This window comes from Microbispora sp. KK1-11, assembly GCF_006874435.1.
Taxonomy (GTDB): Bacteria; Actinomycetota; Actinomycetes; order Streptosporangiales; family Streptosporangiaceae; genus Microbispora; species Microbispora catharanthi.
Genome location: NZ_VIRJ01000029.1, coordinates 1 through 55,967, shown reverse-complemented (window position 1 = coordinate 55,967; position 55,967 = coordinate 1). Strand labels below are relative to the sequence as shown.

The 55,967-nt window shown below is 72.1% G+C and carries 52 protein-coding genes and 1 riboswitch (1 of these 53 running past the window's edge); of the genes, 19 read left to right on the top strand and 33 right to left on the bottom strand.

The genetic code is table 11. The features are described from left to right. The 8 genes from FLW16_RS32480 to FLW16_RS32450 form a co-directional block, all read right to left on the bottom strand. On the bottom strand, positions 1-301 hold the 5' end (the start) of the coding sequence (locus FLW16_RS32480; RefSeq protein ID WP_142563952.1) for a bifunctional MaoC family dehydratase N-terminal/OB-fold nucleic acid binding domain-containing protein. Its footprint begins 632 nt before the window's first position; only the first 301 of its 933 coding nucleotides appear in the window; its start codon is at positions 299-301; its stop codon lies off the left edge, out of view. Beyond that, on the bottom strand, positions 301-1,461 hold the full coding sequence (locus tag FLW16_RS32475; protein ID WP_142563951.1) for an acyl-CoA dehydrogenase family protein: 1,161 nt from the start codon (positions 1,459-1,461) through the stop codon (positions 301-303). Before FLW16_RS32475 ends, FLW16_RS32480 begins: the two co-directional genes overlap by 1 nt. A 12-nt stretch (positions 1,462-1,473) precedes the next feature. Further along, positions 1,474-3,135 (bottom strand): AMP-binding protein, encoded by a 1,662-nt coding sequence (locus FLW16_RS32470; RefSeq protein WP_142563950.1) that lies wholly within the window; start codon positions 3,133-3,135, stop codon positions 1,474-1,476. 2 nt (positions 3,136-3,137) lie between these two features. Beyond that, entirely contained in the window at positions 3,138-4,349 is a 1,212-nt protein-coding gene (locus tag FLW16_RS32465; protein WP_142563949.1) for an NADH:flavin oxidoreductase, read from the bottom strand. 39 nt (positions 4,350-4,388) lie between these two features. Continuing rightward, on the bottom strand, positions 4,389-4,535 hold the full coding sequence (locus FLW16_RS44035; protein WP_185949692.1) for a hypothetical protein: 147 nt from the start codon (positions 4,533-4,535) through the stop codon (positions 4,389-4,391). A gap of 61 nt (positions 4,536-4,596) precedes the next feature. After that, positions 4,597-5,358, bottom strand: coding sequence for an SDR family NAD(P)-dependent oxidoreductase (locus FLW16_RS32460; protein ID WP_142563948.1), 762 nt, complete (start codon positions 5,356-5,358; stop codon positions 4,597-4,599). Positions 5,359-5,505: 147 nt separating this feature from the next. Then, complete coding sequence (locus FLW16_RS32455; RefSeq protein ID WP_142563947.1) at positions 5,506-6,336, bottom strand: phosphoenolpyruvate hydrolase family protein; 831 nt, start codon at positions 6,334-6,336, stop codon at positions 5,506-5,508. A 1-nt stretch (position 6,337) separates the two neighbouring features. Next, on the bottom strand, positions 6,338-7,573 hold the full coding sequence (locus FLW16_RS32450) for a Tm-1-like ATP-binding domain-containing protein (RefSeq protein WP_142563946.1): 1,236 nt from the start codon (positions 7,571-7,573) through the stop codon (positions 6,338-6,340). A 91-nt stretch (positions 7,574-7,664) separates the two neighbouring features. On the opposite strand from FLW16_RS32450, the gene FLW16_RS32445 reads away from it, so the two are divergent. After that, positions 7,665-9,071, top strand: coding sequence for a PLP-dependent aminotransferase family protein (locus FLW16_RS32445; RefSeq protein WP_142563945.1), 1,407 nt, complete (start codon positions 7,665-7,667; stop codon positions 9,069-9,071). A gap of 10 nt (positions 9,072-9,081) precedes the next feature. Here FLW16_RS32445 and FLW16_RS32440 read toward each other — a convergent pair whose 3' ends face one another. After that, positions 9,082-10,089 (bottom strand): YafY family protein, encoded by a 1,008-nt coding sequence (locus tag FLW16_RS32440; protein ID WP_142563944.1) that lies wholly within the window; start codon positions 10,087-10,089, stop codon positions 9,082-9,084. Between the two features lie 90 nt (positions 10,090-10,179). Between FLW16_RS32440 and FLW16_RS32435 the strand changes: the two genes are divergently transcribed. From FLW16_RS32435 to FLW16_RS32425, 3 genes are all read left to right on the top strand, one after another. After that, positions 10,180-10,602: a VOC family protein gene (locus tag FLW16_RS32435; RefSeq protein WP_142563943.1), complete on the top strand. Its 423-nt coding sequence runs from the start codon at positions 10,180-10,182 to the stop codon at positions 10,600-10,602. 285 nt (positions 10,603-10,887) lie between these two features. Further along, a complete protein-coding gene (locus tag FLW16_RS32430; protein ID WP_221891396.1) occupies positions 10,888-12,543 on the top strand; it encodes a class I adenylate-forming enzyme family protein in 1,656 nt (551 codons plus the stop codon). Positions 12,544-12,646: 103 nt separating this feature from the next. Continuing rightward, on the top strand, positions 12,647-13,564 hold the full coding sequence (locus FLW16_RS32425) for a DMT family transporter (protein ID WP_221891395.1): 918 nt from the start codon (positions 12,647-12,649) through the stop codon (positions 13,562-13,564). A gap of 52 nt (positions 13,565-13,616) precedes the next feature. On the opposite strand, the gene FLW16_RS44705 is transcribed toward FLW16_RS32425, so the two are convergent. The 5 genes from FLW16_RS44705 to FLW16_RS32400 all read right to left on the bottom strand — a co-directional run bounded on the left by FLW16_RS44705 (position 13,617) and on the right by FLW16_RS32400 (position 20,751). Beyond that, on the bottom strand, positions 13,617-15,644 hold the full coding sequence (locus FLW16_RS44705) for a beta-1,3-glucanase family protein (protein ID WP_142563942.1): 2,028 nt from the start codon (positions 15,642-15,644) through the stop codon (positions 13,617-13,619). A gap of 145 nt (positions 15,645-15,789) precedes the next feature. Continuing rightward, positions 15,790-16,434 (bottom strand): PaaI family thioesterase, encoded by a 645-nt coding sequence (locus tag FLW16_RS32415; RefSeq protein WP_142563941.1) that lies wholly within the window; start codon positions 16,432-16,434, stop codon positions 15,790-15,792. Beyond that, complete coding sequence (locus FLW16_RS32410) at positions 16,431-17,300, bottom strand: MaoC/PaaZ C-terminal domain-containing protein (RefSeq protein ID WP_142563940.1); 870 nt, start codon at positions 17,298-17,300, stop codon at positions 16,431-16,433. The genes FLW16_RS32415 and FLW16_RS32410 overlap by 4 nt, the downstream gene beginning before the upstream one ends. A 55-nt stretch (positions 17,301-17,355) precedes the next feature. After that, on the bottom strand, positions 17,356-19,572 hold the full coding sequence (locus tag FLW16_RS32405; protein ID WP_142563939.1) for an acyl-CoA dehydrogenase: 2,217 nt from the start codon (positions 19,570-19,572) through the stop codon (positions 17,356-17,358). A 6-nt stretch (positions 19,573-19,578) separates the two neighbouring features. Next, positions 19,579-20,751 (bottom strand): steroid 3-ketoacyl-CoA thiolase, encoded by a 1,173-nt coding sequence (locus FLW16_RS32400; protein ID WP_142563938.1) that lies wholly within the window; start codon positions 20,749-20,751, stop codon positions 19,579-19,581. A gap of 359 nt (positions 20,752-21,110) precedes the next feature. Here FLW16_RS32400 and FLW16_RS32395 point away from each other — a divergent pair, with 359 nt between their 5' ends. Further along, complete coding sequence (locus FLW16_RS32395; RefSeq protein WP_142563937.1) at positions 21,111-22,043, top strand: 3-oxoacyl-ACP reductase; 933 nt, start codon at positions 21,111-21,113, stop codon at positions 22,041-22,043. Positions 22,044-22,092: 49 nt separating this feature from the next. Here the strand turns inward: FLW16_RS32395 and FLW16_RS32390 are convergent, their stop codons facing one another. Further along, complete coding sequence (locus tag FLW16_RS32390) at positions 22,093-22,869, bottom strand: SDR family oxidoreductase (RefSeq protein WP_142563936.1); 777 nt, start codon at positions 22,867-22,869, stop codon at positions 22,093-22,095. A 266-nt stretch (positions 22,870-23,135) separates the two neighbouring features. Next, positions 23,136-23,753, bottom strand: coding sequence for a TetR family transcriptional regulator (locus FLW16_RS32385; protein ID WP_139572198.1), 618 nt, complete (start codon positions 23,751-23,753; stop codon positions 23,136-23,138). Between the two features lie 158 nt (positions 23,754-23,911). On the opposite strand from FLW16_RS32385, the gene FLW16_RS32380 reads away from it, so the two are divergent. Further along, complete coding sequence (locus tag FLW16_RS32380) at positions 23,912-25,444, top strand: FAD-binding protein (protein ID WP_142563935.1); 1,533 nt, start codon at positions 23,912-23,914, stop codon at positions 25,442-25,444. A gap of 406 nt (positions 25,445-25,850) precedes the next feature. Here the strand turns inward: FLW16_RS32380 and hsaA are convergent, their stop codons facing one another. Beyond that, positions 25,851-27,017, bottom strand: coding sequence for a 3-hydroxy-9,10-secoandrosta-1,3,5(10)-triene-9,17-dione monooxygenase oxygenase subunit (gene hsaA, locus FLW16_RS32375; RefSeq protein WP_142563934.1), 1,167 nt, complete (start codon positions 27,015-27,017; stop codon positions 25,851-25,853). A gap of 172 nt (positions 27,018-27,189) precedes the next feature. On the opposite strand from hsaA, the gene FLW16_RS32370 reads away from it, so the two are divergent. Genes FLW16_RS32370 through FLW16_RS32360 form a run of 3 tightly spaced genes read left to right on the top strand, consistent with a single transcriptional unit; the run spans position 27,190 to position 29,404 of the window. Continuing rightward, a complete protein-coding gene (locus FLW16_RS32370) occupies positions 27,190-28,359 on the top strand; it encodes a Rieske 2Fe-2S domain-containing protein (RefSeq protein WP_142563933.1) in 1,170 nt (389 codons plus the stop codon). Further along, entirely contained in the window at positions 28,356-28,610 is a 255-nt protein-coding gene (locus FLW16_RS32365; RefSeq protein WP_142563932.1) for a ferredoxin, read from the top strand. The genes FLW16_RS32370 and FLW16_RS32365 overlap by 4 nt, the downstream gene beginning before the upstream one ends. After that, positions 28,607-29,404, top strand: coding sequence for an SDR family oxidoreductase (locus FLW16_RS32360; protein ID WP_142563931.1), 798 nt, complete (start codon positions 28,607-28,609; stop codon positions 29,402-29,404). Before FLW16_RS32365 ends, FLW16_RS32360 begins: the two co-directional genes overlap by 4 nt. A 14-nt stretch (positions 29,405-29,418) precedes the next feature. On the opposite strand, the gene FLW16_RS32355 is transcribed toward FLW16_RS32360, so the two are convergent. Beyond that, positions 29,419-30,183: a TetR/AcrR family transcriptional regulator gene (locus FLW16_RS32355; RefSeq protein ID WP_142563930.1), complete on the bottom strand. Its 765-nt coding sequence runs from the start codon at positions 30,181-30,183 to the stop codon at positions 29,419-29,421. A gap of 112 nt (positions 30,184-30,295) precedes the next feature. On the opposite strand from FLW16_RS32355, the gene FLW16_RS32350 reads away from it, so the two are divergent. Genes FLW16_RS32350 through FLW16_RS32340 form a run of 3 tightly spaced genes read left to right on the top strand, consistent with a single transcriptional unit; the run spans position 30,296 to position 34,471 of the window. Beyond that, on the top strand, positions 30,296-30,886 hold the full coding sequence (locus FLW16_RS32350) for an NADPH-dependent FMN reductase (RefSeq protein WP_142563929.1): 591 nt from the start codon (positions 30,296-30,298) through the stop codon (positions 30,884-30,886). A gap of 1 nt (position 30,887) precedes the next feature. Beyond that, entirely contained in the window at positions 30,888-32,630 is a 1,743-nt protein-coding gene (locus FLW16_RS32345) for an ABC transporter ATP-binding protein (protein WP_142563928.1), read from the top strand. Continuing rightward, positions 32,627-34,471 carry an ABC transporter ATP-binding protein gene (locus FLW16_RS32340; protein ID WP_142563927.1) on the top strand — a complete coding sequence of 615 codons (1,845 nt, stop codon included), beginning with the start codon at positions 32,627-32,629 and terminating at the stop codon, positions 34,469-34,471. Before FLW16_RS32345 ends, FLW16_RS32340 begins: the two co-directional genes overlap by 4 nt. On the opposite strand, the gene FLW16_RS32335 is transcribed toward FLW16_RS32340, so the two are convergent. From FLW16_RS32335 to FLW16_RS32305, 7 genes are all read right to left on the bottom strand, one after another. Beyond that, positions 34,428-35,174 (bottom strand): SDR family NAD(P)-dependent oxidoreductase, encoded by a 747-nt coding sequence (locus tag FLW16_RS32335; protein WP_142563926.1) that lies wholly within the window; start codon positions 35,172-35,174, stop codon positions 34,428-34,430. The two genes, FLW16_RS32340 and FLW16_RS32335, sit on opposite strands and share 44 nt — an antisense overlap. After that, positions 35,174-36,655, bottom strand: coding sequence for an FAD-dependent oxidoreductase (locus tag FLW16_RS32330; protein WP_142563925.1), 1,482 nt, complete (start codon positions 36,653-36,655; stop codon positions 35,174-35,176). The genes FLW16_RS32335 and FLW16_RS32330 overlap by 1 nt, the downstream gene beginning before the upstream one ends. An 11-nt stretch (positions 36,656-36,666) precedes the next feature. Beyond that, on the bottom strand, positions 36,667-37,581 hold the full coding sequence (locus tag FLW16_RS32325) for a VOC family protein (protein WP_142563924.1): 915 nt from the start codon (positions 37,579-37,581) through the stop codon (positions 36,667-36,669). 134 nt (positions 37,582-37,715) lie between these two features. After that, complete coding sequence (locus FLW16_RS32320; protein WP_142563923.1) at positions 37,716-38,054, bottom strand: TraR/DksA family transcriptional regulator; 339 nt, start codon at positions 38,052-38,054, stop codon at positions 37,716-37,718. Further along, positions 38,041-38,823 carry a rod shape-determining protein gene (locus FLW16_RS32315; protein WP_142563922.1) on the bottom strand — a complete coding sequence of 261 codons (783 nt, stop codon included), beginning with the start codon at positions 38,821-38,823 and terminating at the stop codon, positions 38,041-38,043. The genes FLW16_RS32320 and FLW16_RS32315 overlap by 14 nt, the downstream gene beginning before the upstream one ends. Continuing rightward, complete coding sequence (locus FLW16_RS32310) at positions 38,820-39,188, bottom strand: TraR/DksA C4-type zinc finger protein (RefSeq protein WP_142563921.1); 369 nt, start codon at positions 39,186-39,188, stop codon at positions 38,820-38,822. The genes FLW16_RS32315 and FLW16_RS32310 overlap by 4 nt, the downstream gene beginning before the upstream one ends. Positions 39,189-39,524: 336 nt before the next feature. Continuing rightward, the gene (locus FLW16_RS32305; protein ID WP_142563920.1) at positions 39,525-39,896 is read right to left on the bottom strand and encodes a hypothetical protein; all 372 of its coding nucleotides are present in this window, start codon (positions 39,894-39,896) and stop codon (positions 39,525-39,527) included. Between the two features lie 239 nt (positions 39,897-40,135). Here FLW16_RS32305 and FLW16_RS32300 point away from each other — a divergent pair, with 239 nt between their 5' ends. Together FLW16_RS32300 and secD are read left to right on the top strand one after the other, a co-directional pair. After that, positions 40,136-40,558 (top strand): hypothetical protein, encoded by a 423-nt coding sequence (locus tag FLW16_RS32300; RefSeq protein ID WP_142563919.1) that lies wholly within the window; start codon positions 40,136-40,138, stop codon positions 40,556-40,558. A 33-nt stretch (positions 40,559-40,591) separates the two neighbouring features. Further along, a complete protein-coding gene (gene secD, locus FLW16_RS32295; protein ID WP_142563918.1) occupies positions 40,592-42,838 on the top strand; it encodes a protein translocase subunit SecD in 2,247 nt (748 codons plus the stop codon). A gap of 84 nt (positions 42,839-42,922) precedes the next feature. Here secD and FLW16_RS32290 read toward each other — a convergent pair whose 3' ends face one another. Beyond that, on the bottom strand, positions 42,923-43,645 hold the full coding sequence (locus tag FLW16_RS32290) for a glycoside hydrolase family 25 protein (protein WP_142563917.1): 723 nt from the start codon (positions 43,643-43,645) through the stop codon (positions 42,923-42,925). A gap of 11 nt (positions 43,646-43,656) precedes the next feature. Further along, positions 43,657-43,802, bottom strand: a riboswitch (cyclic di-AMP (ydaO/yuaA leader). Between the two features lie 286 nt (positions 43,803-44,088). On the opposite strand from FLW16_RS32290, the gene uppS reads away from it, so the two are divergent. Together uppS and FLW16_RS32280 are read left to right on the top strand one after the other, a co-directional pair. Further along, positions 44,089-44,814, top strand: coding sequence for a polyprenyl diphosphate synthase (uppS, locus tag FLW16_RS32285; protein WP_142563916.1), 726 nt, complete (start codon positions 44,089-44,091; stop codon positions 44,812-44,814). Next, positions 44,811-46,274, top strand: coding sequence for an oxygenase MpaB family protein (locus FLW16_RS32280; RefSeq protein WP_142563915.1), 1,464 nt, complete (start codon positions 44,811-44,813; stop codon positions 46,272-46,274). Before uppS ends, FLW16_RS32280 begins: the two co-directional genes overlap by 4 nt. A 45-nt stretch (positions 46,275-46,319) precedes the next feature. On the opposite strand, the gene FLW16_RS32275 is transcribed toward FLW16_RS32280, so the two are convergent. From FLW16_RS32275 to FLW16_RS32245, 7 genes are all read right to left on the bottom strand, one after another. Then, positions 46,320-47,504, bottom strand: a complete 1,185-nt coding sequence (locus tag FLW16_RS32275) for an acyl-CoA dehydrogenase family protein (RefSeq protein ID WP_142563914.1) — start codon at positions 47,502-47,504, stop codon at positions 46,320-46,322. Positions 47,505-47,512: 8 nt separating this feature from the next. Then, positions 47,513-48,535 (bottom strand): 4-hydroxy-2-oxovalerate aldolase, encoded by a 1,023-nt coding sequence (gene dmpG / locus FLW16_RS32270; protein ID WP_142563913.1) that lies wholly within the window; start codon positions 48,533-48,535, stop codon positions 47,513-47,515. An 11-nt stretch (positions 48,536-48,546) separates the two neighbouring features. After that, positions 48,547-49,440 carry an acetaldehyde dehydrogenase (acetylating) gene (locus tag FLW16_RS32265; protein ID WP_142563912.1) on the bottom strand — a complete coding sequence of 298 codons (894 nt, stop codon included), beginning with the start codon at positions 49,438-49,440 and terminating at the stop codon, positions 48,547-48,549. A 19-nt stretch (positions 49,441-49,459) separates the two neighbouring features. Further along, a complete protein-coding gene (locus FLW16_RS32260; RefSeq protein WP_142563911.1) occupies positions 49,460-50,245 on the bottom strand; it encodes a 2-keto-4-pentenoate hydratase in 786 nt (261 codons plus the stop codon). Positions 50,246-50,377: 132 nt separating this feature from the next. Next, on the bottom strand, positions 50,378-51,490 hold the full coding sequence (locus FLW16_RS46035; RefSeq protein WP_312847170.1) for a ferredoxin--NADP reductase: 1,113 nt from the start codon (positions 51,488-51,490) through the stop codon (positions 50,378-50,380). Then, positions 51,442-53,115 carry an FAD-binding protein gene (locus tag FLW16_RS32250; protein WP_260615811.1) on the bottom strand — a complete coding sequence of 558 codons (1,674 nt, stop codon included), beginning with the start codon at positions 53,113-53,115 and terminating at the stop codon, positions 51,442-51,444. Before FLW16_RS32250 ends, FLW16_RS46035 begins: the two co-directional genes overlap by 49 nt. Beyond that, entirely contained in the window at positions 53,112-53,978 is an 867-nt protein-coding gene (locus tag FLW16_RS32245; protein WP_142563909.1) for an alpha/beta fold hydrolase, read from the bottom strand. Before FLW16_RS32245 ends, FLW16_RS32250 begins: the two co-directional genes overlap by 4 nt. 236 nt (positions 53,979-54,214) lie before the next feature. Between FLW16_RS32245 and FLW16_RS32240 the strand changes: the two genes are divergently transcribed. The 3 genes from FLW16_RS32240 to FLW16_RS32230 form a co-directional block, all read left to right on the top strand. Continuing rightward, a complete protein-coding gene (locus FLW16_RS32240) occupies positions 54,215-54,787 on the top strand; it encodes a flavin reductase family protein (protein ID WP_142563908.1) in 573 nt (190 codons plus the stop codon). 70 nt (positions 54,788-54,857) lie between these two features. Further along, positions 54,858-55,238, top strand: coding sequence for a VOC family protein (locus FLW16_RS32235; RefSeq protein WP_142563907.1), 381 nt, complete (start codon positions 54,858-54,860; stop codon positions 55,236-55,238). A gap of 112 nt (positions 55,239-55,350) precedes the next feature. Then, positions 55,351-55,967 (top strand): hypothetical protein (locus FLW16_RS32230; RefSeq protein WP_221891393.1); only part of this gene is annotated, 617 nt, incomplete at its 3' end.

The following is a 55,967-nucleotide window of genomic DNA, read 5'->3' as shown; positions in this document are numbered from 1 at the left end:
TCGCCACCACCGAGGTGTAGCCGTCCTTCTCGAACAGCGCGTTCAGCTCCTCGGCCCCCTGCCCCGCACCCGAGCCTGCCATGCTCGCCGCGTACCCCCGCATCGTCCACGCCTGGGTCATCGACGCGGGGGCGACGATCCCGGGACGGCCGGTCGCTCGGGCGGCGTCGTCGTCCAGGTAAACGGGGTTGCGGTCGCCCATCGCCTCGGCCCAGTGCCGGATCATGGGCACGTTCACCGGGTCGGGCCCCTCCCGCGGCGGGACGATCTCCCGCCCGGCGAAGTCCTCGTAGGCGGTCATCAGCGCCCCGCCCGGGGAAGGCCGAGGCCCTGGGTGGCGACCATGTCCCGCAGGACCTCGTTCACGCCGCCGCCGAAGGTGTTGACGATGCCCTGTCGCGACAGCTGCTCGATCTGCCCGGCGAGTACGGCGCCCGGCGACTCGGGGCGCACGCGCCCGCCCGCGCCGATGATCCCCGACAGCGTGCGCTGCACGTCGATGTGGGTCTCGGTGCCGTACACCTTGGCCGCCCCGGCGTCCGCGCCCGACAGCGTGTCACGCGCGACCGCGTCGGTCATCTTCCAGTTCATCAGCCGCATCGCCTCCAGCCGGGCGTACGCGCGGGCGAGGTCCCGCCGCACCCACGGCAGCTCCATCGCGCCGTTGTCGCGCGCCCAGCCGGCGACCTGCTCCCAGAGCTGGATCATCCGGCCGCCGAGCGCGGCCAGGCCGATGCGCTCGTGGTTGAGCTGGTGGGTGATGATCCGCCAGCCGCCGTCGACCTCGCCGACCACCGCGTCGGCCGGCACCCGTACGCCGCTGTAGTAGGTGGCCGTCACGACCATCCCGCCCACGGCCTGAATGGGGCTCCAGGAGAAGCCGGGCGCGTCCGTCGGCACGATCAGGATCGAGATGCCCTTGTGCTTGGGCGCGTCGGGGTCGGTACGGCAGGCCAGCCACACGTAGTCGGCCGTGTTGGCGCCGCTGGTGAAGATCTTGCTGCCGTCGATGACCCACTCGTCGCCGTCCCTGACCGCCCGGGTGGTGAGGGACGCGAGGTCGGTGCCCGCGCCCGGCTCGGTGTAGCCGATCGCGAAGACCACGTCGCCGGACAGGATGCCGGGCAGATACCGCTTCTTCTGCTCGGGCGACCCATGGCTCATCAGCGTCGGGCCGACCGTGTTGACGGTGACGAACGGGAACGGCAGCCCGGCCCGCTGGACCTCGTCGAAGAACACGTACTGCTCCTCGACCGACCGGCCCTGCCCGCCGTACTCGACCGGCCAGCCGATGCCGAGCCAGCCGTCGGCGCCGAGGCGCCGCACGACCTCACGGAACCGGGCGCCGCCGACGCCCTCCTCGCCGACGCGGCGCCGCTCGTCCTCGGGCAGCAGGCCCGCGAAGTACTCCCTCAGCTCCCGGCGCAGCTCGCGCTGCTCTGGACTCTCCCGCAGATCCATGTCCGCTCTCCTTCACGCCTGACCGAGGAAGCGCAGGCGCCCGTTGGCGGCGAACTCCTCGCGCAGCGCGGCCTTGTCCTGTCCGGTCATGAGGGTGTAGTCGGGCGCACCCCGGCCGGCCCATCGATAGACGGCGTCGCCGGTCCGCCAGCCCTCCATCTGCATCTCCTTCTTGCGCAGCTTGTTCGACCCGGTGGCCGGCAGCGCGTGGGAGACCCGCACGTAGCGCGGCGCCCCCTTGGTGCCGAGGTCCTCCTGCGCGGCCAGGAACCCCGGCAGGCCGAGGTCCTCGAACGACGTGCCCTCGGGGATCTCGAGCGCGGCCATGACCTGGTCGCCGGAGCGCGGGTCGGGCACGCCGAACACGGCGGCCGCGACGATCAGCGGGTGCCGGCGCAGGACGCGCTCGGTCGGCAGCGCGGAGATGTTCTCGCCGTCCACCCGGATCCAGTCGCCCGACCGGCCCGCGAAGTAGATGTAGCCGTCCTCGTCGATGTAGCCGAGGTCGCCGGTCCAGTACCAGCCGTGCCTGACCCGTTCGGCGTCGGCGGCCTCGTTCTTGTAGTAGCCCTCGAACCTCGCCGCGCCGTCGACGTCCACGATCTCGCCGATGGCCTCCTCGGCGTTGGTCACCCGGCCGTGCGCGTCGAGCACGGCGCGCGGGCAGGTCTCGCGGGTCTCGGGGTTGACCACCCGTACGCCGGGGCGCGCGGGGCGGCCGAGCGCGGAGGCCGGGCCCTCGGGCGCGAGCGTGATCATGCCGGCGCCCTCGCTCGATCCGTAGCTCTCGACGAGCCGGCAGCCGAACCTGCGCAGGAACTCCGCCTGGTCCTCCGGCGACGCCTCGGTGCCGAAGGCGTGGTCGAGCGTGTTGTCGGCGTCGTCGGGCCGCTCTGGCTGGGCCAGGATGTACGCGATGGCCTTACCGACGTAGGTGAAGAACGTGACGCCGTGGAAGCGGACGTCGGGCAGGAACCCGGAGGCGGAGAACTTCGGCACGAGGACGACCGTCGCCCCGGCGGTCAGCGACGGCGCCCACAACGCCATCAGCGCGTTGCCGTGGAAGAGCGGCATGCAGCAATAACTGACGTCGTGCCGCCGCACGTCGTACTTCTCGCAGTTGGCGTAGCCCAGCCCGGCCAGCCGGCCCTGCGAGCAGACGGCGGCCTTGGAGGCGCCGGTGGTGCCCGAGGTGAACAGCAGCAGCATCCGCGTCTTCGGCGTGATCTCCGGGTCGCGGACCGGCTCGCACGCGTGCGCGGCGACCGTGTCCGCGTAGCCGTCGCCGTCCACCCGCAGGAAGCGGTCGCGCGGCACGCCGATGTCGAGCCCGTCGAGCAGCTTCGTCCCTGCCTCGTCGGTGACGACGAGCTGCAGGTCGGTGTGCCTGACCTCCTGCTCCAGGTACGCGCCGCGCCGGGTGCTGTTGATCCCGACGATCGTCGCGCCGCTCAGCGCGGCGGCGCCGAGCCAGAAGATGTACTCGGGAGTGTTGTCGAGCAGCACGCCGATGTGGAACGGCCCGTCCTGCCGCAGTGACCGCGCCAGCGCGGCCCGGGCGGCGCTCTCCCGCACCACCTCGTCCCAGGTCCAGGTGCGCTCGCGGGTCCGCAGGCCGGGGTGGTCGTCGCCCAGGCGGTCGAGCAGCAGGTCGGCGATGGTCTCCCGGCGCACCGCTACCCCTTCTGCCGTACGGCGATCGGGCCGGTCAGCACGCAGTGCGTGCCTCCGTAGATCGCGGTCATGCACTTGTTGCAGTGGATGCACAGCGACCTGACGCCGTTGTCCGCCTGGATGCGGTTGATCAGGTCCGGCTCGCGCAGCAGCGCCCGGGCCATCGCGACGAACTGGAAGCCCTCGGCCATCGCCTGGTCCATGACCTGCTTGTTGGTGATCCCGCCGAGCAGGATGAGCGGCATCGTCTTGAGCGCGGCGCGGAACTGCCGGGCGTCGTCGAGCAGGTAAGCGTCCTTGTAGGGGTAGGCGCGCAGGAAGTGCTTGCCGACGAGCCGGACGCCGAGCTTCACCGGCTGCTTCATGACCGCGGCGAACTCGCGCAGCGGGGCGTCGCCCTTGAACAGGTACATGGGGTTGAGCAGCGAGCTGCCGGCGGTGAGCTCCAGCGCGTCGAGCGAGCCGTCCTCATCCAGCCACTGCGCGACCTTGATCGACTCGTCCAGCCAGAAGCCGCCGGGCACGCCGTCGTCCATGTTGAGCTTGGCCGTGATCGCGATCCGGTCGCCGACCGCGTCGCGCACGGCGCGGGCGATGTCCCGCGACAGGCGGGCCCGGTTCTCCAGGCTGCCGCCGTACTCGTCCTTGCGGTGGTTGACCCGCGGGCTGAGGAACGAGCTGGCGAGGTAGTTGTGCCCGAGGTGGATCTCGACGGCGTCGAAGCCCGCCTCGATCGCCATCTTCCCGGCGTGGGCGTGGGCGGCGACGATCCGCCGCAGGTCGTCCCGGGTCGCGGCCTTGGTGAAGCTCGTCGTGGTGGCGTGGAAGTGCCGCGTGGGGCCGAGCGAGGGCAGCTTGTTCGACTTGGGGTTGGCGACCGGCCCGGCGTGGCCGATCTGCGCGGCGACGGCGGCGCCCTCGGCGTGCACCGCGTCGGTGAGCCTGCGCAGCCCGGGCAGCGCCTCGGGGGTCCACTGGATCTGGCGCGCGTCCGTGCGTCCCTCGGGGGCGACCGCGCAGTAGGCCACGGTGGTCATGCCGACGCCGCCCCGGGCGTGCCGCACGTGGAACTCGATAAGTTCGTCGGTGACGAGGCTCTTACGGCTCAGCCCCTCGTACGTGGCCGCCTTGATGATGCGGTTGCGCAGGGTCACCGGCCCCAGCTTCGCCGGGGCGAGCACGTCCGGAGCCGTCCGGGGCGCTTCCTGAGTCAATGGGGGATCCTCCACTCCGGTCTTCAAGCTGTCCAGACGTTAGTCAGCGGGACCCGCCGGCGATCCGGCGAATCCCGCTGACCGGGAGAAATCCGGCTGTTCGCCGGCGCAGCCCGCCGGCATCGCCACGGCCATCACGGGGGCCAGGGCACCGGCCGCCACGCGGCCGATCGCCTTGCCGTTCATCCGCTGGTTCTCCTTTCGCTGACCGCCAGACGGCGGCAGGTGGTGCGGGGGGTGCGGGGGCTCAGCCGAAGAAGGCCTGCCCGCCGTCGAGGGGCACGGTCGCGCCGGTCAGGTAGCGCAGGTCCGGGCCCACGAGCGCGACCACGGCGCGGCCGATGTCCTGCTCGCAGTCGCCGATGTAGCCGAGGGGGATGGTCTTGCGGAACGCCTCCGCCTCCTCAGGGAAGGCCTCCGTCCACCGCTTCAGCCCCGGGGACAGGGCGTGCGGGGCGATGTTGTTGGCGCGGATGCCGTCCGGGCCCCACTCGGTGGCCGCCGTACGCGTGAGCGAGCGCAGCGCCTGCTTCGCCGCGGCGTACGCGCCGTAGGTGGCGGGATCCCAGCGGACCATGGCAGAGGTGACGAGGTTGACGATGCTGCCGCCGCCGCGGGCCTTCATGTGGGGGTGACAGGCCTTCATGAATGCGAACGCGGCGAACGGGCCGCTGCGGAAGCCCTTCTGGAAGTCGGCGTCGCTCATCGACAGCAGCGGGCCGTACGCGCCGGTGTAGGCGTTGTTGACGAGGATGTCCACCCCGCCGAACCGGGCCACGACGGCCTCGACCACCGCGGGGATCGCGTCGCTCTCGGTAACCTCGCACTGGAACGGCTCCGCCGTCCCGCCGCGTTCGCGGATCAGCTCGCAGGTCGTCTCCAGCTTCGCCGTCGTGCGGCCGAGCACCGCCACGGCGGCGCCCTCCGAGGCGAGGGCGAGCGCGATGCCCTGGCCGACACCCTGACCCGCTCCCGTAACAATCGCGACTTTTCCGTCCAGACTTCCCATAGGTCTTCCGTCCGCCGTGTGTTGGGCCGAAATAGTGGTGTGACACGGCACACGGAAAGGGACCAGTCCCGCTCACCGGGAGGCCCGCCGCCGCGCAGGCCGGCGTGAGGTCGAGTGGAAAGCGCCGGATCAGCCGTCCAGGAAGCGTCAGGCAGGGCCGAGCCGCAGGCTCTTGAACTGGGTCGCCTGGGCGGCGATCGCCTTCTCCGTGGGGAGGCGTTCCATCGACGACGCCCCGAAGAAGCCCGCGATCCCGTTCGTGCGATCGAGGACGAACTGGGCGTCCTCCGGTTCGGCGATGGGGCCGCCGTGGCAGAGCACGATGACGTCGGGGTTCACCGCGACGGCGGCATCGCGCATCTCCTGCACCGCGGTGGCCGCCTCTTCGAGGGTGAGGGCGGTCTCCGCGCCGATGCTGCCGCTCGTGGTCAGCCCGACATGGGGCACGAGGACGTCGGCGCCGGCCTCGGCCATCGCCGCGGCCTGCTCGGCGTCGAAGACGTAGGGGGCGGTGAGCAGGTCACGCCGACGCGCTTCCCTGATCATGTCCACCTCGAGCCGGTAGCCCATCCCGGTCTCCTCGAGGTTCTGCCGGAACTTGCCGTCGTACAGGCCCACGGTGGGGAAGTTCTGCACGCCGGCGAAGCCCATCGCCTTCAACTGGTCGAGGAAGGGGCCCATGAGACGGAAGGGGTCGGTGCCGCAGACCCCGGCCAGCACGGGGGTGTCGCGCACGACCGGGAGGACTTCCCTGGCCATGTCGACGACGATCGCGTTGGCGTCGCCGTACGGAAGCAACCCGGCGAGCGAGCCCCGCCCGGCCATGCGGTAGCGGCCCGAGTTGTAGATGATCAGCAGGTCGACGCCGCCGGCCTCGGCGGCCTTGGCCGACAGGCCGGTGCCGGCGCCCGCTCCGATGATGGGCCGGCCGGACCCGACGGTGGCGCGCAGGCGTTCGAGAGCTGTCTCGCGGTTCATCTCATTCTCCGGTTCGCTGGGCGCGGATGAGGCGGTGCAGGGCTTCGGCCGCGGCCCGGCCGAAGCCCGGATCGTTGATGGCGGCGTCCACGTCGTGGACGGGGACGCCGGTGTCCTTCAGGCCGTCCCGGAGCGCGGCGAAGCAGGCGGCGTCGGCATCGGGATCGGCGAACGGCCCTCCTTCGACGTCGATCCCGGAGACGCCCTTCAGCGGCAGGTAGACCTCCACCGGCCCGGTCGCGCGGCTGAGCTTGTCGCCGATCCTGGCCCCGAGCTCGGCCATCTCGTCGCGGGTCGTCCGCATGAGGGTGACCGTGGGGTTGTGCACCAGGAACTTCCGGTCCGCGAACTCCTCCGGCACGGTGTCCCGGGGCCCGAAGTTGACCATGTCGAGTGCCCCGACGCTGACGACCTGCGGGATGCCGGCTCGCCCCGCCGCCTCCAGCCGGTGGGGGCCGGCGGTGAGGACCCCGCCGACGAGGTCGTCGGCCAGTTCGGTGGTGGTCAGGTCGAGGACGCCGTCGAGCATGCCGGAGGCGGCGAGGGCCTCCATCGCCCGCCCGCCGGAACCGGTGGCGTGGAAGACCAGCACTTCGTATCCGGCGCTGGTCAGGTAGTCACGGGCTTCGTCGACGGCGGGCGTGGTGAGCCCGAACATCGTGGCGCCGACGAGCGTGCGTTCGTCGCCGGTCTCATCCCGGACCCGGGCGTACCGCTGGGCCATCCCGGCCGCCGCGGCGGCGGCGTTGCCGAGAACCGCGCGCGAGAGCCGGTTGATGCCGGAGATGTCCACGACGGAGTACATGAGGGTGACGTCGACGTCTCCGACGTAGGGGCCGACGTCGCCCGAGGCCATGGTCGAGACCAGCAGCTTGGGCACTCCGACGGGCAGGGCCTGAAGCGCCCGGGCGGCGACGGACGAGCCGCTGGAGCCGCCGATCGCGAGCAGGCCGTCGAGGCGCCCCTCGTCGAACAGCCGCCGGACGATCACGGCGGCGCCGGTCGCCATCGCGTCCATCGCGGCGCCGCGGTCACGGGCGTCGCGGAGCCGGTCGAGCTCGGTGCCTGCCGCCCGCGCCACCTCGTCCGCGCCGATGTCGGCGAGTTCCGCGCCGTGGGCGAAGGTGCCGACATTGATCAGGAGCACGTCGCAGCCCGCGTCGCGCAGCTGGTCGCGGACCCAGCGATACTCCTCGGTCTTGGTGTCCAGCGTTCCCAGCAGCACCACCGTCGCCACCGCGACCTCCCTGTCGTCGTCGACCTGCGCGTACGGTCGAGGATGTTCCCCTGCTGCCGTACCGGCCAGGCCAATCACGCAGAATTGGTCCATGGCACGTGCGGAGCATGTCGACAGTGCCGCGTTGGCCCGCTTGATCGGGGGATGGCGGGCGGAGGACGTGCCGCTGCCGCACGCGCTCGCCGGCGCGCTCGCCGAGCTGATCGCCGGCAACGTGCTGGTCGACGGGGCCGCGCTGCCGCCGCAACGCGCGCTGGCCGCCGCGCTGGGCGTGTCCCGCGGGACCGTCGCCGAGGCGTACGCCGAGCTGGCCGCGCGGGGACAGCTGACGTCCCGGCAGGGGTCGGGCTCGCGCATCCGGCGCGGCCGGAGCGCGGGAGGGGATCATGTGGTCGAGGGACGGCTGGCGTCCTTCGGCCGCACCCGCCGCCCGGTCGAGCTGGACCTGTCCAGCGGCGCCCTGCCCGCCCTGTCGCTGGTGCGGGACGTCGTTGCGGCGGTCGACCTGCGCGAGCTCGACGTCTACCTCGCGGACGACGGCTACTACGCCGCGGGGCTGCCTCGTCTTCGCTCGATCGTGGCCGAGCAGTACACCGCGCAGGGGCTGCCGACCGGGCCCGACCAGATCCTCGTCACGTCCGGCTCCCAGCAGGCCGTCTGGTTGTGCGCGTCGTCCCTGGTCGCGCCGGGAGACGAAGTGCTGGTCGAGGAGCCGAGCTACCGAGGTGCGATCGAGGCGTTCCGTACGGCCGGGGCGCGGCTGACGGGGGTGCCCGTACGGCAGGACGGCCTCGACCTCGACCACCTCGAACGGGTCGCGCATCGGGCCGCCCTCCTCTACTGCCAGCCCTCGGCGCACAACCCCACCGGGATCAGCTGGCCGGCGGCGAGCAGGGAGCGGCTCAGCGAGATCGTCGGCAGGCACGGCGTGCTGACGATCGAAGACCGATCCTGTGCCGATCTCGTCCTCGACGACCGCGGCGTCCGGCCCCCGCTGCCCGACCCTGCTCATCCCGGCTCCGCGACTCCCGGCTCGGTGATCCGGATCGGCACCGCGTCCAAGCTGCTCTGGGGCGGGCTACGGGTCGGGTGGATCCGCGCGGAGCGGCCGATGATCGTGCGGTTGACGCAGGCCAAGGCGGCACTGGACCTGGCGGCTCCGGTGATCGACCAGATGGTGACCGCCGAGCTCCTGACGCAGGCCGATCGGGCCCGGCAGGAGCGCACCCGGCGCCTGCGGACCCATCTCGCCGAGGCGGCGGCGGTCCTGGCGGAACGGCGCCCGGCGTGGCGGTGGACGCCGCCGCACGGCGGGACGGCGCTGTGGATCGACACCGGAACCGACGCCGTCGCGCTGGCAGAACGCGCACGGGGAAGGGGCGTGCTGGTCACCGCCGGCCCGGCCTTCTCCCCCTCGAACGCGCAGCGCTCCCGGCTGCGGCTGCCGTTCTGGAGACCAGTGGAGCAGTTCGCGCACGCGGTCGAACTCCTCGAGTGAGTCCCGCGTGTCACACCTCGGCGGCGTTGGCGTAGCGGCGTGCCAGGTGGGCGAAGGCGGCTTTGAGCTCGGCCGGGCCGACGACCTCGATGTCGGCGTCGAACCTGCCGACGGCGGCGGCCAGGCCGGCCCATGACCACGAACCCAGGACGAGCCGGCAACGGTCCGGGCCGAGTGCCTCCACGACCGCGTCGCGGATGTAGGGGGACACGGCGGCGGCGGGCAGGCCGAGGATCACCTCGCCGCGGCAGGGCCAGTCGCCGGAGCCGCCGGAGCCGGAGCCTGAGCTGGAGCCTCGGAACCTGCCGGCCACGTAGGCGGCCACATCACCTCCCGGCAGCTCGCGCGGGGTGAAACGCGGTCCCGTGGGGGTGCGCGGGGTGATCCGGTCGGCGCGGAAGGTGCGCCAGTCCCCACGATCGAGGTCCCAGGCGACCAGATACCAGAGCCCGCCCCAGGTGACCAGGTGATGAGGCTCCACCCGGCGCGGTGGCGCCGGCACGCCGTCGTCGTCCGTGTCCGGAGGAGACGCGGCGGCGTAGTCGAAACGCAGCACCTCACGGGCGTGGACGACGGCGCCGAGCGCCGTGAGCACGCCGATGTCGACGCGCGGACCGGCCGGGATCGCGGACCGCTCGACGGCGGTGACCTGAAGGGCGTCGATCCGGTGGCGCAGCCGCGCGGGCATGACCTGCCGGACGGTGGTCAGCGCGCGCGCCGCGGCCTCCCCGATGCCGGCCCCGCTCGCGGTGGCCGTCTGGAGGGCCACGGCGAGGGCGACGGCCTGGTCGTCGTCGAACAGCAGCGGGGGCATCCGCGAACCGGCGTCGAGCCGGTATCCGCCGTCGGGCCCCTTGAAGGTGATGATCGGGTAACCGAGCTCGCGAAGACGGTCCACGTCACGGCGGACCGTGCGCGCACTGACGTTCAGCCGGGCCGCCAGGTCCTCTCCCGACCAGTCACGGCGGGTCTGCAGCAGCGAGAGGATCGCGAGCAGTCGCGCGGATGTCTTCGGCACGAGACTCATTGTGCTTCCAGTAGAGGACACACCCTGTCCTCTACCCCTGAAAGTGTGGGGTCACCGAATCACCGAAGGCGAGGAGCCACCATGTCCATCACCACCACGACTCACCTGAACTTCCGCGGCGACGCCCGGGCGGCGCTCGACTTCTATCACTCCGTCTTCGGCGGGAGCGTCGTCGCCGTCACCTACAAGGACGCGGGCGCCGTGCAGGATCCCGACGAGGCGGACTGGGTGATGTGGGGCCAGGTCACCGCGGACAACGGCTTCCATGTCATGGCCTACGACGTGCCCTCGCAGACGCCCTGGCACCCGGGGGAGAACGCCGTCTTCGTCTCCGTGCGCGGCGACGACACCGGCGAGATCACCGCCCTCTGGGACAGGCTGGCCGTCGGCGCGACCGTCGTGCGGCCGCTGGAGCCCGCGCAGTGGGCGCCGCTCTACGGAATGCTCAAGGACCGCTTCGGCGTCGTCTGGGTCCTGGACGTCGCGGCCCCCTATAACGGCTGACCTCCCCCGCCGAGCAGAAGAGGCGCAGAGCAGAAGAGGCGCAGAGCAGAAGAGGAGTCGGATCACTGTGAGAACGGGGGGCGGTCGTTGGAGTCCTTCCTGTCCGGCGGCGTGACGCCGATCCCGTCCGCGCGGCCTACGCTCACCCGAGTGCATGGAGGGATTCGCCCCGCCGTCCCGGTGACCGGGAGTTCCGGCGTCCCGCGCCCGGCCTTTGCCGACAATTTCGGCCACGGACGGACTCCGGCGCGCGGCGCATCCCGGCATGAAGGGGAACTGATAGGCATGTCGACAGATCCGAGGCTCGCGGCGGCGGCGGTGATGGCCGGGCTCACCGGTCCCGGCGGGGCGTTCGAGCTCGCCGAGGAGGAGGTCCTCGGCACGCGCATGACGGTCTTCAAGAACCGGCCCCGCAACCTCGGCGAGGTGCTCGCCGCCTCGGCCGCGTACGGCGACCGCGACTACATCGTGACGGCGCACGAGCGGCTGAGCTTCGCCGAGCACGCCCGCCAGACGGCCGCGCTGGCCGCCGCACTGCGCGAGGAGCACGGTGTGCGCCCCGGCGACCGCGTCGCGATCAACGCGGCCAACTACCCGGGCTGGATCGTCTCGTTCTGGGCGGCGGTGGCCGCCGGCGCCGTCGCGGTCGCGTACAACGCGTGGTGGTCACGCGGGGAGGTCGAGTACGCCCTCGGTCACACGGAGCCGAAGGTGCTGATCGCGGACGCCAAGCGGGCCGCGCTCGCCCCCGCGGGGACCACGGTCGTGGCCCTTGAGGAGGACCTCCCCCGGCTGATCGAGCGGCACGCGGGCGCTCCGCCGGCCCCGCACGCCGCCGCCGAGGACGACCCAGCGGTGATCATCTACACCAGCGGCACCTCGGGCCGTCCCAAGGGCGCGGTCCACACGCATCGCAACCTCACCTCCGTGGTCGAGTACCACCGGATGAACGACGCGCTGGCCCAGGCGTTCGGCGACCCGACGAACCCCGCGGACCGGCGTTACCTGCTGGCGCTGCCGCTGTTCCACATCGCGAGCCTGCACAATCTCGCGGTGCCCCGCCTCGCGACCGGCAGCGCCGTCGTGATGCACCTGGGGGCCTTCGACGTGGACCGCGTGCTGCGGCTCGTCGAGCGGGAGCGGGTCACCAACTGGGGCGCGGTGCCGACGATGGCGAACCGCCTGATCGAGCACGGCGACCTGTCGGGCTACGACCTGTCGTCGCTGACCGCCTTCGCGCTGGCCTCGGCGCCGTCCTCCCCCGCGTTCAAGCAGCGGCTGCGCGAGGTGTTCCCGGTCGCCCGGCAGTCCCTGGTGGACAGCTACGGCCTGACCGAGTCGTCCACCGCGATCGCCGTCGCCACCCCGGCCGACCTGGAGGAGGCCCCGGGGACGCTCGGCCGCCCGATCGCCACCGTGCGGCTGGAGATCCGCGACCCCGAGGGCAAGCCGCTGCCGGAGGGCGAGGAGGGCGAGGTCTGCGTCCGCAGCCCGTTCAACATGCTCGGCTACTGGCGGGACCCCCAGGCGACCGCGCAGGCCATACGGGAGGACCGGTGGCTGCACACCGGCGACATCGGGGTGATCGAGAACGGGCGGCTGCGCCTGAGCACCCGCCGCTCCGACCTGATCATCCGGGGCGGGGAGAACGTCTACCCCGCCGAGGTCGAGAACGCGCTGGCCGAGCACCCGGCTGTGGTGGAGTGCGTCGTGCTCGGCGCACCGCACCCCGACCTCGGCCAGGAGGTCGTCGCCGTGGTCGTCATGGCGGCGGGGCACGACGTGGGCGAGGACGACCTGCGGGCGCACCTGTGCGACCGGCTCGCCTACTTCAAGGTGCCGTCGCGGTGGCGGATCACGACCGAGGCGCTGCCGCGCAACGCCACCGGCAAGGTGATCCGACAGGAGGTCAAGCGCGAGCTCGGCATCGCCGACTCCTGAGACGCCCGCACGCGGTTCGTCATGAGGCGTGGTTCCGGCACCGGGGGGTAGCTCGGGTTGGCGGAACCGATCACACCGGACCACCGGAAGCCGGGGGACGCCCATGACACGTGTGAGCGAGAGCCAGACCGCGAACGTGACCGGCCGGGCCGCGGGCCACCCGTCCGTGTCGATGGCGCTGGGGGCGCTGTTCGTGTCGGCCTCGGCCGTGCTGATCCACCTGTCGGGCGCCTCACCGGGCACCGCCTCGTTCTACCGCTGCCTGCTGGCCCTTCCCGCGCTGGTTCCGCTCGCACTGCTGGAACGCGGGCGCGAGGGCCCGGTGCCGGCGCGCCGGCGGGCCGTCACCCTCGCCGCGGGCGCCCTGTTCGCCGGCGACATGCTGCTGTGGACGGCGGCGATCGACGAGGTCGGCGCCGGGCTGTCCACCGTGCTCGTCAACGTCCAGGTGGTGATCGTGCCGCTGCTCGCCCTGCTGGTGGACCGCGAGCCGCCGCCCCGCCGCTTCCTCGTGTCCCTGCCCTTCCTCCTGCTCGGCGTGGTCCTGGCGAGCGGTGTGGCCGAGGGCGGCGCCGGCGGGAGCCGGCCGCTCCTCGGGACCGTCCACGCCGTGCTGGCGGCCGTGTGCTACTCGGGCTTCCTGTTCCTGCTGCGGCGGGGAGGGCAGCAGGGGCAGGCGGTGCAGTCCTATCTGTGGGTGACCGTCGCCGCCGCCGTCGCCTCGCTGGCCGCGGGCGCCCTCTGGCAGGGCGTCGATCTGGCTCCCGGCTGGACGGCCGTCGGGTGGCTGGCCCTGGTCGCGGTCTTCGGGCAGGTGCTCGGCTGGCTCCTCGTCGCCGTGGCCGCGCCCCGTCTCGCCAGCCACGTCGGGGCCATCCTGCTGCTGCTCACGCCCGTCGGGGCCCTCGTCCTCGGCTGGGCCGTCCTCGGCGAGCACCCCTCCCCTCTCCAGCTGGCGGGCTGCGCCGTGATCCTGGCGAGCGGCACCTTCGCCACCACCCGTTCCGCCCGCGATTCGTGAGGCGGGCGATCCGGCCCGGCGGTGCGAGGGGGTGCACCGCCGGGCCGGATCTTCACTGGACGGCGAAGCGCTGGGCCGCGCTGCCGTTGCAGTCGTAGATCTGCAGACGGGTGCCGTTGCCGGTCGCGCCGCCGGGGGCGTCGATGCACCGGCCCGACTGGGGGTTCCGGATCGACCCGTCGGCCAGCTGCACCCAGTTCTGCGCGCCCGTGGTGTTGCAGTCGTACAGCTGCAACGGCGTGCCGTTGGCGGTGCCGCCCGACTGCACGTCGAGGCAGCGGCCGAGGGTGCGCAGCGTCTGCCCGCTCCAGGTCCAGTACTGGTCCTTCGCGTAGGACTGGCAGTCCCACAGCTGCACCGCCGTGTTGTTGCCTCCGGTGTCGTCACCGGCGACGTCGACGCACTTGCCGCCGGGGCCGGCGATGTTCGCCCCGCCGGCGAACGACCAGCGCTGGGCCGCGCTGCCGTTGCAGTCGTAGATCTGCAGGCGGGTGCCGTTGCCGGTCGCGCCGCTGGGCGAGTCGAGGCACCGGCCTGACCCGGTGTTCCTGATGGAGCCGTCGGACTGCAGCACCCACTGCTGGTTGCCGCCGCCGGAGCAGTCCCAGATCTGCACCTTCGACCCGTTCGCGGTGCCGTTGTCGACGACGTCGAGGCACTTGCCGCCGTTGAACGTGCGCAGGGTGTTGCCGACCATCGTGTAGTGCTGGTCGACGGCGTAGGACTGGCAGTCCCACAGTTGCACCGGCGCGCCGTTGCCGCCCGTGTCGTCGCCCGCCACGTCGACGCACTTGCCGCCGGGGCCGGTGATCGGCTGGCCGGCCACCGTGCCGCCGGGGCCGCCCGTGCCGCCGCCGGTGCCGAAGCTTCCGATCGTCATCGCGGCCGACGACGGGTTGGGCTGGTCGATCGTCGGGGCGAACCCGCCGACGTCGTCGTAGGAGAAGCCGTAGGCCAGGCCGTTCAGCGAGTTGGCGTGCATCGTCTTGCTGAACAGGTTCGACGCGGACTGCCCGTAGAACTTCGTCGCGTCCGTCGTCGGCTGGGTGTCGTACATGACCCGGCCTGCCGTCGACAGCGTCGCGCGGTTGAGCGCGGCGCACACCCGCGCGCCGACCGCGAGGATGGCGGCCTGGTCGGGCTGGTTCTGCGGTTGCATGCCACCGGAGCACGCGAAGACGTCGCTCGTGACCGGTCTGGTGAGCGTGCCGATGACGGCGCCGGACGCGTTCCTGAACGTCCAGTTCGTGCCGCTGGTGGTGCCGGTGAAGGTGCCCAGCGACGTCTGGACGGTCAACGGGTGCGTGGCGTAGTAGGACCACACCCCGTTCACGTAGGAGTCGAGGTACGTCGAGGGGAACAGCCCCTTGGCGATGGCGTGCACGGGCGCGAGCACGCGCAGCGGGAGGCCGTCGGAGGCCCGGGTCGTCGTCAGGCCGGACCACGGCGACCCCAGCCCGGCGATCGCGTTGAGTACGCCGGTGCGGTTGCCGGGGATGCCCTGCGTCTGGGTGTTCCCGGAGGAGTCGGTGACGCTGACCGTCATCGGGATGCTGAACATGTCGACCGTGGTCGAGTTGATGAAGATGCCCGTGCCGCCGTTGCTGTCCCTGGCGAACTCCGTCCAGTCGTAGAGGATGCCGGCGTTCGGGTCGCTGTCGACCCAGGGCGCCGGCTCGACCAGGCCGTTCGTGGTCAGGAAGAACCGCAGCTTGGCACCCATCGACACATAGACGCGGCCGCCGGACAGGCTCGGCGGCAGCGTGATGGTCGTGGTGGCGCCGTTGCCCGGCCCGGGGATCGCGATGTCCGGCGCCGGGACGGGCCCGTTGGGGATCGACGAGGGGAAACTGTACGCGCGCCACGTCCCCGAGGCGTCGACGTACCCCTGCCGGCCGGCCGAGCGGGCGACGACGTAGACGTACGTCGCGTCGCCTCGGCCGGAGTTGTTGGTGATCTTGAATGGCAACTGCGTGACGGCGGCGTTCGCCGCCTGCTGCCCGGCGGCGAGGACGACCGCCTGGGCCAGCAACACGACGGCGAGCAGAGCCCGCCGCCATCGCCGGAACGACACGTGCATCTCTCGGCTCCTCTGGGGGGGTGCGGAGACAAGCTCTGAGAGCGCTCTCAGTAAAGTAACTTTACTGTTAACTGACCGCTCGTCAATAGCCGTGGAAACCGCGTTTCCTGGCGAAGAGCCGAAGCCATCTGTCCTGTGAGAGCGCTTACTGCGCCTGGGATCGGCGAGGCCGGTCGAGCTGCTTGTCGATGAACAGGCCCTCGGCGGTGACGCACACCTGCCCGTCCGCGGTGATCGCCCCGGTGGTGTAGATCTTGCGTCCGTCCACGGAGGTCTGCCTGCCGGTCACGGTCAGCCGCTCGAACAACGGGGTGGGCCGGTGGTAGCGCAGGGTCAGCGTGCCCGTCATCCCCGAGGTCCCTGCCCAGGCGTTCGCGACGCCCAGCGTGTGGTCGAGCAGCAGCGCCGACACACCTCCGTGCACGCATCCGGGAGGCCCCTGGTAGGGCATGCCCAGCACGACCTCGCCCTCGATGGAACCGTCGTCCCTGCCGTACAGGCGCAGCGGCGGGGCGACCGCGTTCTCCGGCCCGGTCACCGGGTCGTGCCGGGTCACGCCCTCCCCCCGCCACATGTCGACCATGCGCTCGCCCACCGTGGGGGCGTGCGCCTCCAGGTGGTCGGCCACGGCGTTCAGCTGCTCGGCGACCTGGGACATCTCGACCGCCGACATGTCGCCCGAGTGGAGCAGCGCGTCGATCACCCGGCGGGCCGCGGCGACCGCCGCGTCCACGCCCTCGTTGTTCGGGGTCGCCGTCAGCTCCGTACGGTCGATCCGCGTCTCCGTCATGAGATCTCCGCTGTCGCGTGGGTGAGCACGGCGGCGTCGCCGCGCTCGGGGCAGGTGGATCGGAACACGAGCCGGTCGCCCTCGCGCCACACGGTGGTCCGGATCGTCTCGCCGGGGAACAGCACCCCGGCGAAACGCACCGACAGCCCGGTCAGCCTGGTCACGTCACCGCCGAGGACGCCGTCCGTCAGCGCCTTCGCCACTATGCCGTACGACGCGAGGCCGTGCAGGATCGGGTGGTCGAAGCCGGCCGCCCGGGCGAAGGCGGGGTCGGCGTGCAGCGGGTTGAGGTCGCCGTTGAGCCGGTAGAGCAGGGCCTGCCCGGGGGTGGTCGGCGAGTCGAGCACGTGGTCGGGCTCCCGGTCCGGCTCCGTCCACGGGGTCTCCGGGCCCGGCTCGCCACCGAAGCCGCCCTCGCCGCGCGCCCAGATCAGCATGGTCGTGGTCCACAGCGGGTCGCCCGCGGGATCGGCCGCCGCCTGCTCCATCTCGATAACCGCGGCCTTGCCCTTGTCCCAGATGTTCGCGACCCGGGAGGACACGACGGCCTCGCCGGTCGCGGGCAGCGGCCGGCGCACGGTGAGCGCCTGCCCGGCGTGCAGGATCCTGCGCAGGTCGATGTCGATGCCGGGCATGCTCATCGCGGTCGGCGGGCGCTCCCCCGCCGAGATCCCCTGCCCGGCGACCATGGCGAAGGTGGGCAGGACGCGCAGGCCGCGCTCATAGGTGTAGGACAGCTCGGGATCGGCGCCCGCGTCCCTCCCTGCGCCCAGGCTGAGGTGGTAGAGCAGCACGTCGCGGCTGGTCCAGAAGATCTCCCGGGTGGCCGGTGGCGCGCCCAGGGCCGTGTCGAGGTCGATCGGCATGCTCCTCAGTCCTCCTCGTCGTCGTTCAGGGCGCGCTCGACGAACGTCCTGCCGCTCATGCTTTGACCTCGGGATCGCGAGGCAGCCCGAGCAGGCGCTCACCGATGATGTTGAGCTGCACGTCGGTGGTGCCCCCGGCGATGGACATGCAGCGGGAGCTGAGGAAGCGCAGCGTGGGGTCGGACCTCTGGTCCATCCCCTCTCCGGTCAGGGAGTCCGGGCCGATCCAGTCCATGGCGGTCTCCCAGACCTCCTGCACGTGCTCGACGCCGATCAGCTTGGCCACGCTGGACTCCGCGCCGGGCTGCTGCCCGGTCAGCGACCGCAGTGTGGTCCGCAGCGCGAACAGCGCGCCGGACTGGGCGTCACAGAGGATGCCGCCGAGCCGGGTCAGCCGCTCGTCGTCCGTCTCGTCCGGCCGTTCCGCGGCGATGTGCAGCAGCGCCTCGCCACCGCTGCCGAGCGAGGAGTCGTGCGACAGCGGGACCCGCTCGTTGGCCAGCGTCGTGCGGGCCAGCTTCCAGCCGTCACCCGGCCGCGCGACGAGCATCTCGTCGGGGATGAACACGTCGTCGAGGAACACCTCGTTGAACAGCGTCTCGCCGGTCAGCTCGCGCAGCGGCCGGATGTCGATGCCGGGGCTGGACATGTCGAGCAGGAAGTAGGACAGGCCCTTGTGCTTGGGCGCCTCCGGGTCGGTGCGGGCCAGCAGGATGCCCCACTGCGCCTGGCGGGCCATCGATGTCCAGACCTTCTGGCCGTTGATCTTCCAGCCGCCCTCCACCTTCTCGGCCCGGGTGGTCAGGGCCGCGAGGTCGGAACCCGCGCCCGGCTCGCTGAACAGCTGGCACCACACCAGGTCGCCGCGCAGCGTCTGCGGCAGGAACCGCCCCTGCTGCTCGGGGCTGCCGTGCGCGATCAGGGTCGGCACCACCCAGGCGCCGATGACCATGTCGGCCGCGCGCAGCCCGGCGGCCCGCATCTCCTCGGCGATCACGAGCTGGGTGACCGCGTCGGCGCCCTTCCCCCAGGGCTCGGGCAGGTGCGGGGCGGTGTAGCCGTGCTCGGCCAGGTACCTCAGCCGGTCGCGGCCGTCCAGGTCGAGCGCCGGCCGCAGCTCGGCGCGCACCTCCGCCCGGACCCGCTCGGCCTCCGGCGGCAGCTCGACGCCGAGCTCGCGGCGTACGCCGTCCAGCGTGAGCCGGGCCACCCTGCGGCGCCACCACGAGACCGAGCCGAGCGTGATGCGCAGCGTCTGCGCCCGGCGCAGGTACAGGCCGGCGTCGTGCTCCCAGGTGAAGCCGATGCCGCCGAGCGTCTGGATGCAGTCCTTGGTGACGGAGAAGGCCGCCTCCACGCTGGTCGCCCCGGCGACCGCCGCGGCCAGCGCCGCCTCCCCGGCAGAAGCGCCGGCCTCACCGAGACGGACGCTGTCGAGAGCCCGGGCCGCGTCCCAGGCGCACACCCGCGCCTGCTCGGCCCGGGTCAGCATGCGGGCGCAGCGGTGCTTGACGCCCTGGAACTGGCCGATCGGACGGCCGAACTGGTGGCGCACCTTCGCGTACTCGGCGGCGGTGGAGGTGGCCCAGTCGGCCAGGCCGGACGCCTCGGCCGCGAACAGAGAGGCGGCCAGGTCGAATACGGCACCGTCGGAGAGGCCGACCAGCACGTCGGCCGCCGGGACGGCGACGCCGGCGGCGCGCACCCGCGACGGGCGGCAGGTCAGGTCGTGGCCGGGCAGGTCCTCGGTCTCCACCGCCTCGCGCGGCAGCACGACCCAGGCCGTGCCGGTCCCGTCGGCGGCGGGCAGCACGAACAGGTCGGCGACGTGGCCGCCGATGACCGGCTCGGAGACCCCGGAGACCACGGCCTCCCCGCCGGCGCCCCGGGTGAGGGTGAGCCCGCCGGGCCGGAGGCCGACCGCGGCGGTCTTCTCCCCGCCGGCCAGCGCCGCGAGGTGGGCCGTGTGCCCGGCGCGGGCCAGCACGGCGCCCGCGAGGACCGTGGGCAGGAACGGCCCGGGGACCATCGCCCGACCCAGCTCCTCCACCACGACGGCGAGTTCGAGCAGGCCTGAGCCCGCTCCGCCGGCCTCCTCGGGCAGGTGCAGCCCGAGCAGGCCCTGCTCGGCCAGCAGGGGCCAGAACTTCGGCAGCTCCTCGTGTTCGGCGTCCACCGCCTGCCGCACCACGGCCGGCGTCACGTGCCGGGCCGCGAAGGCGCGTACGGCGTCGCGCAGGTCGCGCTGCTCGTCGGTCAGTCCGATCGACATGCTTCCTCAGATCCGTTCGATGATCGTGGCCGTGGCGTGGGCGCCGCCCGCGCACATGGTGACCAGGGCCGTCGAGCCGCCGGTGCGCTCCAGCTCGTACACCGCCTGGGTGAGCAGGCGGGAGCCGGTGGAGCCGACGGCGTGGCCGAGCGCGATCGCACCGCCGTTCACGTTGACCTTGCCCATGTCGGCGTCGAGCTCCCGCGCCCAGGAGAGCACGACCGAGGCGAACGCCTCGTTGATCTCGACGAGGTCGAGGTCGGCCAGCTTCATGCCCGCCTTCCTCAGCACCTGCCGGGTCGCGTCGATCGGGCCGTCGAGGTGGTAGTAGGGGTCGGAGCCGACCATGCCGGAGGCGACGATGCGCGCCCGCGGGCGCAGGCCGAGCTCGCGCGCCCGGCCGGCGCTCATCAGCAGCACGCCGGCCGCGCCGTCGCTGATCTGCGAGGAGTTGCCCGCGGTGTGGATGCCCTCCGGCATCACCGGCTGCAACCTCCCCAGGGCCTCCATGCCGGTGTCGCGCAGCCCCTGGTCCCTGGTGACGACGGCGGTCTCTCCCGTCGGGCCCTCGGGTCCCATCACGGGCGCCTCGACCGCGAGGACCTGCCCGTCGAACCTGCCTTCCGCCCACGCCCGCGCCGCGCGCCGCTGGGAGCGCAGGCCGAATGCGTCGGCGTCCTCACGGGTGATGCCGCGCCGCCGCACGATCCGCTCGGCCGCGGTGAACTGGTCGGGCATGTCCAGCGACCAGGACGGCGGGAACGGGCTGCCGGCCTCCGGGGTGACCGCCGCGCCGAGGAAGACCCGGCTCATCGCCTCGACGCCGCAGCCGATGCCGACGTCGATGGCGCCGGCCGCGATCAGTCCGGCCACCAGGTGGACCGCCTGCTGGCCGGATCCGCACGCGCAGTCGATCGACGTGCAGGCCGTGCCGTACGGCAGGCCGGCGTGCAGCCACGCCTGGCGGGTGACGTTGTTGGCCTGCTCCCCCGCCTGGGTGACGCAGCCGCCGATCACCTGCTCGATCGTCTCGGCGGCGAGGCCGCTGCGCTCGATCAGGCCCCGGTGCACCGCGCCGAGCAGCTCGGCCGGGTGCAGCCCGGACAGGACGCCGTAGCGCTTGCCGACCGGTGTGCGCACCGCGTCGACGATGACAGCCTCAGTGACGGCTTCAGCCATCGTTCCTCCTGGTAGTTGACAGAACGTTCTTGGCCCGGCGGTACTCGGCCTTGCCGCTGGACGAGCGCTCGACCACGGCGGGGGGTGTCGCGGACCAGGGCGAGGCGTTCGGGGACCGCCTCGGCGACGGCCTCGAACAGGGATGCCACGTTCAGCGTCATGGGAGGAGGCTAGAAATCATTTCTGTTCCGGGCAACGGCCCAGTCCCGCTCAGTGGTGCCGCCGATCGCTTACCGCACAGCATGAAGCCCATCCTTGTGCCACTGGGCGGGATGCGCACGACCACAGACATCCCGACGAGTTAAAACCAGAATACATACTAGTTTTGGCACGATCACCGAGTGAGCGGGAGCGCGCAGATGAGCTCGAACACGAGTCTGGAGAACAGGACCGCCGTCGTCACCGGCGCGGGAGCGGGGCTGGGCCGCAGCGAGGCCCTCGCCCTCGCCGAAGGCGGCGCGAACGTCGTCGTCAACGACGTCGGCCCGGCCGCCGAGGACGTCGCGGCCGAGATCAGGGCGCTCGGCCGCAAGGCCGTCGCGGTGACGGGCGACATCGGCGACTGGTCCATGGGCGACCGCCTCGTCCAGACGGCCGTGGACACCTTCGGCGGTCTGGACATCGTGGTGAACAACGCCGGCGTGCTGCGCGACAAGATGCTGTTCAACCTGACCGAGTCCGACTGGGACGACGTCATCCGCGTCCACCTCAAGGGACACGCCGTGCTGTCGCGCGCCGCCGCGGTCCACTGGCGGGCGGCGAGCAAGGCCGCCGGCGGCCCGGTCTACGGCCGCGTGATCAACACCTCGTCCGAGGCGTTCCTGTTCGGATCGGCCGGCCAGCCGAACTACTCCGCCGCCAAGGCCGGCATCGTCGCGCTCACCCTGTCGACCGCCCAGGGCCTGTCGCGCTACGGCGTGCGGGCCAACGCGATCTGCCCCCGGGCCCGTACGGGCATGACGGCGCACGTGTTCGGCGACGGCGGCGCGGTGGGCGGGCTGGACACCCTCGCCCCCGAGCGGGTGGCCACGTTCGTCGCCTACCTCGCCTCCCCCGCGTCGGAGGAGATCACCGGCCAGGTGTTCGTGGTGTACGGCGACATGGTGGCCCTCATGGCGGCCCCGACCGTGGAGCGCAAGTTCACCGCCGCCGACGGCGTGTTCTCGGTTGAGGAGCTGGACGCGCAGGTCACCGCGCACTTCCATGGGCGGGACCCGTACCGGACCTACGCGGCCTACTCGGTGGCGCAGCTCGACACCACGGGCGTGCACAACAACGCGGCCGCGAAGTGACAGACGCGGGGCCGCCGCGAACGCCCGCGGCGGCCCCGCACCGAAGCGTTCAGTACACCTCGGAGCCGCGCAGTGTGGCCTCGGCGCCGCCGTCCACGAAGATGATCTGCCCGGCCATGTGGGAGTTCTCCGGGCTCACCAGCCAGCGCAGCGCGTCGGCCACGACCTCGGGCTCGGCGTAGCCGTTCAGCGGCATCGGCACCGCCCGGTCCATGATCTTCCGCATCGTCTCGTCCTCGAACAGGGGCGCCGACATCGGGGTCAGCACGACACCTGGCGCCACCGCGTTGAGCGGGATGCCGCATCCGGCCCACTCCGGCGACACGGCCCGGGCACGCAGCCAGCGGACCAGGGCGGACTTCGAGGAGGGATAGAGCAGCCGGCCCTCGCCGCGCTCGACCGCCTCCCCGGCCAGGGCGACCGCTCGCGGCTCGTCGCCGTCGAGGCAGGCGCGGACCACCCCGGGGTCGGCGGGCTGGGTGGCGGCGATCGAGGCCACCGCGGCGGCGCGGGGCCGCTCCGCCCGGGCGAGCGCCGGGCGCAGCCCCTCCAGGATCGCGGTCACGCCGAAGAAGTTGACGGTGACCGTGCTCACCGTCACCCCTGAGACGCCGGCGCAGGCCACGACGCCGTCCAGCGCGCCGTCCGCCCTGTTCAGCACCGACTGCACCGCGAGCGCCCGCCCGTCCGGCGTGGACAGGTCGGCGCACACGTCGGCGTCCTTGAGATCGACGCCGATCACCTCGTCGCCGCGAGCTCGCAGCGAGGCCGCGAGGGCCCTGCCGATGCCCGAGGCCGACCCGGTCACCGCGATCTTCCGTGTCACGTCGTCGCTCCTTGTCGAAGGGGGCGCGTCAGGTTCCGGAGCCGCCGTCGACACGGAGGTTCGCACCCGTGAGATATCCGCCGTCCGAGGAGGCCGCGAACGCGATCGCGGCCGCGACCACGGCCCGCTCGTCCGTCACGCCGGACCGCGGTGGCCCGCCCGATCCCCGAGGCGGCACCGGTGAGCACGACTCTCACGCCCTCGAAACGGTTCATGGCGCCGCACGCTACCGACGGGCGGGACGAGACGGCCGGGCGGCGTCCCGGTCAGCGGGAGGCGGCGTTGGAGCGGGGCGCGAGCAGCAGCCGGCAGGCGATCCGGATGTCGCTTTCTGTGTCGGGGACCGACGCCCGGCCGTTCAGGCTCGACTGCAGCACGCCATACCAGCACTGCATGAGCAGCCGGATCAGCGTGACGTCCATGACGGTCGGCTCCTGGATGCCGAGCGTGCGCAGGACGATCTGCCGGAACGTCATGTCGATCCGGCCGGCGTCGGCCACCGCGGCGGCGTTGGCGGAGTTGGCCGACTGCAGCATCGCGGTGGCGAGCGCGGGGCGGCGCAGCAACTGCCTGCTGGCCAGCACGAGCACGTCGGCGACGGCGTCCTCCGGCGCGGTGCCCGGCTTCGGCTGCGGGACGCTCTCGTCGAACCGGTCGATCTGCTCGGCCATCACGGCGGTGAACAGGTGGGTCTTCGAGGGGAAGTACCGGTACAGCGTGGCGATCGCCACCCCGGCCTCCTTGGCCACCTCGTGCATCTGGACGCGCTCGAGGCCCTTCTCCGCGCCCATCCGGGCGGCGGCGCGCAGGATGCGCAGATGCCGGGCCCGCTGCTCCGGCGAGTTGGGCTCCGCCGGCGCCCTGACCTCGGCGATCCTCGGCACGTCTCCCCCTGACCGTTCGTGTGTCGCAACGACGATACACAGCCGTGTGGGCCTGCCTGCCACTGGTCCATACCACTCAGTGGGATGAGCCGGCCTGGTGCGCCTCCTGCTGCGCTTGCCTGTACGCCACCACTGTCAGGGACGACGGGAGGACGGGCATGGCGGCGCAGTCGTGGGACGACGAGTACGACGTGGTGGTGGCCGGTTCCGGCGCGGGAGCCATGACCGGCGCGCTGACGGCGGCGGCGGGCGGGCTGCGCACGGTCGTGCTGGAGAAGACGGCGCTGCTCGGCGGCACGTCCGCCTACTCCGGCGCGGCCGTCTGGCTGCCCGGCACGCAGGTGCAGCGCCGCGCCGGGATCGGCGACTCGGCGGAGTCGGCCCGCGCCTACCTCGTCGCGCTGCTGGGCGAGGCGGAGGCCGACCGGCGGGAGGCGTTCCTCGCGACCGCGCCCGAGGTGGCCGAGTTCCTGGAGCGCGACCCGGCGGTCGAGTTCGAGTGGCGGGCCTTTCCCGACTACTTCCCGGCGCCGGGGCGGCTCGACGCGGGTCGCTCGTTCGTGCCGCTCGATCTGCCGGCCGAGCGGCTCGGCGACCTCGCCGCCCTGGTCCGGCCTGCCGTCGACCGCGACCGCGCGGGCCTGGGCCACGCCGAGGGACCGCTGTCGGCCGGGCGGGCGCTGATCGGCCGCCTGCTGCTCGCTTTCACGAACACCGGCAACGGCACCGTGCGCACCGGCACCGCGCTCACCCGGCTCGTGGTCGAGGACGGCCGGGTGACGGGCGTGGAGGCCGCGACCGCCGGCGGGACCGTACGGCTGCGCGCCGCGAGGGGCGTCCTGCTGGCCGCCGGCGGATTCGAGGGCGACGCCGCGATGCGCGCCGAGCACGGCGTCCCGGGAACCGCCGAGTGGTCGATGGCCCCTGCGGGCGCGAACACCGGCGACCCGATCAGGGCCGCCGCCGCGATCGGCGCGGCCACCGGTCTCATGGACGAGGCGTGGTGGTGCCCGGGCGTGGCGCTGCCGGACGGCCGCGCCGCCTTCACCCTGGGCTTCCACGGCGGACTCATGGTCGACGCGTCGGGCCGCAGGTTCGCCAACGAGTCGCTGCCCTACGACCGCATGGGCCGCGCGATGACGGCGGCGCCCGGCCGTGTGCCGGCCCATCTGATCTTCGACTCCCGTTTCCGCGGGCGGCTCCCGGCGATCTCGCTGCCGGGACGCCCCACCGACGAGCATCTCGAGGCCGGCACCTGGGTGCGCGCCGAGAGCCTGCCCGAGCTGGCGGAACTGATCGGCGTGCCGGGCGAGGCGCTCACCGGCACCGTCGAGCGGTTCAACGGCTTCGCCGAGACCGGCGTGGACGAGGACTTCCACCGCGGCGAGGACCCCTACGACCTGTTCTTCGCGGGCAGGTCGGCAGACCGGCCGAACCCCTGCCTGGTCCCGGTCGACACGCCGCCCTACTACGCCGCCCGGGTGGTGCTCAGCGACCTCGGCACCAAGGGCGGCCTGCGCACCGACCCCGACGGACGGGTGCTCGACGGGGCCGGGCGAGCGATCCCCGGCCTGTACGCCGCGGGCAACACCAGCGCCTCGTTCTCCGGGCGCCGCTACCCCGGCCCCGGTGTCCCTATCGGCTCGGCCGTGGTCTTCGCCTACCGGGCCGTGCGGGACATGGCACGTTGAAAGGACCACTGATGCCACTCCCCCGATCACGCATCAGGGCGCTCTCCCTGGCCGTCCTGACCACCGCTGCGATCATGCGGCTGGCCGGTGATCAGCTGGGCGCACGGCACGACCGGTACGGCCGATCCGGCGATCAAGCCGCAGGAAACTGGTCATCGACGGGGTGAAGCCGCTGCTCGACGCGGCGCGCACGGGGTGCATGGACCAGGTGCGGGCGGTCGCGGCGGACACGACCGTGAACAGCGTGTTCCGCCCGGGCGCCGACACCGCGGCTCGGTTGCGGCCTCGTTCGACGACGCGCTGGCGTTCGCGCGGACGATCCTCGCCGGGGGAACACCCGCGTCCACCTGCTGACGGTTGTGACAAGGGGCCCGGACGCGGCGCGTCCGGGCCCCTCATCCGTCCGTCAGATCAGGTTGTCCTCGACGGCCAGGCCGAACTCGCCCTTGCCGTACATCGCGAGGGCCCGCTCGACGTCGTTGGCCACGTGGACGCTGCCCGCGTGGGCGTCGCGCCAGGCCCGCTCGATGGGGTTGCCCCGGCTGAGGGAGTTGCCCCCGGCGGTCTTGAACAGGATGTCGATCGCCTCCAGCGCCCGCTCGGTGGCGCGCACCTGGTCCCTGCGCACCCGCAGCCGGAGCTCGGCCGGGATCGCCTCGCCCCGCACCGCGTGCTCGTACACCTCCCGCACGTTGCGGTCGGTCTGCAGGATCGCCGCGTCGATCTCCGACGCCGCCCGCGCGACGGCGACCTGCGCGAACTGGTCCTCGGCGAACCGGCCGCCGCCCAGGCTGAGCCGTACGCGGTCGCGCATCGCGGTCACGTACGACCGGTAGCAGCCGGCGGCCATCCCGATGACGGGGGCGGTGATCGTGGTGGTGAACACGGTGCCGAACGGGATGCGGAAGAGCGGGCCGGTGTTCACCTTCTGGCCGGGGCCGCGCAGCTGCGCCATCTCGTAGTTGCGCATCACGCGGTGCGCGGGCACGAAGGCGTCCTCGACGAGGATGTCGTTGCTGCCCGTGCCGCGCAGCCCGATGACGTCCCACACGTCCGCGATGAGGTAGTCGGAGCGGGGCACCAGCACGGTCATGAAGTCCACCGGCCTGCCCTGGTCGCCGAGGACGAGGCCGCCCACCATCGCCCACGACGCGTGCTCGCAGCCCGAGGAGAACCGCCACCGGCCGGACAGCCGATAGCCGCCCTCGACGGGAACGAGCCGTCCGACCGGCGCGTACGACGAGGAGATCAGCGCGTCCGGGTCGCTCCCCCACACCTCGTCCTGTGCGGCCTCCTCGAACAGGGCGAGCTGCCAGGGGTGCACGCCGAGCACGGCGACGGTCCAGCCGGTGGACCCGCACACCGCCGAGATCTCCCGGACCACCTCGTAGAAGCTCACCGGGTCGCCTTCCACGCCGCCGTACCTCTTGGGCTGCAGCATCCGGAAGACCCCGGCCTGGACCAGCTCCCTGATCGACTCCGCAGGGACCCGCCGGTCCTCATCGGTGGACCGGGCCCGTTCGGCGATCTTCGGCAGCAGCGCCCGAACCGCGTCCAGGACCTCGTTGCTCATCTGGGAGTCCTCCGTGTCACGCTCGTCGGTCAGATGCCGTCCATGATGGTGCGTGGCGCCGATGACCGCATGTCAGGACACTCCCGGCCAATGGGACTCGCCATCCGGCGGGCCGCCACAGCTCCTACGTTGGCGGACTGAGAGAACGTGCGTCCTGAAGGGTCGGATCAAGGTGACTGCAGTAGAAGCCGGGAACGACGACATCCGCAGAATCGAGGCGGAGGCGGTGCCCACTCGGTTCGCCCGGGGCTGGCACTGCCTGGGGCTGTCGGAGAAGTTCAAGGACGGCAAGCCGCACACGGTCAACGCCTTCGGCCAGAAGCTCGTGGTCTTCCAGAGCGGCGACGGCAGGATCAACGTGCTCGACGCCTACTGCCGGCACATGGGCGGGGATCTGTCGCAGGGCACGATCAAGGGCGACGAGATCGCCTGCCCGTTCCACGACTGGCGCTGGGGCGGCGACGGCCGCTGCAAGAAGATCCCCTACTCGCGCCGCGTCCCGCTGCGCGCCCGCACCGCCGCGTGGGCCACCATGGACCAGGACGGCCTGTTGTTCGTGTGGAACGACCCGGAGGGCAACCCGCCGCCGCCGGAGGTCACGATCCCCCGGATCGAGGGCGCGACACGGGACGACTGGACCGACTGGGTCTGGACCGAGACGATCGTGAACACCAACTGCCGCGAGGTCGTGGACAACGTCGTCGACATGGCGCACTTCTTCTACGTCCACTACTCGTTCCCGACGTACTTCAAGAACATCTTCGAGGGCCACGTCGCCACGCAGATCATGAAGGGCACCGGCCGCCAGGACACCCGCCCGCCCGCGAAGGACGGCGAGCCGAAGATGCTCGGCAACGACTCGGTGGCGTCGTACTTCGGGCCGTCGTTCATGATCGACGAGTTGACCTACCACTACGACACGATGGACATCGACTCGGTCCTGATCAACGCCCACTACCCGATCGACGCGACCTCGTTCGTGCTGCACTCGGGGATCATCGTGCAGCGCACCGACAAGCTCCCCGGGCCCGCGGCCGACGAGATGGCCAGGAGGATGAGCTCCTTCATCCTCAAGGGCTTCGACCAGGACGTGCAGATCTGGAAGAACAAGGCCCGCATCGACAACCCGCTGCTGTGCGAGGAGGACGGGCCGGTCTACCAGCTGCGCCGCTGGTACGAGCAGTTCTACGTGGACGTCGCCGACGTCAGGCCGGAGATGGTGGAGCGCTTCGAGTTCGAGCTCGACACCACCCGCCCGGTCAAGGCGTGGAAGAGGGAGGTCGAGGAGAACCTCGCCCGCAAGGCCGCGGAGCTTTCTGCGAGCACGGGCCGGCCCGCATGACGATCCGCCCCGACAACCGGCTGCTCGACGCGCCCATGCAGCCGCTGACCTGCAGACGGTGCGGCGCCGGCGTGGAGGTGCGCAAGGCGAGCTGGCACCAGACGAGCGTGCAGTGGAACGCCGACGCGGCCGGCACCTGCCAGGAGCGCCGCACCGCCGGAGCAGGGATCTTCTCCGGCTGCGCGGCGCTGCGGGACTCCATCGTCCAGGCCGCACTCGACGGCGAGATCGCCGTACCGGAGGAATCGTGATCGACAAGAACGTGTACGGCCCCTGGGCCGTCGTCGCGGGCGGATCCGAGGGAGTGGGCGCGTCGTTCGCCCATCGGCTCGCCGACGCCGGGTTCGACCTCGTGCTCATCGCCCGCAAGCCCGGGCCGCTGGCCGAGACGGCCGAGCAGGTCAGGGCCAAGGGCGTCGAGGCACGCACGCTGGAGCTCGACCTGACCGACCCGGGCGCGGTCAAGGCCGTCCGCTCGGTGACCGACGACGTCGAGGTGGGCCTGCTGATCTTCAACGCGGGCGCCAACAGCTACGGCCACGAGTTCGTGACCGGCGACCTCGACCGGGTGCGGGGGGTCGTCGACCTCAACATCACCGCCCAGCTCGCGCTCACCCATCACTTCGGCGCGCTGATGCGGGAGCGGCGCCGCGGCGGCATCATCCTGGTGGGCTCGCTCGCCGGATACATGGGCCAGGCGCAGATCAGCGTGTACTCGGCGGTCAAGGCGTTCAGCCGCGTCTTCGCCGAGGGTCTCTGGCTGGAGCTGGGCGAGCACGGCGTGCACGTTCTCGAACTCGTCCTCGGCGTCACCCGCACTCCGGCGATGGAGCGGGCGGGGCTGCGGATGGACCTGCCCGGGCTCAACGTGGCCGAGCCCGGCGACGTGGCGCGCGAGGGCCTGGAGCACCTCGCCGACGGCCCGGTCTGGATCGCGGGCGGCAACGAGGAGACGGCCCGCAAGCGGAGCGGCTTCCCCCGGGCCGAGATGGTCCGCAGAGCCCACGAGGCGACGAAGCGGATGATCCCCCCGCCCAGCTCCTGACCGCCTGTCTCGTGTCAGATCTTCAAGCGGGCGGCGATGCCGTCGAGGACGCTGTCCAGCCCCATCTCGAACTGCCAGTCGTCGTCGTCCTTCCTGACACCCTGGCGGATGTAGCGCTCGAACGCGGGATAACGGCCCGACTCCAGCAGCCACCTCATTCTGGACGAGTAGAGGCTGCGCAGGTCGTCCATCTTCTCCGCGCCCTCTTTGCGCATCAGCCTGTCCATCCTGATCCTGGCGGTGGTCGCCCCGGTGACGAACGCGCCGACCGTTCCGATGACGGTCATCGCCGTGTCGGCGTCGAGGCCGAGGCCGTCCAGCGACGCGAGCAGCCGGTCGGTGCGCGCGACGAAGTTGGGGGTCAACGGCCCGGTCTGGGCCGTGGTCTCCGACAGCCAGGGATGGCGCAGGATCAGGGCGCGCAGCCGCAGGGCGGACACGCGCAGGACCTCCCGCCAGTCGCGGCCCTCTCCGGTCTCCGCCTCCTCGGCGTAGACCGCGTCCACCATCAGCTCGATCACATCGTCCTTGCCGCGCACATAGCGGTAGAGGCCCATGGTGGCGACGCCGAGCCGCTCGGCCAGCCGGCGCATCGAGACCGCGTCGAGCCCCTCGGTGTCGGCGATCTCCACGGCCGCCGCGGCGATCTGCGCGTGGGTGAGCGCCGCACGGGGAGGCCGGGCGGGGCGCTCCATCCGCTGCCAGATGGACTCCTGGGCGCCGTCCCCTGTGCCGTCGGCGGTGCCGTCGGCAGTGTCGTCCGCTTTCTTCCCGGTCATCGTCGTGCTCCTCCCGGTTCGCTGTGTACATCGTACTCGGACTTGTACACCGTACGCATCTGCGCGTACGGTGTACTCGTTGCGTACGGCGTACTCACCGTGTGGAGGAACCATGCCCGGAGAAGACCGGCTCAATGTGGCGATGATCATCGGCAGCGTCCGGGACGGGAGGGTGGCGCCCCTCGTCGCGAACTGGTTCGCCGGTCAGGCGGAACGGCGCGACGACGTCGCGCTCGACGTGATCGACCTGGCCGAGACCCGGCTCCCCGACGGGATGCGCGGGCACTTCGGCGGCGAGAAGCCGGAGGAGGTCGTCGGACTCCGGCCCCGGGTGGAGGCCGCGGACGCCTTCGTCGTCGTGACCCCGGAGTACAACCGCAGCTTCCCCGCCGCGCTCAAACTGATGATCGACAGCTACCACCGGGAGTGGGCGGCCAAGCCCGTCGGGTTCGTCTGCTACGGCGGCATGTCCAGCGGCCTGCGGGCCGTCGAGCAGCTCCGGCTGGTCTTCGCCGAGCTGCACGCGGTGACGATCCGCGACTCCGTCGCCTTCCAGAGTCCCTGGACGCTGTTCGACGCGGAGGGCAACTGGCCGAAGGACCCCGCGGGCCCGGAGGGCGCCGCCAAGGTCATGCTCGACGAGCTCGTCTGGTTCGGCCGGGCCCTGCGCGACGCGCGCGCGGCTCGTCCGTACGGGGGCTGAGATGGGCTCCCTGCTCCGCTCCGGTCTGCGCTCCCGTCGCGGCGCCGTCGCCCTGATCGCCGTGCTCCAGATCGCCCAGGCGCTCGCCGCCCTCCTGCTGCCCACGTTCAACGCCACGCTCATCGACGACGGCGTGCTGCGCGGCGACACCGGGCTGATCCTGCGCCTGGGCGGCGTCATGGTGGCCGGGACGCTGGCACAGGTCCTGTGCTCGGCCGTGGTGGGCGCCCTCGCCGCCAGGACCGCCGCCGCAGTCGGTCACGAGCTGCGCGCGGCCGTCTACGCGAAGGTCCAGTCGTTCTCGTCTCGTGAGGTGGGCCGCTTCGGGGTGCCGTCCCTGATCACCCGCACGGTCGGCGACGTGCAGCAGGTGCAGACGCTGGTCTTCATGGGGCTGACCGGCCTGGCCGCCACGCCCATGATCTTCCTCGGCGGGGTGGTCATGGCGCTGCGGCAGGACCTGCGCCTGTCCACGCTGCTGCTGGTCGCGCTGCCCGCGCTGTCGGCCGTCCTGTGGGTGATCCTGCACCGGCTCACCCCGCTGTCGCAGGCGACGCAGCGCGGCGTCGACCAGGTCAACCGGCTGGTGCGCGAGCAGATCGCCGGGGTCCGGGTCGTCCGGGCGTTCGCCGCGGAGGACCGCGAACGCGCCAGGTTCGCCGAGGCCAACGGCGCGCTGACGGGCTTCGCCGTACGCGCCGCGCGGCTGACGGCCGTGATGTATCCCGCCGGGATGCTGATCGGCAACCTGTGCGGCGTGGCGGTGGTCTGGTATGGCGGGCACCTCGTCGACGACGGCCTCACCCAGGTGGGCTCGCTGGTGGCGTTCCTCAACTATCTGGCCGTGATCCTGGGGTCCGCCCTGCTCGCGACCTTCACCGTCCTGGCCGCGCCGCGCGCCCGGGTCTCCGCCCTCCGGGTGCGCGAGGTGCTGGAGACCGGGACGGAACCCGACGCGTCGCCGGCCGGCGCCGATCGGACCGGGCGGGGCCGGACGTGGAAGGGCGAGGTGGAGGTCCGCGACGCGCACATGCGCTATCCGGGGGCCGAAGATCCGGTGCTGCGGGGCGTGAACCTCCTCGTCCGCCCCGGCGAGACCGTCGCGATCGTCGGCTCCACCGGCTCGGGCAAGACGACCCTGCTCAACCTCGTGGCCCGGCTGCTCGACCCGACCGGCGGGCGGGTGCTCCTCGACGGGACGGACGTCGCGTCGCTGCCCCCGGAGGAGCCGGCCGGCGTCGTCGGGCTGGTGCCGCAACGACCGCACCTGTTCTCCGGCACCATCGCCGGCAACCTCAGGTACGGCAGGCCCGAGGCGACGGACGCCGAGCTGTGGCACGCGCTGGAGGTCGCGCAGGCGCGCGACTTCGTGGAGGCGCTGCCGGAGGGCCTGGACACGCCGCTCGGGCAGGGGGGCGCGTCGCTGTCCGGCGGCCAGCGGCAGCGCCTGACGGTGGCGCGGGCCCTGGTCGCCCGTCCCCGGGTGCTGCTGCTCGACGACCCGTTCTCCGCGCTCGACCCGATCACCGAGCGGGCGCTCGCCGACGCGCTGGCGCGGGAGACCCGCGACGTCGCCGTCGTCCTGGTCGCCCAGCGGATCTCCTCGACCCGGCACGCCGACCGGCTGGTGGTGCTCGACGAGGGCCGCGTCGCCGGGTCGGGAACCCACGAGGAGCTGATGGCCTCGTGCCCCGCCTACCGCGAGATCGTGTTCTCCCAGACAGGCCAGGAGGTGGCCGCATGACAGCCCGGAATCGAGGCGGCGTCCGGCGTCTGCTGGAGACCGCCCGCCCCGAACTCCCGCTCGCCGTGGCCGCCCTGGTCTGCGCGGCAGCGGCCGTGGCCCTGACCGTGGCGGTTCCCCGGCTGCTCGGCGCGGCCACCGACCTGGTGCTGTCGGCCGTGTCCGGGCACCGCCGGGTGGACTTCGCCGCGACAGGCCGGGTCCTGCTGGGCGCCCTCGCCTGCTACCTGGCCGCGTTCCTCCTCTCCTTCGCCCAGCAGCGGACGACCGCGACCATCGCGCAGCGGCTGGTCTTCCGGCTGCGGGAGCGGACCCAGGCCAAGCTCGCGCGGCTGCCGCTGGCCTACTTCGACGGGCGGCAGCGGGGCGACGTGCTCTCACGCGCCACCAACGACGTCGACAACATCGGCCAGACGCTGCAGCAGGTGCTGAGCGTGGCGGTCACCGCGCTGCTCACGCTCGTCGGCGTGCTGGTGATGATGGTGTGGACCTCGCCGCTGCTCGCCCTGGTCTCGGTCGTCATGGTGCCGCTGTCCGTCGTGGCGGCCAGGGCGGTCGGCAGGCGGGCCCAGCCGAGGTTCGCCGAGCAGTTCGCCGCCACGGGCCGGCTCAACGCCCACATCGAGGAGACCTACACCGGACACGCCCTGGTCAGGGTCTTCGGCCGGCGGCGCCAGGCCGTACGGGAGTTCGGCGAGCGCAACGACGCGGTGTTCCGCGCGGGGTTCCGGGCGCAGCTGCTGTCCAGCCTGATCGGCCCGTCGATGTCGCTCGTCATGAACCTCAACTACGTGCTCGTCGCGGTGATCGGCGGCCTGCGGGTGGCGACCGGCGCGCTGTCGGTCGGCGACGTGCAGGCGTTCATCCAGTACTGCCTGCAGTTCGGGCAGCCGGTCAACCAGGTCACGTCGATGTCCACCCTCCTGCAGTCGGTGCTCGCCTCCGCCGGGCGGATCTTCGAGCTGCTCGACGAGGACGAGGAGGAGCCCGTCGCCGACCCCGTCCACCTTCCGGCCATGGCCACCGGGCGGGTGACGTTCGAGACCGTCTCGTTCCGGTACGCGCCGGATCGTCCCCTCATCGAGGACCTGTCCCTGGTCGCGGAGCCGGGGCAGACCGTCGCGATCGTCGGCCCGACGGGCGCGGGCAAGACCACGCTGATCAACCTGCTCATGCGCTTCTACGACGTCACGGGCGGGCGGATCACCGTGGACGGGGTGGACATCGCCCGGGTGCCCAGGCAGGAGCTGCGCGCCAGGATCGGCATGGTGCTGCAGGACACCTGGCTGCGGCACGGCACGATCGCCGACAACATCGCGTACGGCGCCGGCGACGTGCCGCGCGAGCGGATCGTCGAGGTGGCCAGGGCCACCGGCGTCGACCACCTCGTGCGCACGCTGCCCGACGGGTACGACACGGTGGTCGACGACGACGGCGAAGGACTGAGCGCGGGCGAGCGCCAGCTCGTCACCATCGCCCGCGCGTTCCTGGCCGATCCCCCGATCCTGGTGCTCGACGAGGCCACCAGCGCGCTCGACACCCGTACGGAAGTGCTGGTGCAGCGGGCCATGACCTCGCTGCGGGCCGGGCGCACCGGGTTCGTCATCGCACACCGGCTGTCGACCATCAGGAACGCCGACCTGATCCTCGTGATGGACGACGGGCGGATCGTCGAGCAGGGCACGCACGACGAGCTGCTGGCGGCGGATGGCGCATACGCCCGGCTGTACCGTTCCCAGCTCACCGGGGCGCGACTCTCCGGGGGCCGGGCCGCAGCGCCGGACCCGGCGCCGGCGGTCAGCTGTGCGAGCCGCCGTCCACCCGGACCTCGACGCCGTTGAGGTAGGCGCCGTCCGCCGAGGCCACGTACGCGATGGTCCCGGCGATGTCCTCCGGGCGGCCCGGCCTGCCCCAGAGGGGATAGGTGCGCGCGTACCAGGACGTGTCGACGCCGGCGAACGTCTCCCGGTCGGCGGTCAGCGGCGTGGCGACCCCGCCGAGCGAGACCGGGACGACGCGGATCCTGCGCGACGCCAGCTCGGCGGCGAGGCTGATCGAGAACGACAGCAGCGCCCCCTTGGACGCGGCGTAGCCGGTCATCCACGGGTGCGCCTTCGTCGCCGCCGTCGAGGTGACGTTCACGATGACCCCGGTGCGGTCCGGGACGTGGGGCAGCACCTCCCGGCAGAACACGACAGGCGCGAACACGTTGATCGCGAAGATGTCCCGGTAGTCGTCGAGCCGCACCGACTCCATCGGGGTCACCCGCAGCACTCCGGCGACGTTGGCCAGCACGTCCACCCGGCCGAGGCGGGCGACGGCCGCGGCGGCGGCCGACGCCACCGCCGTCTCCTCCGCCAGGTCCGCCCCATGGGGGATGAACCGGTCCGTCCCCGCGAGCTTGCCGGTCTCCGCGAGCCCGTCCTCGTCCCGGTCCACCGCGAACACCGTGGCGCCCTCGGCCAGCAGCCGTACGGCGGTCGCCCGCCCGATGCCCGACGCCGCCCCGGTGAGCAGTACGTTCTTGCCGTCGAACCGGTTCATCACGCCTCCTTGGCTACTGCGCGGCCGGCGCGGCGGCCGAAGAAGGTGCCGTCGCCGAGAGAGGTGCCGCTGACGTATCCCTCGCCGTGGATGCCGGAGGAGGCGCGTCCCGCGGCGTACAGGCCGGGGATCGGCCGGCCGGACTGGTTCAGCACCTCGCCGTCCACGGTCGTGCGCAGGCCGCCGAGCGTGAAGCCGGCGGCGCCGGTCCCCCTGCCCGCGCTGTCGCGGTCGCCCATGCCGAATCCCAGGCGCGGATCGGCGGCGGCGAACGGGCCCTTCAGCGGGCGCAGCCACTTCGGGTCCTTGTGGAAGTAGGGGTCCTCGCCGCGCTCGGCGTGCCGGTTGTACACCGCGACGGTGTCCTCCAGCGCGCCCGGCGGCATGCCGAGAGACTCCTCCAGCTCGGCGAGGGTCTCGGCCACGAAGACCGGGCGCACGCCCCACAGGTCCCGCGCGGGGATGTCCTCGTAGCCCTCCTCGTCGATGATCGCCCAGTACGGCCCGGGCTGGTGCCGTACGGCGGCGACGCTGAACAGGCCGGGATAGACGTCCTCGTTGATGAAGCGCCGGCCGAGCCCGTTGACGAGCATGCCGCGCACCAGCATCGCGGGCAGCGCGGTCATCGCGATCTCGACCTCGCCCATGCGGCGGGTGGCCGCGCCGAGGGCGGTGGCCATGCGGATGCCGCCGCCGTCGTCCAGGCCGTCGCTGACCTTGCCGTGCCCGAGCAGCACGGGGGCGTGGTCGGCGAGCATCTCCTCGTTGTCGACGAACCCGCCGGTGGTCAGCACCACTCCCCTGCGGGCGCGGTAGGTCACCTGCTCGCCGTACCGGCGGGCCACGACCCCGGCGACCCGGCCGTCGCCGTCGACCACGAGGTTGGTGGCGCGGGTGTCGGCGTGGCAGGCGGCTCCGGCCGTCCCCGCCGCCTCCACCAGCTTCTCCATCAGCAGCCGGCCGCCCCAGCTCTCGACGGCGGGGCGGTGGCCGCGCGGCACCGGCCGCGCGACGGTGGTGTACGGCCAGGCGTTCTCCCCCAGCCACATCAGGCCGTCGGTCGTCGGCGGCATCCAGCTCGGCGCGTCGAACAACGACTCGTTGAACGGCACGCCCCTGGCCCGGAACCACTCGAAGTGCTCGACACTCCCCTCGCAGTAGAGCCGCAGCTTCTCCTCGTCGGCGTGCGGGCCGAGCGCCGCCGCGAGGTAGGCGAACATGTTGTCCGGGTCGTCCTCGAAGCCGCAGGCCCGCTGGACCGCGGTGCCGCCGCCGAGGTACAGCTCGCCGCCGGACATCGCGGACGAGCCGCCCGGCCCGCCCGCGCGCTCCAGCACCAGCACGTCCGCCCCCGCCGTTGCGGCCTCGTACGCGGCGGCCGCGCCGGCGCAGCCGAAACCGACGACGAGCACGTCGCACTCGTGGTCGAACGCGGCGACGGAGGCCGCGGGCACGGGCTCGACCGACGGCCGGGGAGTCATCGGCGGCTCGCTCACTTCTTCGGCACGAAGGTGGCCAGCGGCTCGGAGCCCGACCAGTCGTGGCCCCAGTAGCTGTCGGCGGTGATCTCCTCGGCCGTGTAGTACGTCTCGTCGACGAGCATGCCCTCGGTGCCGTACTCGATGTCCCAGCCGCCAGGGGCCCTGACATAGAAGGAGACCATCTTGTCGTTGGTGTGCCGGCCGAGGGTGGAGGAGATCGAGAAGCCCGACTTGCGCACCCGGTCGAGCGCCATGCCCACCGCGTCCAGACTGTCCACCTCGACCATCAGGTGCACCAGGCCCGGGTCGCCTGCGTAGCCGGCCGGGCAGACCGCGAGGCTGTGGTGGCGCTGGTTGACGCCCATGAAGCGCACCCGGCGGTACGGCGGCTTCCCGCCGCCCAGCTTGATGGCGCCCCGGGGCAGGAAGCCGAGCACCTCGGTGTAGAAGGAGACGGTCTCGTCCATCGCGGTGGTCGGCACCACGACGTGGCCCATCCCCTGAGCGCCGGTCACGAAGCGCTGGCCCAGGCCGGTCACGACCGGGCTGTGGTCGAGCACGGGGCCGAAGAACACCTCGACGGGAACGCCCGCGGGGTCGGTGAAGGCGATGACCGCCTCGGCGTCGCGCTCGGCGGACTCCTTCTCCGACAGCACCTTCACCGGCGTGCCTGACGCCTCGACGGCACGACCGACGGCGGCGAGCGCGAACTGGTCGCGCACCTCCCAGCCGACCGCGAGCACCCGGTCGGTGTCGCCGGGCAGCACGATGAGGCGCGCACGGCGCTCGTCCATGCGCAGGTACAGACCGTCCGGATCCGGACCGGACCCCTCGGCGAAGCCGAGCCCGTCGATGAGGAGTTCGCGCCAGCGCCCGATGTCACGCGTCTGGACCTTGAGGTAGCCGAGTCCTCGGATCTGCGTCACTTGTGCTCAATCCAATCTGCCGGTCGGGGGGCCGAGCGTCGATCCCCACCGTGACAGACCCCGCGCCCCGCCGCCCCGCCCCTCCCGCTGAGTGAGAGTCCCCGGCGGGCGGTGGCGGAGCGGGCGCACCGGCGTCAGCGGGCCTCGTGGCGCCGCTGGCAGGCGATGCAGTAACGGGCCAGGGGCCGGATCTTCAGCCGGCCGAACGGGATGATCGCGGCGCAGTCGGCGCACCGGCCGTAGCTTCCCTCCTCGATCCGCTCCAGCGCCTTGCGCAGCTCGGCGACCGCCCGCTCGGTGGCGGCGACGTCGGCGAGCAGGGCGAGCCTGGCGGTGTCGTCGTTGCCGCCGTCGACGGCGGCCCGCAGGTCACGCAGCTGCAGCTCACGCCACTGGAGCTGCTCCTCCAGGTCGGCGCGCATCGCCTGCGTCTGCGGCTCGCTGATGGCGGTGAACTCGTCACTGGTGGTCATCGTCGACGTCCTTTCGTCCGATGGCAGAGGTGCCGGGAGTGCGGTGCTCGACCGTGGACAGCAGGCAGGCCAATCCTCTGACGGTCGCGTTGGCGGGATCGGCCGCGGGGCTGACGGTGATCCGCAGCTCAGCGCAGAGCTTGCGGGCCAGCTCCGGGTCGCGGGCGCCGCCGCCCGTGATCAGCAGGCCCTGCTGCCGGGTGGTCGCCCGCAGGGCGGCGGGAATGCGCGCGATCAGGTCGGCGACCATCGCCACGACGCGTTCCCGCGCGTACGGCGGGCAGCCGGTGCCCTCCGCCGGGTCGCCCACCGCGACCTGCACGGCGCCCGCGTCGGCGATCTCGCCGGCGCGGATGACGACGGCCTCGGCGATGCCCGCCCCCGCGTCGAGCAGGAGCCGGGGCCGCGGATCGGCGATGTCCACGCCGCAGCCGACCGCCGCGGCCAGCGGCTCCTCGACGATCGTCACCCGGCAGCGGGCGGCGCTGCTGACCGCCGCGTACGCGGCCCGCCGGTCCAGTCGCGAGGCCGCCACGGGCACGCCGACCAGGACGCGTTCCAGCGGCGGGTGCCGCTCGGACACGGCGTCGCCCAGCGCCGTGCGGACCAGCCGGGCGCATCCCGGCATGTCGGCGACCATGCCGTGCCGCACCGGCCACCGGCGCGCCCCCGGATCGCCGCACTCCGACGGTCGCTCCTTGATCGCCGTGCTGCCGGACAGCAGCAGCCGGGTCCGCGCGGTGCCAAGATCGAGGGCCAGGACCGTCATGCCGTCAACCGGGTCTCGCCGGCGCAGGAGGCGCACTGCTGCACGTGCGGCGCGAGCCGGAGCCGGTCGAGCGGCAGGAACGCCTCACATCGGGTGCAGGTGCCGTAGAGGCCCCGATCCATCCGCTCCAGCGCCGCCTCGATCGCGGCGACGTCGAGACGCGCCTGCCGTACGCGCGCGGCGGACGGGCGGGTCCGGGCGGCGGACGGCGCCACGTCGTACGTGTCGTACGGGTCGCGCAGCCGGTCCAGCTCGGCCCGCGCGGCGTGGAGCCGCTCCTCGAGCAGCATGCGCAGCTCGGACAGCTGCGTCGTGTACCGCCGGCACTCCTCCATGAGGAGGCGCGGCGACCTGATCTCTGCCATAAGCGGCATCACTCCAGGTGAGGGATGAGGTCGGCGCGCGAGCACGCGCGCCACCGACGCACCGATGCCGGTGCGCGAGACGAGTACGCGGGCGGGCCCGCGTGTGGTGGTGGTCGAAGCGCTCGGAGGGCGGCCCGGGCGCGCGCCACGACGCCGGGGCGCGACGCGGCCGGGGCGGTATGGCGGGGTGCGGGTGCGCGAAAGCGGGCACCGCGTCAGCGGTCACGTCGCCGATCGCCCGACGCGCCGGGCCGGCGTGGCCGGGGACGGGTCAGGCGCGCGACGACGAGGACCGGGACGGTGCCGCGGTTCCGGCGCGCTCCGAGCGGGCTCGGGTCACACGGACTGTGGTGGGCTGCGCGAGCCGGCGGTGCGATGCCCGGTCTGTTGCGGGCTGAGGACGATGTCCTCGTGGTGCCGGGCGTGCACCGGTGCGGAGACGGGAGCCGCCGGCGCGGCCGCCGCGTTGCGCGGCCGGGACGGGAACGGCAGGTGCTCGGGACCGGCGGCGCCCGACGGCAGGGTCGCCGACTGCGGCGTCCACGCCCCCGGCGTCCACACCTCGGCGGCGGCCTGCGGCGTGCGCTGGGCGGGATCGCCGCCATACCAGGCGGGCGTGGAGGCGACCAGCGCGAGGGCAAGCATCAGCAGGCCCACCACCAACGTGAAGGCGGTGGACCCGCACGTGCCACGTCGTGAGGTCGCCATGAGACCGACCATAACCCACCTTCGCGAAACGGTCATCCGCGTTTCCCGTTGCCCGTTTCTCCCCATCGGTCCCTGCCCGATTTCCGCCATTCGTTGTGCGTACCCCGCATCCCGGAGCGGTTCCCGTCCGCCCGGGTGCGTTTTCCGTTCCCCCTTCGCCGCCGCGGCATGCGGCACCCGCGCGCGGAACTCGCTACGGTGGCCGGAAGACCGGGCTACGTGGGAGGGAGGGAAGACTCGTGCGACACAGGCTGACCGCCGCGCTGCTGCTCCTGCTGCACGCGATCTTCCTGACCTCCGGCGGCGTGCCGGCGTCCGCGTCCGCGCTGGATACGCCGTATCGCGCCGCCGGCATCCGCAGCGCCCATGTCAACGCCGGCCCTCACCTCGCCTGGTCTCCGGCCCGTGACGGCGCCAGGCTCACGGACACGCGGATCTGCCCTCCCGCGCACGCGACGCGGCCGTCCCAGGGCGACCTGCCCCGGGTCCAGGCGGGCACGGGCGGCCCCGGGGCGTCCGGCGGGCCGGTCGTGCTGCCCAACCCCGCGGCGCCGCGCGGCGGCACCCGGGTCACCCGGGCCGGGCCGTACCACGACGGCCCGCCCGCCCAGTGCCCGCGCCGGGCCGCCACGGCCCGCGCTCCTCCCTCCACCGCGTACTGAGACCTTTCCCACTCGTACGCCTGTGGAGGCTTCATGTCCCGTGCGCCCCTGTGGCGCGCGGTGGCGGCGCTCGCCGTCATCGCGACCTCACTTCTGCTCGCCCTCACCATGGCCCCGCGCCTCGGCCTCGACCTGCGCGGCGGCACCCAGCTCGTCTTCGAGACGAAGGACTCCCCCACGGTCAAGGCGGACGCCGACGCCACCGACCGTGCCCTCGACGTGCTCCGGCGCAGGGCGGACGCCCTGGGAGTCGTCGATCCCACCCTGGTCCGCTCCGGCGAAAGGCGGATCATCGTCGAACTGCCCGGCGTGCTCGATCCGCGCGAGGCCGCCGCGGTCATCGGCAAGACCGCGCAGCTCAACTTCCACCCGGTGCTCGGTCCCGCCGATGACGGCGACAAGGACGCGGTCGCCGACGAGAGCGGCCAGAGGCTGAAGCTCGGCCCGGTCGCCCTCAGCGGGGCGGGCGTCACCGACGCCGCCGCGCGCAGCGACCCCCAGATGGGGCCCGGCTGGTTCGTCACGATCGACTTCAAAGAGCCCGGCCCCTGGCGGGAGCTGACCGGGAAGGCGGCCTGCGCGCCGGTGGGCGACCACAAGCGCCGCGTCGCCATCGTCCTCGACAACGAGATCATCTCCTCGCCGCAGGTGTCCGACTCGGTGGCCTGCGACGCGGGGATCCCCGGCGGCACCACGCAGATCACCGGGTCGTTCACCCCGCAGGAGGCGCAGAACCTCGCGGTGCTGATCAAGGGCGGCTCGCTTCCCGTGCCGCTGGATCTGGTCGAGCAGCGGACGGTCGGCCCGACCCTCGGCGCCGACGCCATCGCGGCGAGCGCCAAGGCCGGCGTCGTCGGGGTGATCCTGACCGCGGTGTTCATCGGCGTCGTCTACCGGCTGGTGGGCGTGCTGGCCGCGGTCGCGCTCGCCTGCTACGGCCTGATCTCGTACGCCGGGCTCGTGGCAATGGGAGCAACGCTCACGCTGCCCGGCCTGGCCGGGTTCGTCCTGGCGATCGGCATGGCGGTGGACGCCAACGTGCTGGTCTTCGAACGGGCCAGGGAGGAGTACGGCGAGGCGCCCCGCCGGGGCCTCAGGGCGGCCCTCGACCGCGGCTTCAAGAACGCCTGGAGTGCGATCGCCGACTCCAACATCACCACCCTGCTCGCCGCGGGGCTGCTGTTCTGGCTCGCCTCCGGGCCGGTGAAGGGCTTCGGCGTGACGCTGGCCATCGGCGTGCTCGCCTCGCTGGTCTCGGCGATGCTGATCACCCGGGTGCTCACCGCCGCCCTGATCGACAGGATCGGCCCCCGGGCGTCCGGCATCGGCTCGATCGGCCGGGTCAGGACCTGGCTGACCCGGCGCGACCCGGACCTGATGCGCGGCAGGCGGCTGTGGCTCGCCGTAGCGGCCGGGCTGCTCGTGCTGGCGGGTGCCGGGCTGGTCACGCGTGGGCTCGATTACGGCGTCGAGTTCACCGGCGGCCGGATCGTGGAGTTCGGCACGAGCAGGCCGGTCGACGTCGCCACGGCGAGGCAGGCGGTGGCGGACGCCGGCTTCCCCTCGGCCGTCGTGCAGCGGTCGGACGACGCGATCTCGGTACGTACCGGGCAGATCAGCGCGGACGACGTGGTCCGCATGGAGGAGGCGCTGGACCGGCGCGTGGGAGAGGTCACCAAGCAGCGTGACGAGCTCATCGGGCCGAGTCTCGGCGAGGAGCTGCGCCGCAACGCGCTCATCGCGCTCGCCGTCGCGCTCGCCGCGCAGCTCGTCTACCTGGCGTTCCGGTTCCGGTGGACGTTCGGCACGGCGGCCGTGGCGGCGCTGTTCGTGGACGCGGCCGTCGTCGTCGGAGCGTTCGCCTGGATGGGCAAGCCGATCGACGGAGTGTTCCTGGCCGCGATGCTCACGATCATCGGTTATTCGGTCAACGACAAGGTCGTGCTCTTCGACCGGGTGCGCGAGCTGTGGCCGGTGCGGCGCGGGGAGCCGTTCGGCCGGGTGGTGAACACCGCGATCCTGCAGACCGTGCCGCGCACGGTCAACACCGGGCTCGGTGCGCTGTTCATCCTTGCGGCGCTGGCGGTGTTCGGCGGCGACTCGCTGCGCGACTTCGCCGTCGCCCTGCTGATCGGCATCATCGTGGGGACGCTGTCGTCGTCGTTCGTGGCCGGACCGGCAGCGATCGCGCTGGAGAGGCGCACCAGCAAGCCGCCACCGGTTCCCGCCGCCCCGCGTGCCAGGCCCGCGCGGCGCGACGGCTCCGGCGCGGTGGTCTGACCGACCTGGTCGGCCGGCATGGGCCCCGGGGTGGGACGCCGGGTGGGACGCCGGGTGGGACGCCCCGCCCCGGGGCCCGTGCGGCTACGGCCGGCCGAGCGCGCGCAACTGGGCGGGCGTCAGCGCGGAGACGTTCTGGTCGATGGGCGAGTCGGTGTACTGGTGGATCGCCCAGGACTTCCAGTCGGCGGGCGGCGTGATGTCGCCAGGGGCCTTGCTGTAGTGGGCCACCCACAGGGGGTACTGGCCGAGGCCGTGGCCGTACTCGTCGGCGAAGTTCCAGCCGCTGTAGAACATCGGCCTGGTGCCGGTCTTGGCCGTCACGTACTCCAGCCAGGTCTTGGCCCACTTGTTGACGTGCTCGACGGACTCGCCGTCGGTGGCCTCCAGGTCGAGGACCAGGATGTCGCCGGGCTTGCTCGGCTGCGCGTTCACGACCTTGAGGAAGTGGTCGGCCTCGGCGATGGGGTCGTTGGAGGGATGGCCGAAGTGGTAGACGCCGCGGACGATGCCCTTCTTGGCCAGTTCCCGCCAGTGGCGGGGGAAGGACGAGTCGACCCAGGAGGTCCCCTCGGTGGCCTTGATGAAGCCGAACTGCGCGCGGCTGTTCATCCAGTCGTGGTCGGCCTCGTAGCCGGAGACGTCCTGGCCGTACGTGTGCGGGTTCGCGTAGGCCGGGGCGGGCAGGACGACGGCCGCCGTGACGGTGGCGGTGACGGCCGAGGCCGCGAGGGTCGCCGCCGCGAGGGCGGAGCGCAGGCGCCGGCGGGAGGGCCGGCTCCCGGGGGAGAGCCGATGGCTGGACATGCGGGGTTGACTCCTTGCTTCCATGCCGCCTACCGGGTTAGCTGACGGGTTCGGGCAGGAAGTGCCCTACGGGCGCATCTGGGGGCCTGCGCGCCGATTCACCCCGAAGAGAGTGGGTCCCCGGCTCCACATGACGCGGATTCGGCGGCCGCGCGATCATCGCGCGGTCCGGGCAACGCCACGGCAAGGGATATGACGGCGGAAGTCTGCCGGTACCCAGGCCGTGTGCCCTAAAGGTACACACACCACCAGAATGGTGTAAACAGGACAAAACATGTCTTTACCTGGACAGATAACGCCCCGAGCCACCCCGGCCTGGCAAGTAAGGGCCGTGAATACCAACGGTTAGTGTTCGCCGCGTCACATTCTGTGAAAGAGTCCGTCCCCGGAGGGATTCACTTGGGGGTCTGCGTCGTGGTCGCGATGTCGTCGGGGCGGGTGGGGTGAGAGGCATCCCTCGTCACGTCGCCTGTGTCATGGACGGGAACGGCCGCTGGGCCGCGCAGCGGTCGCTGCCCCGCACCGAGGGGCATCGGGCGGCCGAGGCCGCGGTGATCGATGTCATCGAGGCGGCCCACACGGCCGGTGTCGAGTGGTTGAGCCTGTACGCCTTCTCCACAGAGAACTGGCGGCGCCCGGCGGCCGAGGTCGACGTCCTGCTGCGACTGGTGCGGCGCGCCGTCCGCAAGCACGCCCTGTCACTGCACGCACGCGGGATCCGCTGCCGGTTCCTCGGGGTCACCGACCCACGGATCCCGCCCGCGCTGGCCCGGGACATCGCCGACCTGATGGCGCTGACCCGCGACAACCGCCGGATGACGTTGACGGTGGCGTTCGATCACGGCGGTCGCCGCGACATCGTCGAGGCCGCCCGGTCGCTGATCCGCGACGGGGTGCCGCCCGAGCAGGTCACCGAGGAGAGTTTCGCCCGCCGTCTGCCCCACCCCGACATGCCGGAGGTGGACCTGGTCATCCGCACCTCCGGAGAACAGCGGATCTCCAACTTCATGCTCTGGCAGGTGGCGTACGCCGAATGGGTCTTCCCCCGGGTGCTGTGGCCGGACTTCCGGGCCGGGCACTTCTGGGAATGCCTGGAGGTCTACCGACGGCGCGACCGCCGGTTCGGCGCCGTACAGGCACCGGCCCCGACAGGAAAGGGATGTCAATGAGCGACGCCGCAGCCGCCGGAACCGACGCCGATCCGCTCGGCCCGGGATCGATGCTCCACGAGTTGACCCGGCAGACGCGCTGGGGGCTGGTGGCGACCCGCGCCATCGTCCTGGAGGCCGCGCACCCGCAGATCGGCGCCGCGCTGATCACCAACTCGACCTTCGTCGCGCACCCGTGGCGTCGGCTGCGCAACACCGTGCTCAGCGCCCAGCGGATGGTCGACCCCGACACGCGGGTGCGGCAGCGGGAGGCGGCCCGGCTCAACCGCCTGCACGCGCGCATCACCGGCACCGACGCCGAGGGCCGCCCGTTCAACGCCGCGGATTCCGAGGCACGCGCCTGGGTGGTGGCGACGCTGTTCGAGTCCACGGTCACGATGTGCCGGTTGAGCGGCGAGTCTCTTGACGGCCCCGCCTTGGACCGGCTGTACGCCGAGTTCCAGTCGTTCCTCGCCCTGATGGACCCCTACGGCGGCAAGCTTCCGCCCACGCTGCGGGAGTTCTGGCGCTACTACGCGTCCGTCGTCGAGGAGCGGCTGGAGAACACCGAAGCGGTCCACGTCATCCTCGATCGCCTGTTCGCGCAGGTGCCCGCTCCCCCGCTGCTCCGCGACCGGCCGGCCGTGTGGGCGGCGGGCAGGGCGCTCGCCGGTCCCGCCGCCACCGCGATCGTCGTGGCGTCGCTGCCCGAGTCGCTCCGCGCCCGCCTGGGGCTCGCCGAGGTGCCGGGCACGCGCACGCTGATGCACGCCGCCTACCTGTCCACCCGGCTCGCGACCCGGGTGCTGCCGGAGGCGTGGACGCGGCTCGACACGGTCATGACCATGCTCGACCCGGCGTACGCCCCGCAGCGGAACGGCGACGCGCTGACCGGGCTGGGCGCGCTGACCGGGCTACGCCGTGGTGTGTCGAAAGCGGGGGCGCTCCTGCGCCTCCTCACGCCCGACCCCGAACCGGCGACCGCCGGCGACTCGACGGTGCGCTCCGCCTCGCGGTTCTTCTCCGAAGTCCTGGACCAGACCGGCGACGGCCACCTCGACTGGCCCGACCTCGCCGCGATGGCCAGGGAGATCGCCACCCGCCTCGACCTGGACACCCAGGACGAGGACCGCCTGTTCGCCGCCTTCGCCGACTGGTGGCGCGAGCTGCAGAAAGAGCTGGACACCGACGGCGACGGACGCATCACCGGCCACGAGTACGCCACGGCCGCCGCCGCCATGGCCGGCTCCGCCCTCATCAGGATCGCCGAGGTCCTGTTCGACGTCACCGACACCGACGACGACCAGGTCATCGACGCGCGGGAGTACCAGGCTCTGTTCCGCACGGCGTTCGACCACGACCCGGGCGTCGGCGACGCCGGCGAGCGGCTGACCCGGGGCGAGTTCGTCCGCCGGTTCCTGAGCTTCATGGCGGGCCGCCGGCACTCCGGCGTCTACGACCAGATGTTCGCCCAGTCCTGACGGCATCGCCTCCGGCACGCTCGCCGGCGCGAGGCGCGACAGACGTCAGATCATCGAGCGCATCGGCCCGTGCGGCGGTTCGATGCCGAGCTGCGTCAGCGCGGACACGTGGAAGACCGAGCCGGGCACATGGATCGCGTGGGCCAGCCCGACGTGGGCGTCCCGCCAGAAGCGCTGGATCGGGTTGTCCACGCGCATCGCGTTGCCGCCCGACCGCGCCACGATCTCGTCCATGGCGCGCACCGCGCGCCAGGCCGCCTGGACCTGGGTACGGCGGCCCACGGCCCGCTCGTCGAAGGTCACCTCGCGGCCGGAGGCCACGATGTCGTACATCCGCGAGGCGTTGTCGAGCAGGGCCGCCCGCGCCGCCGCGATCTCGGCGGCCGCCTCGCTGATCGCGTACAGGACGTACGGGTCGTCCTTGATCCTGGTGCCGGTGATCTGCACACGGCCCTTCTGGTACGCCATGTGGTGCGCGAGCGCGCCCTCGGCGATTCCGATGACCGAGGCGGTGATGCCGAGCGGGAACGCCGCGGAGAACGGCAGGTGGTAGAGCGGGTTGGTCAGCCCGGCCTCCTTGGCCTGGCTGCCGTCCACGACCTTGTTGTACGGGATGACCCGGTAGTCGGGGACGAACGCGTCCCTGACGATGATGTCCTTGCTGCCGGTGCCGCGCAGTCCCACGACGTTCCAGGAGTCCTCGACGATCTCGTAGTCGGACCTGGGCAGGATGAGGTGCAGCGAGGCCGGCGGCTGGGCCATCTTGCCCTCGGCGTCGCCGAGCATGCCGCCGAGGAAGATCCAGTCGCAGTGGTCGGTGCCCGAGGAGAACTGCCAGCGGCCGTTGAAGATGTAGCCCCCGTCGACCGGCCGGGCGATGCCCATCGGCGCGTACGGCGAGGCGATCCAGGTGTCCTGGTTCTCGCCCCAGATCTCCTGCTGGACGCGGGGGTCGGCGAACGCCATCTCCCAGGGGTGCACGCCCACGACGCCCGCCACCCAGCCGGTCGACCCGTCGAGGCCGGCGATCTTCATGATCGTCTCGGCGTAGTCGCGGGGGTGGAACTCGAAGCCGCCGTGGGTCTTCGGCTGGAGCATCCGGATGACGCCGGCCTCCCGCAGCACCTTGGCCGTCTGGTCGTCCAGCCGGCACAGCGCCTCGTTGGAGGGGCCGAGCGCGCTGATCTCGTCGGCGCGCTGTGTGATCGCTTCGAGTACCGGGTTGGCCATGGCTTTTCTCACTTCTTCGCCGCGAGGGCGACCGCGATTTCGATGAGCTGGTCTTCCTGTCCGCCGATGAGCTTGCGGCGGCCGGCCTCCACGAGGATCTCGGCGCCGGACACGCCGTATTTCCTCGCCTGACGGTCGGCGTGCTTGAGGAAGCTGGAGTAGACGCCCGCGTAGCCCATCGTCAGGGTCAGCCGGTCGAGCAGGCACTCACCGTCCATGATCGGACGGACCACGTCCTCCGCAGCGTCGATGATCTTGAGGGTGTCGATGCCGGTGCGGATGCCGAGCTTGTCGGTGACGGCCGCGAAGGCCTCCAGCGGCGTGTTGCCGGCGCCGGCGCCGAACCGCCGCACCGAGCCGTCGATCTGCTTCGCCCCGGCCCGTACGGCGAGGATCGAGTTGGCCACCCCGAGCCCGAGGTTCTCGTGGCCGTGGAAGCCGACCTGGGCGTCGTCCCCCAGCTCGGCCACGAGCGCGGCGATCCTCTCGGTCGTCTGCTCCATGATCAGCGCCCCGGCCGAGTCGACGACGTACACGCACTGGCAGCCGGCGTCGGCCATGATCCGGGCCTGCTCGGCCAGGACCTCCGGCGGCCGGCTGTGCGACATCATCAGGAACCCGACCGTCTCCAGACCGAGCTCCCTGGCCAGCCCGAAGTGCTGGATCGAGACGTCGGCCTCGGTGCAGTGGGTGGCGATCCTGCAGATGCTCGCGCCGTTGTCGGCCGCCTCGCGGATGTCGTCCTTGACGCCGACACCGGGCAGCATCAGGAACGCGATCTTCGCGCGCTTGGCCGTGGCCACCGCCGCCTTGATCAGCTCCTGCTCCGGGGTGTGGCTGAATCCGTAGTTGAACGACGAGCCGCCGAGGCCGTCGCCGTGCGTCACCTCGATGACCGGCACGCCCGCGTCGTCCAGCGCGGCCACGATCGACCGCACGTGCTCGACGGTGAACTGGTGCTGCTTGGCGTGCGAGCCGTCCCGCAGACACGAGTCGGTGACCCTGATGTCGAGGTCGGCGCTGTAGGGCATGGTCGATCTCCTTATGCGTGGATGCGCTGCGCGAAGCCCTCGCCGACCTTGGTGGCGGCGGCCGTCATGATGTCGAGGTTGCCGGAGTAGGGCGGCAGGAAGTCGCCCGCGCCCTCGACCTCGACGAACACCGCGACGCGGGCGAGCCCGCCGCTGACCGCCGTCGGGTCGTCGAATTGGGGCTCGGTCCGCAGCCGGTATCCGGGCACGTACGACGCGACATCGGCGGCGACCTCCTTGATCGAGGCCGCGACGGCGTCCCGGTCGGCGTCGACGGGAATCGAGCAGAAGATCGTGTCCTGCATGAGCATCGGCGGCTCGGCCGGGTTGAGGATGATGATGGCCTTGCCCTTCGCGGCGCCGCCGATCGTCTCGATGCCGCGCGCGGTCGTCTTGGTGAACTCGTCGATGTTGGCGCGGGTGCCGGGACCGGCCGACGGAGAGGCCACGCTGGCCACGATCTCCGCGTACGCGACCTCGGTGACCCGCGAGACGGCGTGGACGATCGGGATCGTCGCCTGGCCGCCGCAGGTGATCAGGCTGACGTTCGGGGCGTCGAGGTGGGCACCGAGGTTGACGGCGGGCACCACGGCGGGCCCGAGCGCGGCCGGGGTCAGGTCGACCGCCTGGATGCCCAGCTCGCGGTATTTCGGCGCGTTCTCCCTGTGCACGTACGCCGAGGTCGCCTCGAAGACGATGCCGGGCCGCTCGTCCTGCGCCAGAAGCCAGTCCACGCCCTCGGCCGAGGTGATCAGCCCATTGTCTGCGGCCCGCTTCAGCCCGGGGCTGTCGGGGTCCACGCCGATCATCCAGCGCGGCTCGATGTGCGCCGAGCGCAGCAGCTTGTACATCAGGTCGGTCCCGATGTTGCCCGAGCCGACGATCGCGGCGGTCGCCTTACTCATGGAAGTCCTCTTATCCGGATTATTCGAAGCGAGCGGACACGGAGCCGAGCCCGGCGAACTCGGCGCGGAAGACGTCGCCGGGGCGCACGTCCACGGCCCTGGTGCAGGACCCGGGGAGGACGACGTGCCCGGCCTCGAGCTTGACCCCGAACGAGGCGACCTTCCTGGCCAGCCAGGCCACGGCGGTGGTGGGGTTCCCGAGCACCGCGCTGGTGTTGCCCCGCGCGATCTCCGTGTCCCCGGAGTACAGCACGGCCTCGATGTCGGCCAGGTCCATCCCCTTCGGGCTCACCCTGGCGTCGCCGAGGATCACCCCGGCGGAGGACGCGTTGTCGGCGATGGTGTCGGCCAGGCGGATCCGCCAGTCCGTGATGCGGCTGTCGATCAGCTCGATGCTCGGCACGACGTACTCGGTCGCGGCGAGCACATCCTCCTCGGTGCAGTCCTCGCCGGGCAGGCTCGCTCCGAGCACGTAGCCGATCTCGACCTCGACCCGGGGGTAGCAGTATCGCCCCGTTTCGATCGGCTCGTCCTGCGCCAGCACCATGTCGTCGAGCAGGTGGCCGTAGTCGGGCTCGTCCACGCCCATCATCCGCTGCATCACCGGGGAGGACAGCCCCACCTTGTGCCCGTACACGCGGGCCCCGGCCGCCAGGCGCCCGCGGATGTTCGCGAGCTGGATCTCGTAGGCGTCCACCACGTCGATGTCCGGGTAGGTGCCGGTCAGCGGCTCGATCGGCGCCCGGTCCCGCTCGGCCGCCCGCAGCCGCCCGGCCGCGTCCGCCCGCAGCGCCTCGTTCAGCATCGGGGTCCTCCCTCGTGTCCTACTGATGGTCAAAGGGTCGCGTCACGGCCGCCGTGCCGCCCGGCCGTCTCCCGCTGAGTGGGAGCCGGTCTGCTCCGGCACCGGCGCCGGAGGCGCCGAAACCGACATGGCTCAGGCGTCGTAGGTGACCTTGAGCCGGCCGCTCAGCGGGATCGCCTGGCAGGCCAGGATCAGACCGTCGGCGAGGTCCTGCCTGTCGAGCACCGTGTTGTGCTCCAGCTCGACCTCGCCCTCCAGCAGCACGCACGCGCACGCGCTGCACGAGCCCTCGCGGCAGGAGTACGGCGCGTCCAGCCCGGCCTGCAGCAGCACGTCGAGCAGCTTGTTGCCTCGCGGCCAGGCCAGGGTCCGCGTCTCGCCGTCGAGTTCGACCTCGACCGTGCCGGCGGGACCCGCCGAGTCGAGCACCACTTCGGTCTCCGCGAACGGGTCGGTGGTCAGCGACTCGAACTTCTCGACGTGGACGCGCTCCGGCGGCGTCCCCTGCCGGGTCAGGACCTCGACGGCCAGATCCATGAACGGCCCGGGGCCGCAGACGAACGCCTGCCGCCCGGCGTACGGCCGGGTCAGGCCGGCCAGGCCCGCCGCGGTCGGCAGGCCCTGCACCGACTCCAGCCAGTGGATGACCGTCAGCCGGTCGCCGTGCTCGGCGGCCAGCGCGACCAGCTCGTCCCGGAAGATCACCGAGCTCTCGTCCCGGTTGGCGTAGACGAGCACGACCGCGCCGGTCCCGCCGCGCAGGCACGACTTGAGTATCGACATCACCGGCGTGACGCCGCTGCCGCCCGCGAGCAGCAGCAGGTCCTCGTCGAGCGAGGCGGGGGTGAACAGTCCCGAGGGCCGCAGCACCTCCAGCACGTCGCCCTCCGCGACGTTGTCGCAGATCCAGTTGGACCCGTAGCCGCCCCGGGTGCGCTTCACCGTCACCTTCAGCTTGTCGTCGCACACCGGTGAACTGCTGAGCGAGTAGCAGCGCGCCGCACCCTCGGGCCGCGTGGTGGGCACCCGAATCGTCAGGAATTGTCCGGGTTTGTAGGCGAGCCTGGCCGCGTCTCCCCCGGCGGGTTCCAGCACGAGCGAGTGGGCGTCGGCGGTCTCGCGGATCACCTCCACCACCCGCACCCTGAGTGGTCCCGGCTGCGTCGTCTCGGCCGCAGTCGCCTCTGCCACCGCGGTCACGTCCTGGCCGTGCTCGTCGTACGCGCCCGCAGGGCCGCCTGGCACGCGGCGATGTAGCCGAAGACGATGGACGGGCCGATCGTGGCCCCCGGGCCGGCGTACTCGTTGCCCATCACCGACGCCGAGGTGTTGCCCGTGGCGTACAGGCCCTCGATGGGCGCGCCGTCTGCCCGCAGCACCCGGCTGTGCTCGTCGCACACCAGGCCGCCCTTGGTGCCGAGGTCGCCGACCTCGATGCGGAACGCGTAGTAGGGCGCCTTGTCGATCACGTCGATGTTGGGGTTCTTCAGCGTGGGATCGCCGTAGTAGCGGTCGTAGGCGCTGTCTCCCCGGCCGAAGTCCAGGTCCTTGCCCGTGCGGGCGAAGCCGTTGAAGCGCTCGACGGTCTCGGCCAGGGCGTTCGCCGGAACGCCGATCTTCCCCGCCAGTTCGGCGATCGTGCCGGCCCGGAACGCGATGCCCTGGTCGTAGAACTCCTGGGGAATCGGCATGCCCGGCAGGATCTGCGCGAACGGATAACGCGCCCGCGCCTTGGCGTCCATCACGAACCAGGCCGGGACGTGCCCGCCGGCCAGTTGCTCGTGCACGAAGTTCACGTACGGCGCGGACTCGTTGGTGAACCGCCGCCCGTCCCCCGACACGATGACCGACGGCGGGATGCACCGCTCGGACACCAGCGGGATCGTCGCCCCCGCCGGATGCCGTACGGCCGGCATCCACCAGGCGTCGTCCATCAGGTCGAGGGCGGCACCGACGCGCTCACCGGCCAGGATGCCGTCACCGGTGTTCTCCCTGGCGCCCATGCCGAAGTCGGGCTTTGCGCCCTCCGGCAGATACCTCTCACGCAACTGCGCGTTGTGGTCGAAGCCGCCGGTCGCCAGGAGCACGCCGTACCGGCCGCGGACGCGGATCGTCGTGCCCTCGCGCCGGGCCACGATGCCGGTGACCACCCCGTCGTCGTCGGTGACGAGGTCGGTCATCGGCGTCTTCAGCCACAGCGGGACGCCCGCGTCCTTGAGCGCCATCCGCAGCCGCGCGACCAGGGCGCGCCCGCCGGTGGCCATGTGACGGCGGCGGATCACGTTCGACGACACCCGCCAGGCCGCGACGACCGAGGCCCAGCGGCCGCGCCAGGTGCGCTTGACCATGGCCAGGTCGTGATAGTCCTTCGCGGTGATCCACAGGCCGAGCGGGCCCTTCATGCTGTTCGGCCGCTGGTACTTCTCGTCCTCGCCCAGCTTGCGGGTGTCGAACGGCAGGGCCTCGATCGACCGGCCGAGCGGCCGGCCGCCCTCGTACTCCGGGTGGTAGTCGGCGTAGCCCTTCACCCAGAAGAACCGCATCCACCTGCTCTTCTCGAGCAACTCCATCGCCGCCGGGCCGTTGTCGACGTACGCGTCGAGCCTGGCGGCCGGGACGCGGCCCTCGGTCAGCAGGTCGAGGTAGCGGCGGATCGACTCACGGCTGTCGTCGTGCCCCCTCGCCCGCAGGGTCGGGTTGTTGGGGATCCAGATCCCGCCGCCGGAGATGCCGGTGCTGCCGCCGAACTTGGCACCCTTCTCGACCACGACGCACGACAGCCCGCTGTCGTGCGCGGTCAGCGCGGCGGCCATGCCTCCGCCGCCGCTGCCGACGATGACGAGGTCGAACTCCTCATCCCAGGTGGTCACGGCTCGTCCTTCCTGGTGAGGAAGGCCAGCACGACGCTCTCCCATGCGGCTTTCTGCTCGATCATCACCCAGTGGCCGCAGTTGGGGAACACGTGGACCTCGACGTCAGGGATCGTCCGCATCGGCAGGAGCGCCATGTCGACGGGGCTGACCCGGTCGTCGCGGCCCCAGGTGATCAGCGTCCTGGCCTTCAGCTCGTGCAGCATGGCCCAGTAGGGCGGCGCGTCCGACTTCGCGGCGGCCTTCTGACCGGCGGCGAAGGCGGCCTTGCCGTACATCCGCCGCGCGGCGGCGAGCGTCTCCGGCTCGGTGGCCAGCGCCCAGCGCTCCTCGATCAGCTCCTCGGTGACGAGGGCCGGGTCGTACACCATGGAGTGCAGCCACTGGACGAGCCGCTCGCGGGTGGGCTCCTCGGTGAACTCCATCAGGAGCTTGATGCCCTCGCCCGGCGAGGGGCTGAAGATGTTGCGGCCTATGCCGCCGATGGTCACGAGGCGGCGGACCCGGTCGGGGTGGGCGAGCGCCACCTGCGTGCCCACGATCCCGCCCATCGAATTGCCGATCACGTCGACCTGCTGGAGCCCGAGCCCGTCGAGGAAGCGGATCACCGCGCCGTTCGCGGCCGCCATCGGATGCTGGTCGGTCGGGTCACTGACTCCGAATCCGGGGAATTCCAGCACCAGGCAGCGGAAGTGCTCGGCGAACGTCGCCAGGTTGCCGCGATAGTTGCGCCAGCCGGTGACCCCGGGGCCCGAGCCGTGCAGAAGCAGCAGCGGCGGGCCCTGTCCGGCCTCGTGGTAGCGCAGTACGCCCTGATCGGTCGCGAGTTCCCGCAGGGTCGACTCGTAGGTCAGCTCCGTCATCGTCCGTCCCGAATCGCAGGAGTGTCGGATTCCGTGACGCTAACTGGACAGACGCCGCGAACAGGGCGATCATCCCGATGAGCGAGACCGGGGCGGGCAGGCCCGGTGACCTGCTCGGACCGTGACCCCGCCCGTACGCGGCTTCCATTGACCGGGATCCCCATGCGATCCGCCCACGAGGGGGTTTGTAAGTTCGTTACCTGAGGCACCGACAGACACGCACGCGAGGTGAGTCCATGACCGCTGCACCCGCCGACCCCGAGTTCACCGAGGCGGCGCCGCCGACGCCGGCCGAGTTCCGGCGCGCGCTGGGCATGTTCGCGACCGGCGTGACCGTGGTCACGGGCCTCGACGACGGCGAACCGGTGGGCTTCGCCTGCCAGTCGTTCGCGTCGGTGTCCCTCGAACCGCCGCTGATCCTCTTCTGTGCCGACCACAAGGGCCGCGCCTGGCCGCGGATCAGGAAGTCGGGCCGCTTCTGCGTGAACGTCCTCGGTGAGGACCAGGTCGACCTCTGCGGCCGGTTCGGCTCCAGCAAGGGCGCCAAGTTCGCGGGACTCGACTGGGACCTTTCGCGCTGGGGCACTCCGGCGTTGCGGCAGGTGCTGCTGCGTGTCCACGGCGATGTGCGCGACGTGCACGTCGCCGGCGACCACGACGTGATCATCGGCCATGTGCGCGAGCTCGAGACCGTCGACATCGAGCAGCGTCCGATGCTGTTCTTCCGCGGCCGGTTCGGCGTGGAGCAGGACGACCAGGCGGCCGCTCTCGGCCCCAACCTGTGGGGCTGGGGCGACCACTGGGGCTGAGCAGCGGCCTGCCCCTCTGGTGAATCATCACGCCCGCCGCGGCCCGATCTTGCTGTCCTAGTGTGTGGGCATGCATCGGAGCCGCGTCTACGCCATTCTGATCGACTCCCCCGAGGACGAGGCCGGCGAGGCCGCGGCCTTCTGGTCCGCCGCCCTCGGCGTTCCCACCCGGGTCGATCCCGAGGAGCCGCAGTTCATCTCGCTGCACGAGGCGATTGCGGGGCTCACCGTCGCCGTACAGGCCATCGACGGCGCACCCCGATACCACCTGGACATCGAGACCGACGACGTCGAGGCCGAGACCGCACGGCTGACCGCTCTCGGCGCCACGCAGGTGGCGCGTTGGCTGGATTGCCATGTGCTGCGCGTACCCGGCGGCCAACTGGTCTGCGTCCTTCCCGTGGCGAGCGACCCGGATGTCTTCGCCGCAACCGCCAGGACCTGGCCCTGACCTCACCCTCGCCTCCCACCTGTAACTCCAGCTAATCGCTTCGTCCGGTTGCTCGACGACCTGCGGTGATGAGAAAATTCACACAGGTTTTCGAATTGACGGAGGGGGTGTAATGGATCTGTTCGATCTGGATCCTGATCGCCCTCGTCGTACGAATAAGACGGATGAGGGCTGGTGGGATCAGCTGACGGCCGATTCCCCGCTGTGGTCATCCGAAGGTTCGCTCGCCCGCGAGCATTTTCCGATCCTCGGCGACGCTGCCGGCACCACCGACCACAGCACCGGCAGCAGCACCGACAGCAGCACCGACAGCGGGCTCACGGGCGGCGAGGACACCAGCGACGGCGCGCCCGCCGCCGGTCGGGACAGCCGGGAGAAGGGCCGGTCGTCGTGGGTGCTGGTGGGTTCTCTTCGTGACTCGGCGCAGGCGTTGGCGTTGGCGCCGTTGCCGGACGATGCGGATATCTGTCTTGCTGAGGCTGAGGAGTTGCTGTTCGCGCGGGATCGGATCACGTGTGCGTTGGCGGATCGGGTGGGGCGGGTGCATGGTGCGGGGCAGGCCAAGCAGCATGGGCATGCCTCCACCCGTAGTTGGCTGCGCACCGCCGCGGGGATGAGCGTCGCGGGGGCTGGGCGTCTGCTGACCTTGGCGGTGGAGTTGGCGCGTCTGCCCCGGGTGCGGGAGAAGTTCGCTGAGGGTGGGTTGGCGGCGGGGGTGGTGGAGGCGAT

Bases quoted from the DNA above. Each gene is read 5' to 3' on its own strand.
- FLW16_RS32380 (WP_142563935.1), top strand. From the start codon at position 23,912: ATGGCGGCGCAGTCGTGGGACGACGAGTACGACGTGGTGGTGGCCGGT.
- FLW16_RS32460 (WP_142563948.1), bottom strand. From the start codon at position 5,358: ATGGGAAGTCTGGACGGAAAAGTCGCGATTGTTACGGGAGCGGGTCAG.
- FLW16_RS32340 (WP_142563927.1), top strand. From the start codon at position 32,627: ATGACAGCCCGGAATCGAGGCGGCGTCCGGCGTCTGCTGGAGACCGCC.
- FLW16_RS32260 (WP_142563911.1), bottom strand. From the start codon at position 50,245: ATGCTGAACGAGGCGCTGCGGGCGGACGCGGCCGGGCGGCTGCGGGCG.
- FLW16_RS32430 (WP_221891396.1), top strand. From the start codon at position 10,888: ATGTCGACAGATCCGAGGCTCGCGGCGGCGGCGGTGATGGCCGGGCTC.
- FLW16_RS32425 (WP_221891395.1), top strand. From the start codon at position 12,647: ATGACACGTGTGAGCGAGAGCCAGACCGCGAACGTGACCGGCCGGGCC.
- FLW16_RS32245 (WP_142563909.1), bottom strand. From the start codon at position 53,978: ATGACGGAGCTGACCTACGAGTCGACCCTGCGGGAACTCGCGACCGAT.
- FLW16_RS32335 (WP_142563926.1), bottom strand. From the start codon at position 35,174: ATGAACCGGTTCGACGGCAAGAACGTACTGCTCACCGGGGCGGCGTCG.
- FLW16_RS32415 (WP_142563941.1), bottom strand. From the start codon at position 16,434: ATGACGGAGACGCGGATCGACCGTACGGAGCTGACGGCGACCCCGAAC.
- FLW16_RS44705 (WP_142563942.1), bottom strand. From the start codon at position 15,644: ATGCACGTGTCGTTCCGGCGATGGCGGCGGGCTCTGCTCGCCGTCGTG.
- secD (WP_142563918.1), top strand. From the start codon at position 40,592: ATGTCCCGTGCGCCCCTGTGGCGCGCGGTGGCGGCGCTCGCCGTCATC.
- FLW16_RS32240 (WP_142563908.1), top strand. From the start codon at position 54,215: ATGACCGCTGCACCCGCCGACCCCGAGTTCACCGAGGCGGCGCCGCCG.
- FLW16_RS32405 (WP_142563939.1), bottom strand. From the start codon at position 19,572: ATGTCGATCGGACTGACCGACGAGCAGCGCGACCTGCGCGACGCCGTA.
- FLW16_RS32320 (WP_142563923.1), bottom strand. From the start codon at position 38,054: ATGACCACCAGTGACGAGTTCACCGCCATCAGCGAGCCGCAGACGCAG.
- FLW16_RS32475 (WP_142563951.1), bottom strand. From the start codon at position 1,461: ATGGATCTGCGGGAGAGTCCAGAGCAGCGCGAGCTGCGCCGGGAGCTG.
- FLW16_RS32265 (WP_142563912.1), bottom strand. From the start codon at position 49,440: ATGAGTAAGGCGACCGCCGCGATCGTCGGCTCGGGCAACATCGGGACC.
- FLW16_RS32355 (WP_142563930.1), bottom strand. From the start codon at position 30,183: ATGACCGGGAAGAAAGCGGACGACACTGCCGACGGCACCGCCGACGGC.
- FLW16_RS32435 (WP_142563943.1), top strand. From the start codon at position 10,180: ATGTCCATCACCACCACGACTCACCTGAACTTCCGCGGCGACGCCCGG.
- hsaA (WP_142563934.1), bottom strand. From the start codon at position 27,017: ATGAGCAACGAGGTCCTGGACGCGGTTCGGGCGCTGCTGCCGAAGATC.
- FLW16_RS32350 (WP_142563929.1), top strand. From the start codon at position 30,296: ATGCCCGGAGAAGACCGGCTCAATGTGGCGATGATCATCGGCAGCGTC.
- FLW16_RS32235 (WP_142563907.1), top strand. From the start codon at position 54,858: ATGCATCGGAGCCGCGTCTACGCCATTCTGATCGACTCCCCCGAGGAC.
- FLW16_RS32410 (WP_142563940.1), bottom strand. From the start codon at position 17,300: ATGCCGATCGACCTCGACACGGCCCTGGGCGCGCCACCGGCCACCCGG.
- FLW16_RS44035 (WP_185949692.1), bottom strand. From the start codon at position 4,535: ATGAACGGCAAGGCGATCGGCCGCGTGGCGGCCGGTGCCCTGGCCCCC.
- FLW16_RS32445 (WP_142563945.1), top strand. From the start codon at position 7,665: ATGGCACGTGCGGAGCATGTCGACAGTGCCGCGTTGGCCCGCTTGATC.
- FLW16_RS32455 (WP_142563947.1), bottom strand. From the start codon at position 6,336: ATGAACCGCGAGACAGCTCTCGAACGCCTGCGCGCCACCGTCGGGTCC.
- dmpG (WP_142563913.1), bottom strand. From the start codon at position 48,535: ATGCCCTACAGCGCCGACCTCGACATCAGGGTCACCGACTCGTGTCTG.
- FLW16_RS32290 (WP_142563917.1), bottom strand. From the start codon at position 43,645: ATGTCCAGCCATCGGCTCTCCCCCGGGAGCCGGCCCTCCCGCCGGCGC.
- FLW16_RS32345 (WP_142563928.1), top strand. From the start codon at position 30,888: ATGGGCTCCCTGCTCCGCTCCGGTCTGCGCTCCCGTCGCGGCGCCGTC.
- FLW16_RS32275 (WP_142563914.1), bottom strand. From the start codon at position 47,504: ATGGCCAACCCGGTACTCGAAGCGATCACACAGCGCGCCGACGAGATC.
- FLW16_RS32365 (WP_142563932.1), top strand. From the start codon at position 28,356: ATGACGATCCGCCCCGACAACCGGCTGCTCGACGCGCCCATGCAGCCG.
- FLW16_RS32330 (WP_142563925.1), bottom strand. From the start codon at position 36,655: ATGACTCCCCGGCCGTCGGTCGAGCCCGTGCCCGCGGCCTCCGTCGCC.
- FLW16_RS32280 (WP_142563915.1), top strand. From the start codon at position 44,811: ATGAGCGACGCCGCAGCCGCCGGAACCGACGCCGATCCGCTCGGCCCG.
- FLW16_RS32400 (WP_142563938.1), bottom strand. From the start codon at position 20,751: ATGGCTGAAGCCGTCACTGAGGCTGTCATCGTCGACGCGGTGCGCACA.
- FLW16_RS32305 (WP_142563920.1), bottom strand. From the start codon at position 39,896: ATGGCGACCTCACGACGTGGCACGTGCGGGTCCACCGCCTTCACGTTG.
- FLW16_RS32315 (WP_142563922.1), bottom strand. From the start codon at position 38,823: ATGACGGTCCTGGCCCTCGATCTTGGCACCGCGCGGACCCGGCTGCTG.
- FLW16_RS32395 (WP_142563937.1), top strand. From the start codon at position 21,111: ATGAGCTCGAACACGAGTCTGGAGAACAGGACCGCCGTCGTCACCGGC.
- FLW16_RS32310 (WP_142563921.1), bottom strand. From the start codon at position 39,188: ATGGCAGAGATCAGGTCGCCGCGCCTCCTCATGGAGGAGTGCCGGCGG.